This is a genomic window from Chachezhania sediminis (assembly GCF_009765275.1).
Classification (GTDB): domain Bacteria; phylum Pseudomonadota; class Alphaproteobacteria; order Rhodobacterales; family Rhodobacteraceae; genus Chachezhania; species Chachezhania sediminis.
This window is the reverse complement of the sequence record NZ_VOPH01000009.1, coordinates 1-55,589: the sequence shown is the minus strand read 5'-3', so window position 1 is coordinate 55,589 and position 55,589 is coordinate 1. Positions and strand designations below refer to the sequence as shown.

The window sequence follows — 55,589 nt, the reverse complement described above, 5'->3', positions numbered from 1 at the left end:
CAGTTCGCAGCCGCCCGACAGCGCCGCGACCTGCGCCTGGCAGGCGCGTTCCAGCATGTAGATATGGTCCCAGGCCTCGGCCACGGTGCGCCCCCCGACCAGCAGACCGTGATTGCGCAGGATCATCGCCCGCTTGTCGCCCAGGTCGGCCACCAGGCGATCGCGCTCGTCCACGTCGACGGCGATGCCTTCATAGTCGTGATAAGTCATGTGACCATAGAACTTCAGCGCATGCTGCGAAATCGGCAGCAGCCCCTGCTTCTGGGACGCCACTGCGATACCCGCCGCCGTGTGGGTGTGAACCACGCAGATCAGATCCTCGCGCGCGGCATGGATGGCCGAATGGATGACGAAGCCGGCCTCGTTCACCTCGCGGCTGTCGCCATCGACCGGCTTGCCATCAAGGTCGATCTTGACCAGGTCGCTGGCCCGCATTTCCGAAAACATGCGGCCGTAATTGTTGATCAGGAAGTGATGCTCGGGCCCCGGAACCCGCACCGAGATGTGGGTATAGATCAGGTCGGTCATGCGGTAATGCGCCACAAGCCGGTAAAGCGCGGCAAGCTGGCAGCGCAGGTCCCACTCTGCCTCGCTGACGGCATCCTTCATGCTGAAATGCTGGTTCATCTGTCGTACCTCCTGGGAAGCTGGATCTCGCCGCGGCGCGACCGCGGTCCTGGGCGGCGCAAGCGCCGTATTGACGGCAGTCTACATCCGAACCGCGATTCCACAATGGATAGTTTAAGCCTAAAATGAACAGGGCATTTTGGCTTTTCCTGTCCGCTAGCCGCGGAATCAACCAGCGTCGACCGGCCTTGGCCGCCCGTCCTCGTCCAACGCCACGAAGGTAAACAGCGCTTCGGTCACCTTGTGGCTTTCGGATCCATACCGGCTGCGGCGCCAGGCCTCGACATGGATCTCCATCGAGGTGCGGCCGACCCGGGTGATCTCGGTATAGACCGAAACCTCGTCCCCCACCTTGACGGGGCGCAGGAAGGTCATCCGGTCGACCCCCACGGTAGAACAGCGCCCGGTCGCGCGCAGCGCCGCGGCAGTGCCCGCGGCCTTGTCCATTTCGGACATCAGCCAGCCGCCGAAGATATCGCCGGCAGCATTCGTGTCGGCCGGCATCGCCACGACCCGGATTGTGGGCGCATGGGTGGGCGGCTGGGTGTCGTCCTGCATGATGGCTCCTTTTGTCTGCGCCGATCCTGCGCCGTCCCGAAGGCCCGGGCAACCCCGGCCATGGTCCCTGTCCCTGCGGGGACAGTACGGCCGTGGGGGACCGCCCGGAAAATATTCGATCCTTTTCCACGGAACGGGAACCTTCCTGCGGGCACCGCGTTAACACTGCAGAACGCAAAACAAGACAGGGAAACACGTCATGCTGGAAGTTTCCGGACTGGGTGGGCTTATTCTTCTGGCCCTGGATATCTGGGCCATCGTCTCGATCATCGGGTCGGGTGCCTCGACCGGGCGAAAGGTCCTGTGGTGCCTGCTGGTGCTGATCCTTCCGCTGATCGGTTTCATCATCTGGCTGATCGCGGGTCCGCGCAGCGGCCGCGCCACGGTCTGAACCAAATCTCGCAGAACTCCTGCCTGCCGGTCGCGTCCCCCAGCGCGACCGGATCCCTGCGCTCCCGCGACGTCCGCGCGGGAGCGCACCAGCCCCGCCGGTCCCACCCCCGGCGGGGCTTTTTCGTGCCCGGATCAATCAGCCGTCAGAACGGGGACGCCTCAATCCGGAAGCCACCCTTCGACTCCCGCATAAACAAAAAAGGCCCTCCCGTTTCCGGGAGGGCCTTCAAAGCCTAAGCGCGTCGATGTCAGGCGTCTTCAAGCCACTTGTCGAGCTCCTTGCGGACCTCTTCCTTGGACTTGCCGTATTTCTGCTGGATCAGGCCTTCCAGCTGTTCACGGTCGCCCTTGACCTGCTGAAGTTCGTCATCGGTCAGCTTGCCATAGGCCGAACGCACCTTGCCCTGCCATTCGGTCCAGTTGCCTTCGATAATATCCCAGTTCATGAGGATCCTCCTTTGGATGCTTCCTTGCAAAGACAACGCCGAAGAGGCCCAAGCGTTCCACGATGAATCCAGAAACCTGTCCCCGCGGGGACAGGTCCACGCAGACCGCCTAGCGGTCCAGCGCCTCGAAAAAGGCCGCGATCGCCGCTTCCAGCCGATGCCGCTCCACGACCGAGAAGTCGCGTTCCATCGCCAGTTCGACACGGCCGTTCCGCGCAGCACAGCGAACCGTCCCCGCGGGGACAGTGCAACGCAGCGTGGTCTTGGCCTTGGCGTCTTCGGTCCGCGCAGGCCGTTCGGCCCGGGCAGCGCGGTCGGACGCCGACAGCCAGTTCCGCAGGGCAGAGAGTTCTGCCCCGGGTTCCGACACGACGACAGCCTCCAGGCTTTCGCGCAGGTCCGCGGCCAGTTCCGGCCTTTCCGCCAGGCGCTTCTGCAGGTCGAGCCCCAGCGCCCGGGGGATCGCCTCGGGGAAATCCAGCGCGTCGCCGACCGTGTCCAGCAGGTCCGCGAAATGGCGGATATAGGCACGCTTCTGACGCCCCGCCGACGCATAGAGAACCGCCACGGACTCTTCGACCGTCCCGGCCTCCGTCATCGGGTCGCTTGCATAGGCGCGGGCCAGTTCCGCCATCTCGGCAAAGGAGATGTCGCGGCGCACAAGGTTCTCGTCCACCATCCGGCGATAGAGTGCTTCCAGCGCCTCGCCACTGGCGATCAGGCCCGCCGGGATCGCGGCATAGCGCTCGTCGCCGGTTTCCGCGAACAGTTCCTGATAGGCCGACAGCCGCCGGAACCCCTGGACCAGTTCATAGGCGCCCTCGCCCACATGCTCCACCCGGATCGGGTTCGACAGACCGATGGCCCGGATCGACTCCTTCAACTCGTCCAGTTCCGGATCGCGCGCCTGACTGCGGTCCCGGGCCAGCTTTTCCGTACGGATGGCCCCCAGCGGCACCAGGTCGACGATAAGCCCGGCCTTCTTCAGCCGGACATGTTCATGCGCCAGCCTGTCGTTTTCCGCCCGGATCGCCGCTTCTGCCGCCTGGCGGGACCGCAGCGCCTCGGCGTTCTCGGAGATCGCGGTGGCCATGGGGCCGCGGCGCCCGGCCGGTTCCGGGGCCACCGGAGCTTCCTCGACGGGCGGCGTTTCGGCGGCCGGTTCCTCGCCGGGGAAGTTGATGTCGAAGATACGTCGCTTGCTCATCATACGTCCTCCATCCGCTTCCATGCTTCCAGCGCGTAGCCCTTGAACTCGGCATAGGCCGTATCGAAGGACGCCCGTGCCCTGCGCCATGTCTCGCGTGTCATCTCGCGATAGTCGATCTCGTAGACCGAGCTGAGAAAGCGGCCGGACTGTTCGACCGCCCGCGTCATCTCGATCGGGTTCCGGGTCAGCTTGTCCCCGAACACCTTTTCGAAGGCCGCGCGCATCGCCCGGTGCAGATCGTTACCGGCCTCGTAGCGGGTCAGCAGGAACCGCACGTCCTGGAACGCCTTGGGCAGTGCGAATGTCCCCGCGGGGACGGAGCCTTCGAAGGCCGACAGATCCTCCAACGCCTCGGCAAGCTGACCGATGAAGGAGGTAGTGGAGTCGTATTCCCAGTAGGCCGGGCCGGAGGGAATATAAAGAAGGTCGGCTGCGAAGACCGCGTTCATCGACTGGTAGCCGATGGCCGGTGGGCAGTCGAAGATCATCAGGTCGTAATCCTCGGCCGGCAGCTGGTCGAGGTAACGGGACACGGCGGCGAAGAAGGACCATTCCGGGTTCAGGTGCCGGTATTGGGCGGACGCGAATTCGACGAAGGCCGCGTTGGCGCAGGACGGGATCAGGTCGATCGTGGGCCAGGACGTCGGCTTGATAAAGTCGCCGGGACGCAGATCCTGCAGGCCCATGCCGGTGATCTGGTCGGGCAGGCGGCGGCGGGGCAGGGCGGTACCGCTTTCCGCACCTGACACGGCCGAATTCATCCGCTCTGTCTCGCGTACCAGATCGCGGGCCATGATGCCCCAGACGGTATAGTCTTCGGACACGTCCGACAGCCCCATCGAATGGCTGAGCGTCGCCTGCGGATCGAAGTCGACGCACAGCACGCGGTAGCCATCCAGCGCGGCGGCATGGGCAAAGTGCAGCGCAACGGTCGATTTGCCGGCGCCGCCCTTGAAGTTCGCGATGGCTGCCCGCAGCGCGCGCTTGCCCGCCGGACGTTCCGGCATCAGCGACCTGCGGTTCACCTTCAGCCGCCGCCGCAGTTCGTTGATTTCCTCCAGCGAGTACCAGCGCTGGCGGCCGTCCTCTTCCACCATGCCCTGGGGCAGGGTCGGGTCGGCGGCCAGCCGGCCGCGCATGGTCGACTGGTTGACGCGAAAGATCAGCTCGGCCACCTCCCAGCTGGAAAAGCGGCGCAGGGTCTTTTCCAGTTCCGGCGAATAGGTCTGCTGTCGGATCCAGCCCTGCAGCTTCAGCGACTGCGCCTGAAGCTTTGCCAGGTCTTCGTGAGTGTACATCCTGCCTCCTGTCCCCTTCGGGACGCTCATTCTGCTCGCGTCCGTATTTACGCTGAATTTGCAAAACGCACAAAACGAATTATTCTGATTTCACCGGAAAAGCGTCCGGAACGGCTTTAGCCACTAGGGGCGCGGAAAATCATGGCTTTCCGGCCCCGGATGATTCGCTGGACGGACCGGATCGGGCCCTGGAACCGCCCCCCGCGCTCCACATCATGGCGGAATATTGGGGGACACTTTGCCCGCGTCCGCCAGATATTGGGGGACAAAAGGCCAAATCCAGGTGACATCCTTGATGTCCCCCAATACCAATGAACCTGATTTTTCGTCTTTGGATTGGATCGAGATCAGGCCCTCGACCACAGGTCTCTTGACAGAATCGAAAAATCGGACGCAAATCACCCCAAGTTCGGAAAGAGCGTTGAGATCAGGCCGGAACAACGGGCCGACCCGTTCCAGAGGCGGAAACCGCCGGGGAACACCCAGAGGCACGAGCGGGCATCGTCCCGACACAAGACAGCGACGGTTCCGTATATCACGGGATCTTGGCAGCGAGGGCGCGATGCGCGCAGTGAAACCCACGGGCAGCCGGGCCGCTGCCCTGAAATACGATCTGCTGACGGCCGTCGGCGCCTATGGGCTGGCGGGGGGCAAGATGGGCCACGTGCGGGCGCTGCGATTCCTGACTTTGCTGACCGCCCGCTACAACTGGGCCCGCGACGAACTGGCCATTGGCCAGCGAGAGATCGCGCGGCTGTGGAATGTCGACGAACGCACCGTGAAACGGGAAATGGCGGCCTTCCGCACCCTGGGCTGGCTGGTTCTGCGTCGGCAGGGTGCGCGAGGACGGGTCAGCGAATACGGGTTGGACCTTGACCGGATCCTGAAGGATACGCAGGCACACTGGCCTTCGGTCGGGCCGGATTTCGATCTGCGGATGGCCGAAACCCATGATGCCCCCACGGACAAGGTGGTGCCGCTGCAACCCCGCGGGCCGACGCAGGCGATCCCGATCCGGGACGACGGGACGGAATGGTCCCTGGCGCAGGCGGTATTGCAGGGGGCGGATGCGGCGTTGTTTTCGGCCTGGTTCCAGGCACTGGCCCGCACCGGGCGGGAAGGGGGGCGTCTGGTCCTGTCCGCGCCCAGCCGGTTTCATGCCAGCTATGTCATGACCCATTATCAGGCCCTGCTGGAAAGCGCCTGTCGGGACATCGACCCCACGGTGGCCGAGGTTGCCGTCCGCGCCTGATGGCCGAAACGGTTCTTCCCCTACGTTAATGATCGTCCCCGGAGCGGCAAGGGAACCGGCCCGGTTCCGAGGCGTTTTGACTTCGGGTGGGGAAACCTGCCTGGCGGAGCGCAGGGCCGTCTAGCACCTGTCCCAGGTCCTGCGCTTCGTCCTCCCCGGTCTATTGCCACCAACTGTCTGGTTCAGGCCGAGGTTGAAAAAGCTGGGAACAAAACCGCCGCAGCACCGTTCACTTTCCGAAGCCCCGGGGGACAGCAGCCGGGACAGATTAAGAACTGAAACTGAAGCAAAATCAAAGAAAAGGAGACTGCCATGTTGGGTTGGGCCCTTACCTTCCTGATCGTTGCCCTTGTTGCCGCCGTGTTCGGCTTTGGGGGCGTTGCAAGCGCCTCGGCCGGGATTGCACAGATCCTGTTCGTGCTCTTCCTGATCCTGTTCGTTGTCACTCTTGTAATGCGTGCCGTGCGCGGCCGCGGCATCTGACACCGAACCTGACGACATTGCCCGGGGGTGCCGGTCGCGCGGCATCCCCGACCCTTGCGTGGGCCCCTCCGGGCCCCGCCGATGAACCGAAAGGAGTCCGTTATGACCGATGCTCTCAAAGTTGTGCCGTCCACCGTCGAGGTTGCCTCCGGTGTGAAGAAGGCAGCCCCGATTGCCGCAGCGCTGAGCGACGTCCTCTCCGACACCTATGCGCTGACGCTGAAGACGCATATCTGCCACTGGAACGTTGAAGGTCCGCTGTTCTACGCGGTCCATAACCTGACGGAAGAGCAGTACGAGGACATGTTCGCCGCCGCCGACGTGCTGGCCGAACGGATCCGCGCACTGGGTCACCTGACGCCGATGAAGATCGCGGGCGTGCTGGGCGAAAACGTCGTCCAGGAACTGGGCGACAGCCCCAGCGCCGGCGACATGTGCGAGGCGCTGGCCCACGATCACGTGCGCGTGGCCCACCGCCTGCACGCGCTGATCGAGATTGCCGAAGGGCAGCGGGACGCGGTGACGGCCGATCTGGCCACCGCGCGCGCGGCCTTCCACGAAAAAGCGGCCTGGATGCTGCGTTCGCTCGCCGCCTCGTAGGGCGCACGAAGATCCACGCTTGACCCTCGTCCGGGCGTGGCCCGGGCGGGGGTTTTTGTTTGCGCACCGGGCGGGGCAGGGGGCGCAGTGCCCGGGCCCATGCGTGGACCGGCCCATACTTGGGGTAGCCGCCGGCCTGACCATCATCACGTAGCGATCGACACCGGGAAAGTATGCGCTGCCGGTCGCGGAAACCGGTCGACGCATTCCGGGCTTTGGCCGTGGTCGGCGGTAACTGTCTGACCTCTCGGTGTGGGGACCTTGACCTTGCGCGGGCAGGGGCCTTGCCGGGGAAGGTGCGTGGTTCCCACGCACCCTACAGAGGGCAGCTACGGGACCGGGCGAGAACCCGATCAGGGGCCGCGCGGGCCAGGCCCAAAGAACATGTCGCAGGGTGCGTGGGACCCACGCACCGCTGGCTTGAACCCCGATCATTCGGGACCGCCGGATCAACGCAAAAGGCCCGCGTCCCTTGGGGGAACGCGGGCCTGTGCACATAGATCGGCCAGGGCCGGGGAGATCAGCCTTTCAGCGTCTCGGTCGAGGCGAAGAACATGGCCTGGCTGACAGCAGAGATCACCTGGTCCGGTTCATAGGGCTTGGCGATCAGGAAGGCCGGTTCCGGACGTTCGCCCGTCAGCAGCCGTTCCGGGAAGGCGGTGATGAAGATCACCGGCACATCCGGCATTTCGGTCATCAGGTCGTTCACCGCGTCGATGCCGCTGGAATTGTCCGCCAGCTGGATGTCGGCCAGGATCAGGTCCGGCTGCTCGCGCTTGCCCAGGGCCACGGCCGCGGCGCGGGTACGGGCGATGCCTGTCACCGAATGGCCCATCATCTGGCAGATGCCTTCCAGGTCCATGGCGATGATCGCCTCGTCCTCGATGATCATGATCCGGCCCTGCACGCCGGCCTGCATCTCGTCCCGGGCGGCGCGGACCAGCGTCTCTGCCTCGGCCGGGGTCACGTCCATGACCTGCGCCACCTCGCGCACCGTGAACCCTTCGACGGTGTTCAGCATCAGCGCCTCGCGGCTGCCCGGGGTCAGGGCCGACAGCCGTTCGATGGCCTTCGACCGGGCACCTGGCATGGTGTCGGGTTCGACTTCGGGCATCGGCGAACCGCTGCCCGACCAGATCGAGTGGAACACCGCGAACAGCGCCGCCTTTCCGCCCAGCCGTGCCGTGTCGAAGCATGACGGTTCGGCCAGGATCGCCTCCAGCGTCGCGGCGGCATAGGCATCGCCGCCCGGCTGCGACCCCGTCAGGGCCCGCGCATGGCGGCGCAGATATGGCAGGTGCGGGGCAATGAGGTCCGAGAGGGTGAGCGTCGCGCCCGTGGTAGAGTTGGTAGGGGTCGTCAAAATTTTTTCTCCCGAAACGTCGTCTCTCGGGGAACAAACGCTGGTATGGGGCGTTTGTTCCGTGAAAGAGCCAAGTTTTTTGTTGGACCGCTGGAACTCTGAAAGGGAAGTTGGGCCGAAGGGACACCATGCCACACCACAAGGAAAGAAGAACCGCAGCCGTGCAGATCGACGAAAGTCTGCGCAGGGTGTTCGAAGAAGATATCGAGGAGGCGCTGCCCCCACGGTTGATGGATCTGCTCGACCAGCTGAACAAGATCGAGGCGCCGCAACCGTCACCGGGTGCATCGCGGCTGGCGGGCGGCAACGGGGAGAGCGCGCAATGACGGCTGCCGCTTCGGCCGAACAGCCCCCGTCAGGCAAGCCCTCGCCGTCCGACACTGCCGGCGCCCGCGCCCGCGGCAAGGACGAGCTGGTCTCGCACATGAAAGTGCTGCGCGCCTTCGCGCTCAGTCTCACGCGGAACTCGGCGCAGGCCGACGACCTGGTGCAGGACACCGTTCTGAAGGCCTGGTCCGCGCTGGACCGGTTCGAGGAAGGCACGAACATGCGGGCATGGCTCTTCACGATCCTGCGCAACACCTATTATTCCGACCGTCGCAAGGCCGGCCGCATGGTCGAGGATGCCGATGGTGTCATGGTTGGCAAGCTGTCGGAAAAGCCGGCGCATGACGGTCGGCTTCAGATGGCGGACCTGCGTGTGGCGCTGGCCGAACTTCCCGCCGAACAGCGCGAGGTCCTGACGCTGGTCGGGGTGCTTCAGTATTCCTATGAGGAAGCGGCAGAAGTCTGCGGCGTGAAGGTCGGCACGATCAAGAGCCGTCTGGCCCGGGGCCGCACGGCACTGGCTGAACGGATGGGCCTGGAACCCGACGAGACGCTGGAGATGACCGACGCGGCGACCCGCGCGGTGGTGGCCGGCAACGGGAGCGCACTGGGTTGACGCCGGACGATAACGGCCCGGACTGGGTCGAGGCCGGCGGCGCGCCTTCCGAGCCGCCGGGCCAGCCATGGCGCAGAAGCCTGTCCTACCGGCTGGCAGTCCTTCTGACGCTTGCCCTGCTGCCCATGGGCCTGATCGCCGTGGCGCAGACGCTTCGTTTGCAGAACGAACTGGACGAGATAGCGCGGCGCGACCGGCTGGTCCGCCTGACCGACTTTGCCGAGGCCGAGCGGGATGAACTCGATTCCGCGCGCGCCGCCTCGGGCACGTTGGCGGCCGTGCTCCCCGAGGTACTGCACGAACCCAACGCCTGTGCCGCGCTGATGCGTCGCTTCATCAACGGGTCCGGCAGTCATTTCGTCTATGCCGGTTTCACGCCGCTGACCAACCGGCGCCTCAGTGCCCAGCCTGCGACCGGCGACGGCATCGCCACCGGCCAGGACGGCCCCCTGGCGCAAGCGGAAGAAGAGCCGTTCTTCTGCGCCTCGGACGAGCGCAACCCGCCGACGGTGGGCACCGGCCGCGGCATGCTGACGATCCGCCGCCTGTCCTCGGACGACGATGCCAAGCGTGCGGCCGACACGGTGGTGTCCGCCCCGGTCTGGTCCCTGACCGACGAAGGTGCGCCCACCGGTCTGGCCGGCACCGTCACGGTGATCGTGTCCCAGGTGACCGAGCTGACGGCCCCCGAGGTCACGCCCGGCGACGGGGCAGGGGGGGCGCTGATGCTGTTTTCCGTGAACACGCAAGGACGGATCCTGACGCCGCCCAAACCGGGATCGGTAACGCCGGACATGGGCATACCGCCGGAAGACGTGCGGATGGCCCTGATCGAACAGTTCCACCCGAACCAGCCCGATGTCGGACTTGATTCGCGGTCCGTTCAGGTGATGGAATACGGCAATGTCGCCATGGCGGCCCTTCCGATCCTCTCGGGGGCAGCCTATGCCGTGGCCGTCTGGCAGCTGGACGCGCCGGCGATCTGGCAGGCGGCGTCGTTGTCGGCGACCCTGTTCCCGCTTCTGATGTGGCTTCTGTCCCTGGGGCTGATGTACTGGGCCGTCCACCGCCAGATCGTGCGTCCCGTGTCGATCCTGGGCGCGCAGATGCGCCGGTTCGGACGGATCCGGGAACTGCCTGCGGCCGCGCCCGAAGGGTCGCTGCCGCACGAGCTGGAAGAGATCGAGAACGAGTTCCAGGCGCTGGCCGACACCCTGATACGGGACGAGGCCGGTCTGATGGACGCGCTGCACGACAAGGACGTGCTGCTGAAGGAAGTGCACCACAGGGTGAAGAACAATCTTCAGCTGATTTCGTCCATCATCAACATGCAGACGCGGCGGACCCACGATCCCAAGGTTGCCGTCGCACTGGCCAGCATCAACCGCCGGGTCGCGGGGATGTCGACGGTGCACCAGCGGCTGTACCAGGCGGCGGAACTGGGCCGGGTGCGTGCCGACGACATGTTGCGCGACGTGATTGGGCCGCTGGTCAGTCTGGCCCCCGGCGGCCGTGCGGCGCAACCGGATGTCGAGATGGATCTGGCGCCCGTCATCCTCTATCCCGACCAGGCTCTGCCGGTGGCGCTCCTGGCGGTCGAGGCGGTGACCAACGCGCTGAAATATTTCGGCGCGGACAGCTCCGGTCGGCGCTGGCTGAAGGTGGAACTGATCGAGACGACGACAGAGGCCGGCGAAATGCTGAAGCTGTCGATCACCAACTCGATGCGCCCCGACGGGATCAGCGAAGTGGACGAGGAGACCCAGGCCATGTCCACCGGGCTCGGCTCGCAGCTGATCACCGCCTTCGCGCGGCAGCTGGAAAGCGACGCCCAGGTGACCGAGGGCGCGGGTTTCTATTCCGTATCGGCGGAATTCCCCCTGCAACCCTTCGATCCGGGGGCCTGAGGACAAAAGTCCGGCCTCTGGCCGGAACCCGGGGCCTTCGGGCGCGTTGTATCTGCATGAGCTTCATTGATATTGCCCCTGCAGACAAAGCCACCGAAGGCCGCGTCCCTGGCCCCGCCACCGCCGGCGCGGCGCGCGCAATTCCGCGCTCGACCGTTCCGACCGAAACCTCTGCCGCGGCCCCCCGCACCTGCCTGACGGAAAGCCTGGCCTATCCGCCGCTGCCGCAGGCCCCCAGCGCGATCAACACCCGCCGCGTGGGGATCGAGATCGAGTTCGGCGGCCTGTCGCCGGAAGAAGCCGCCCGCTGTGCCGCCGCCGCCGTTCATGGCTCGGCCGCGCCTTTGGGCCCCGCCGAATGGCATGTGCCGAACTCGGATTGCGGCGCATTGGACATCTACCTGGATACCAAGTTCCGGCCCCAGTCGGCCGGGTTCCTGGCGGATGCGGTGATCTCGCTCGGCCGGTCGGTGATCCCGGTCGAGGTCGTAACCGAACCTCGTCCGCAGGCGGATCTTCCCGTGATGGAATCCATGCTGTCCGCGCTGACCGCACGGGGCGCCAAGGGATCGGGCGACGGCCTGGCGTGGAGCTTCGGTCTGCACCTGAACGTGGAACTGGCGGACCCGAAATCCGGGGCCGACCTGCCCCCGGTCGCGCTGGCCTTTGCCCTGCTGGAACCCTGGCTGCGCGCCCGCGACCCGATGGATTTCAGCCGCCGGATACTGCCCTTCGCGTCGACCTTCCCGGACGGTTTCGTGGACGAGATGGCCCATGCAGGGCCCGAGATGGACATGGACACATTCGTGGGTATCGTCGGTCGGCACATCGCCAGCCGGAACCACGGTCTGGACCTGCTGCCGGCCATCGCTGCCGTTCGTCCGGACGAATTCCAGCACTACTACCCCGGCAATACCACCGTGAAGCCGCGGCCCGCCTTCCACTACCGGATGCCCGACAGCCGTCTGGGCACGCCGGGCTGGTCGCTGGCCTATGAATGGCGCCGCTGGGTGCTGATCGAACGGGTCGCCCGCGCCCCGCATCTGCTGGCGACGCTGTGCGAGGTCTGGGAAGACTACATGGGCTTCGACGCCAGCCGCGAGGATGCGTTGATCTATCATTCCGAGGTGACCCGGCTTCTGGGCGCACAGGCCATGCTGGCGCCCGCCGGCGGAGGCACCCGCGTGGTATGACCGACACGGGCTTTGGACAGATCGGCGGATCGGGACGCGGACGGGTCGCGGCGGGGCAAGGCCTTTTGACCTGGGTCCTGAGCGGGATCGTGCGCTGGACCACAAGGGTCTTCGGCCGGTTCCGGGGCAACCGGGACCGGCCCGTGATCGCGGTGACGACGTCGCGCCGGTCCGGGTGGCGAATCTTTCCGCTGGTGGCCTTCAACTTGTGGCTTTGCGGCGGCCGGGCCGTGCGCTGGAAGGTGGGCCGCCCGTCGGACCTTGACGCCGTGGACGGCCTGATCATCGGCGGCGGCGACGACATCTCTCCGGCGATGTACGGGGGCGAACTGATCGTCGAGGCAAAGCTGGACCCGGACCGCGACGCGCTGGAACGCCGCCTGGCCGAGGCAGCGATAGAGCGCGGCGTGCCGGTCCTGGGGATCTGCCGCGGCGCGCAGATGCTGAACGTCGCCGCGGGTGGCACGCTGCACGGCGACGCCTTCGCCGAATATCCCGGATCGCGCCGCTATTACACCGTGTTGCCCCGCCGCCGGGTCCGGCTGGAGCCGGGATCGAGGCTGGCCCGTGTCGCGGGGGGCCGCAGGCGCGCGGCACAGCGTCTGAAGGTGAATGCGCTGCATTCCCAGGCCGTGGACGATCTGGGCGCGGGATTCAGGATCGCCGCCCGGGACGAAGGCGGCATGATCCAGGCCATCGAACGGGTGGGCCCCGGTTTCGCGCTTGGCGTCCAGTGGCATCCCGAACATCTGTTCCTGGTCAAGTCCCAGCGCCGGATTTTCGCGGCGCTTGTCGCGGCCGCACGGGCACAGCAGACGGTGGCACGCACCGTCTGATCCTGTCCCGGCGGCCGGTATCGTGGTCCCGGCGGATGTGGGGCGCCATTCCTTCCAGCGCAGTAAAGGGCAATACTGGCCGGAAAGCACGGATGACGGCCCCGACCATCGTGCCATCGCAGGCAGGTCGCTTTCCGAAGATCCCACCCGACAACCGGACGACGCAGACCCGGGCAGGGGCCAAAGCGGTCCCTTCCACCGTTTCGGAGCGCCGTCAGGGCCGGCCTTGTCAGGCGGGACAGGCCGTGAACAGGACCTGGCCCCGGGGCAGCATCCGATCCTGTCGCAGGACATGCCAGCCGGTGGTGGCGGCGATATGGGCCACGTCGGCCTGAAGCAGGTGATAGGGCGGGCGGATGTCGTGCGTGACCACGCCGTCGGGTTGGCGGACGGGACTGGCCGCTGCCGGGGCATCGGGGGCAAGGAAGACGGTGAACAGGACCAGTTCCAGCTTCGAAAAGCGCTTCAGGTTGGACAGGGCGCGGCGCAGATAGGCCATCGGCAGGTGCGGGAAGACCGCGAAGGCGATCGCGTGGGTGATATCGTCGGGGATAGCGGGAAAGTCGAAGCTTGCGTCGCGGACCAGATGCCGGGGGTTCAGCCGGTCCGGATCCGCCAGTTCGTTCCGATGACCGGCCAAGAGGATTTCGCGCGAGGCATCCGTGGCCCAGTAATGGCCGGGATCCAGATAGGGCACCGCTTTGCAGCCCAGCCGCAGGGACCCTGCGCCGATATCCAGAAGGTGGTGATGCGGCAGCACCCCAGCGTCGCGCAGGATCTCCATCTGGATGCGGCCGGTTTCGTCCCAGCGGCCGCCCACGACCTCGCGGTGACGGCCCGCCGCGATGGCGGTGTCATAAAAGCCTGACACCTCGTAAGGGTTCGCGGGCGGGGAGCGGCGGGCGGTCAAGGCGGAACTTTCGCAAGGGATCAGCCCTGCCATTCGGCCGCCCGGAGCCCGGCTGTCAACCCGCCTCGGCCACCTTGGCCGCGGGCTTTTCGCGATCCAGATAGGGCTTCATCAGCGTTAGCATTGCCGATATCCCGTGATCATCGCTGACCTCTTCCCGCCGCAGGTTCTGGCGGAGCGCGATGCCGTCGAAGCTGAGCATCAGCGCCTGGGTCAGCACATCGTGTTCGGCCGGGCTGGCGCCGGGCAGGATATCGCCGATCATTTCGCGGATACGCTCCAGCGTCCACATCAGCAGTTCGGGGTCGTATTCGTCAGAGGGCTTCACCGTTGCCAGCACCTGGACCAGCGTCATTGTCTGGCCCGACGGATCGCTGGCGATCCCGTGCAGCAGCCCTTCGACCAGCGTGTGCAGACGGTCCTGTGGATCGCTGACAGAGCCGACCTTTTCCTCCAGCTCTGTCACCTTCTGGCGCATCCAGGGATCGAAGACCGCGAAGCCGATGTCGAACTTCGACTGGAAGTAGACATAGACGTTCGACTGGGCCGTTCCTGCCTGGCGCGCAATCGCCCCGATCGTGGTCGCGGTATAGCCCTTCTCCATGAAAAGCTGGTGCGCCGCGTCCAGGATCGCCTGCCGGACCTGTTCGCTTTTTGGGCGGGCCATCTGCTGAATTCCCCTCGGTTTTTGAACGAATGACATTCGCTATTGACAGAATCAACCCTCTTCGTGCGTCTTAAAAGAACGACGTTCGCTTAAGCGCCGAAGAGCGCGACAGACCGACGGGAGCCAAAATTGACGCCACCTGACGACAGGCGGATTCTGTCCGCCGTATCCATCGCATCCGTGGTCCGGCCATGAAGATCGAAGGCCGTTTCGACGTGAATGCCCCCCGGGCCGAAGTCTGGGACAAGGTCCGCGATCCCGCGGTCATGGCCCAGTGCATCCCCGGCTGCGAAGACATCGAGGAACAGGGCGACGATGCTTATCGCGCCGTGGTGGCGGTGAAGGTCGGGCCGATCAAGGCGCGCTTCAACCTGCTGGTCGAGGTGCTGGAAGAGCTGCCGCCGCATACCGTCATCTCCCGGACGTCGGGGGACGAGGGGACGCGGGCCAGTGTCGTGACCTCGGAAAACCGGCTGACCCTGACCGAGACCGCAACGGGCACGCAGGTCGATTACATGGCCGACGTTTCGGTCACCGGGCGGTTGGGCAAGTTCGGCCTGGGGATCTTTCGCAAGAAGGCGGATCAGATGGCCGCCACCTTCGTCGATAATTTCAGCAAGCATCTGGAGGTTTCGGCATGACGCAGATTCTGCAACCCGAAACGCTGGACGAGGCGCTGGCCGTCCTGGCCGCGGAAGACGAGGCCATGCCGATGTCCGGTGGCGCCACGCTTGTCGCGATGAAGAACGCGCGTCTGGTAGAGCCCACGCATCTTGTCAGCCTGGACCGGATTGCGGGGCTTCGGGGCATCGCCACGCTGCCCGACGGAAGGATCCGGATCGGCGCGATGACGCGGCATTTCGAAACTGCATCCAGCGCGTTGCTGACGGGATCGCTGTCGGTTCTGCGGCAGGCGGCGGGTAAGATCGCCAACCGCGTCGTGCGCAACATGGGCACCATGGGAGGATCGGTCGCCAACGCCGATCCGGCGGCGGACTATCTGCCGGCGCTGGCCTGCTGCGATGCGGTGCTGACCATCGCCCGCGCGGGCGGCGAACGCGAATTGTCGATCCTCGATTATGTCGAAGACTGGTACGAAACCGCATTGGAAGAGGGCGAGGTCATAACCGCCTTCACCCTTCCCGCGCCAGAGGAGTCCCCGTCGGCCTATCGCAAGATCGCGCGGGTGACTGGCGATTTTGCCACCGCGTCCTGCGCCATGGCGCTGACGGCGGACGGGCAGGGGATTCGCGTGGCCATCGGCGCCTGTGGGCCCGGGCCGCTGCGCGATCCCGAGGCTGAACAGGCCCTGATCGGAAAACTGGATGATCCCGACGCGGTGACGGCCCTGGCGGAAAGGTTGGTCGCCATGGCCGATCCGATCGACGACGTGCGGGGCACGGCCGACTACCGGCTGGCGCTGATCCCGCGACTGGTCCGGCAGGGCCTGGACGACCTGAAGAAGGACCTGCGCTGATGGCCAAGAAACAGCTGTTCTCCCTTTCCGTGAACGGGGAGGAGGTCGACGTGGCCTCGCCTTCGGACGCGACGCTTCTGGAAACCCTGCGCGAGGATCTGCGGGTGCTGTCGCCCAAACGCGGTTGCAACCAGGGTGTCTGCGGTGCCTGCACCGTGCTGGTCGACGGCGTGCCGGTCCGGTCCTGCCTGACGCTGACCGCGCTCTGCGAAGGGCATGACATCGGGACTGTCGACGGCATGGGCGAAGACCCGATCCTGGCCACGCTTCAGAAGCACATGGTGGAAAAGGGCGGGGTCCAGTGCGGCTTTTGCACCGGGGGCATGCTGATGTCGGCGCGGAACCTTCTGGCGGAAACGCCGCGGCCCAGCCGCGACACCGTGAAATCCGCCCTGTCCGGGAACATCTGCCGCTGCACCGGCTATCGCACCATTGTCGATGCGGTCTGCGGCGCGGCCGAGGAGCTGGCACAATGACGCTCGATACCTCTCTGCTGGCCGGGACCGCCGTCGGTAAATCCGTCCCCAAGACCGACAGTGCCGAAAAGGTGCTGGGCCGGGCCGAATACATCGCCGACATGTATCTGCCCGGCATGCTGCACGGCGCCATCCTGGCCAGCCCCCATGCCCATGCGAAGATCAAGGGCTATGACCTGACCGAGGCGCTGGCCGCCCCCGGGGTCGTGGCGATCGTCACCGGCGACGACGTGGGCGAAGGGCGCATGGGCGCCTTCATCAAGGACGAACATGCCATCGCCAAGGGCAAGGTCCTTTATGTCGGGGAGCCCGTCGCGGCCGTTGCGGCGCGGACCGAGGCCGAAGCGCGCCGCGCCTGCCAGCTGATCCGCGTCGATTACGAGGAACTGCCCGCCGTCCTGTCGCCCGAGGCCGGGCTGGAAGACGATGCGCCGATCCTGCACGAGAAGCTGGCCGACTACATCAAGGTCTTCGATGCAGGTTCGACCGGCAACCTGTGCAGCCGGACGGAACTGGTCGAAGGGGATGTCGAGGCCGCCTGGGCCGAGTGCGACGTGATCGTCGAGGGCGAGTTCACGACCCAGCCGCAGGCCCACGTATCCATCGAACCCTGCGGCGCGCTGGCGACGGTCGATCCGGCGGGTCGCGTCACGCTCTGGTCTGCGAACCAGTCGGTGTTCCGGGTGCAGGCCAATGTCTGCGAAAGCCTCGGGCTCCCGATGTCGCAGCTGCGCAGCCTGACGCCCCGCGTCGGCGCCGGCTTTGGCAACAAGATGGAGCCGCATATCCAGCCGATCACCGTGGCCCTGGCGATGAAGGCGAAACGGCCCGTGAAGCTGATCCTGTCGCGTGAGGAAGATTTCGAGATGGTCCGCGCGCGCCATCCCTTCAGGGTGAAGATGAAGACAGGCGCCAAGGCCGACGGCACCATCGTCGCGCGGGATTGCGAGGTGCTGGTCGATTGCGGCGCCTTCGCCGACGACAGTCCCGGCGTCATGGGCTATGCGCTCTTGATGTGCGGCGGGCCCTACCGGATCCCGAACATGCGGGCGGCGGGGCAGCTGGTCTATACCAACAAGCTGCGTTTCGGTGCGTTCCGGGGCTTCGGCAACCCGCAGGTCCTGTTCGCGGGCGAACAGCAGATCGACGAACTGGCTGAAAAGCTGGGGATGGATCCGTTCGAGATCCGCCGCAAGAACCTGGTTGCCAGCGGCGACACGTGGTTCGTGGGTCCGCAGGTCGCCTCCTGCGGCATGGACCGCTGCCTGGATGCGGTGGAAGAGGCTGCAACGAAGCCGCGGGCCGATGGCACCCCCCGCAATCTGGGCCTGTCGATCACCGCCCATATCTCGGGCCTTCTGGGCACCGGCGCGATTGTCCGGATGCTGGAAGACGGGACGATTTCGCTGAACACCGGCGCCACGGATATCGGGCAGGGCAGCGACACGGTGCTGGCCCAGATCTGCGCGGAAGAGCTGAAGCTGCCCTTCGAACAGGTGGCCGTGGCCAGCCCGGACACCGACGGCTCGCCCTATAACTGGGGCACTACGGCGTCGCGCGTGACCTATACGACGGGGCGGGCGGTGAAGGGCGCGGCGCGGAAGGTCGTGGACCAGGCGATGGCGCACGCGGCCGAGATGCTGGAATGCCCGGTCGAAGAGCTGGAGCTGCGCGAAGGCGGGCGGATCGGGCGCGTGGGGTCGAACAGCGACGTGACCTTTGCCCAGATTTCCGGCCGGGCGCACTGGGCCATCGGCGGGCCCATCGTCGGCAGCGACACACTGGTCTTCGACCAGCCGACCCACGATCCGAAACGCGCCGTGGCGCTGGGGCTGCCCTTCCCGCGGATCGGCGTCTTCAGCTTTGCCGCCACCGCTGTCGACGTGGACATCGACCAGGTGTCGGGCCAGGTGTCCGTCCACGAGGCGTGGACGGCGGCCGATGTCGGCCGGGCGATCAACCCGCAACTGTGCGAGGTGCAGCTTTACGGCGGCTTCGTCCAGGGTCTGGGTTTTGCCGTGGTCGAGGAGATGGTCTGGGACGGCGCCCGCCTCGCGAACCCGTCCCTGATGGATTACAAGGTGCCCACGTCGCGGGATGTGCCCGACGCCCTTCATGCCATCATCGTGGAAGATCCGGATCCGACCGGGCCCTTCGGGGCCAAGGGCGTGGGAGAGATCGGGCTGAACCCGGTCCCCGGCGCCGTGGCCAACGCGGTCGCCGCCGCCACCGGGTTCCGCCATCGCCACCTTCCCCTGACGGGGGAGAGGGTGCTGAACGGCATGATCCGGGCCGGCACGGCCTGATCGAACCAAATAACAAGATAATAAAGACCAACAGGAGAGACGACATGAACGTGACGAGACGGTGGGCAACGACCCTTCTGGGGGCGTCGCTGACAATGGCCGCGGCGATGCCGGCGCTGGCCGAGGGCGACCCGATCCGCATCGGCTATTCCATGGCGCGGACCGGGATCTTTGCCGCTGCGGCGCCTTCGCAGGAAAACGCCTACAACCTGTGGCGGGACCAGGTGAATGCCGATGGCGGCCTGGCCCTGCCCGATGGAACCAGGCGGCCGGTGGAATTCGTCAGCTACGACGATCAGTCGAACCCGGCCAATACGGTGCGGATCTATGAACGGCTGATCACGCAGGACGATGTCGATCTTCTGGCCGCGCCCTGGGGCACGCCGATGCACCTGGCGCTGGCGCCGGTGCTGCAGCGCTACAAGATGCCGATGGTCGGCAACACCGCCGCATCCGTCCAGCTGCGCAAGGTCGCGCCCGGTTACATCTGGTTCCCGACTTCGGCCATCCCCGACCAGATGGGCGCGGAACTGGCCAAGATGATGAAGGCCGAAGGCGTGACCTCTGCCGCGCTGCTGGCCAACGAGTTGCCCTATGCGCAGGAATTCCGCAGCTTCCTGATCCCCGCGCTGAAGGAGGCCGGGATCGAGGTCGTGGTCGACGAAAGCTATCCGCCCGACATCAAGGACATGACGTCCATGCTGGTGGACGTGAAGGCCAAGGCGCCCGACGCGGTGATCGCCATGACCTATCCATCGGATGCCTTCCTGTTCGCCGGTCAGGCCAAGGAACTGGGGATCGAGGCACCCTTCGTCCTGTCGCTGGTCGGCCCCACAATAGACGCCTATCGCAAGGCCAATGGCGCAAGTGTCGATGGCATCGTGTCGTCCGCGCACTGGTCGCCTGAATCCGATGCCTGGCCGCGCGGCAAGGCCTTCTTCGACGCCTATGTCGAAAAATACGGCGAGGAACCGGATGCGCTGGATTCTGCGCTGTCCTTCATGTCGCTGGAGATCCTGCAGCAGGCGGTGGAACAGGCCGGGCTGGAGCCCGAAGCGATCCGCAAGGCGATCTTCGAAGGCAGTTTCGACACGATCAACGGCAAGGTCGAGTTCGAGGGCGTGCAGAACACCGTGACGCCCACCGGCTTCGTCCAGATCCAGGACGGCAAGATAGAACTGGTCTGGCCGGCAGAGATCGCGACTTCGGACTTCCAGCCGAAACAGGGCTGGTGAACGCACCCGGCGGACGGGCCCTGTAGGGGTCCGTTCCCAGGCACGACGATGATCGGACCCTGATGTGGATACGCTCCTTTCCGGACAACTGCTTTTCGCGGCGCTGGTGTCGGGCTCGCTCTATGCGCTGGTGGCGCTGGGGCTGAACCTGGTCTACGGCACGCTGCGGCTGCTGAACATCGCCCATGGCGACCTGGTGATGATCGGCGCCTATACCGCCTTCGGCGCTTTTAGCCTGTTTCACCTGCCGCCCGTGATCTCGGTCTTTCTGGCCGCCGCGGTCTGTGCGGGCCTGGGCTGGGCGGTCTACGAAGGGCTGTTCCGCCGACTGCTGGCCAACCCGACGCTGGCCAAACGGGTCGAGGCGAATTCCCTGATCCTGTTTTACGGCATCTCGGTCATCCTGCAGAACGTCGTGGCGATGACCTTCACCGCTTCCTCGCGGGGCTACCAGTACCTGGATACGGTCATCACCTGGGGCGGGGTCAGCATGACCGGTAACCGCCTGCTGACGCTGATCGTGGCCTCGGCGGTCTGTTTCGGGACGCTGCTGTTCCTGCGCCACACCCTGTTCGGGTGGAGCCTTCGGGCCGTGATCGAACGGCGCGAGGCGGCGCAGGTCGTGGGGGTGAACCTGAACCGGGTGCAGCTGATCACCATCTGCGCGGGCTTTGCCGCCGCCGGTGTCGCCGGCACGCTGGTGTCGATGACCGAACAGATCACGCCCTTCATGGGCTTTCCCTTCACCATCGTGGCTTTCGTCGTGATCATCGTCGGCGGCCTTGGAAATATCGGTGCGGGCGTGCTGGCGGGCTTCTGCCTTGGACTGGTGGAAACCTACGGCATCGCGCTGACCTCTCCGGGCTATCGGTCGATCCTGATCTACGGCCTTTTCGTCGCGGTCCTGCTGATCCGGCCCGAAGGCGTGTTTTCCAAGGCGGTGCGGTCATGAAGGGCCTGATCCTTGGCCTGGTCTGCGTCGCGGGGGCAGCCGCCGTGCCGATGCTTGGCAATCCCTATTACACCGGCGTGATCTTCCAGCTGGCGATGTGGATCGCGCTGGCGCAAAGCTGGTCGATGCTGTCGGCCACAACCGGCTATCTGTCGCTGGGCCACGCCGTCTTCTACGGCATCGGCGCCTATGTCTGCGTGCTGCTGACCGGATCGGTGCCCTTTGCCGTGACGCTGATCGCGGGCGCGCTGGCGGCGGGCATCTTTGCCGCCGCGATCGGGTTGCCGGTGCTGCGGGTCCGCGGACCCTATTTCGTGATCCTGACCTACGGGCTGTCGGAACTGGTCCGCCATGTGGTCATGCGGATCGAAAGCGCGCTTGGCAGTTTCGGGCGCATGATCTTCATAGTGCCGCCCATCGAAGTGCTGATGTGGTGCATGCTGGGCCTGGCCACGCTGGCCTGCCTTGGCGCCTGGGCGATCCGGCATTCGACCTTCGGCGCCGGTCTGTCCGCCATCCGCGAGGACGAGGTCGCCGCCGAAACCGTCGGTGTCCCGGTCACGCGGCTGAAGCTTCTGGCCTTTGTCGCTTCGGCCATCATCCCCGGCGCCGTGGGTGGGCTTGCGCTGTTGCGCACGAGTTACTTCGAACCGGGCCAGGCCTTCGACCCGGTGATCAGTTTCACCATCGTCACCATGGCGCTGGTCGGCGGCACGGAGACTGTCCGCGGCCCGATCCTGGGTGCGGTGGCGCTGACGCTGCTGTCGGAACTCCTGTGGTCGAACCTGCCGCAGCTTTACATGGTGGTGCTGGGCTCCACGCTGATAGGCTTCATCCTGTTCGTGCCGCGCGGCGTGTCCGGCCTTGTCGACCAGATTGCGGGGCGGCGCTGATGGCCTTGCTGGATGTGAAGAACGTGACCAAGCAGTTCGGCGGCCTGAAGGCGCTGAGCGATGTGTCGATGACCGTCGAGGCCGGAGAGATCTTCGGCCTGATGGGGGCCAACGGGGCCGGCAAGACGACCCTTTTCAGCGTGATCGCGGGCCATGTGCCGCCTACGGCGGGCGAGGTCCATTTCGACGGCCGCCGCATCACCGGTGCCTCGCCCAGCCGGATCTGCCGGGCGGGCCTGTGCCGGACGTTCCAGATCGTGCGGCCCTTCGGCGGGCTGACGGTGGCGGAAAACGTCCGGGTCGCTGCGCTTTATGGGGCGGGGGGGCGGCAGGACCGCGCGGCCGTGGCCCGCGCCGTCGACGACGCGCTGGAGGCCGTGGGGCTGGCGGACCGGCGTGAAATCCTGGCCTCCGGCCTGACCCTCTCCGGCCAGAAACGGCTGGAGATCGCGCGCGCGCTGGCGACCGGCGCGCGGCTTGTGATGCTGGACGAGGTGATGGCCGGCCTGAACCCGACCGAGATCGCGGCGATGCTGGAAACGCTGGCCGACTTGCGCAACAGGCGCGGGCTGACCTTCGTCATCGTCGAACACGTGATCGGCGCCCTGATGACACTGTCGGACCGGATCCTTGTCCTGGACCATGGCGAACGGATCGCCTTCGGCACCCCGGACGAGATCGGCCGGGATGCCAAGGTGGCGGAGGTCTATTTCGGATGACCGACACGATGCTGCATGTTGCGGGTCTGAACGCGGGCTATGGCGCGGTGCAGGTGCTGCACGACATCGCCTTCGATGTGGCGCGCGGGGGCGTGACGACCCTGATCGGGGCCAATGGTGCTGGCAAGACCACGATCATGAAGGTGCTGGCGGGGCTGCTGGCGCCCATGTCGGGGACCGTGACCTTCGACGGGGCGGACCTGCTGCGGCTGGCCAGCCACGACCGGGTGAACGGCGGTGTCAGCCTGATCCCCGAAGGCCGCATGGTCTTTCCCGGGATGAGCGTCGAACAGAACCTGCGCCTGGGCGCCATCGCCCCGGCGGCGCGGGCGGGCCATGACGAGGCGCTTCAGGACGTGTTCCGCCGGTTCCCCAAGCTGAAGGAACGCCGCGCACAGCTTGCGGGCCTTCTGTCCGGCGGCGAACAGCAGATGCTGGCGCTGGGGCGGGGTCTGATGGCGCGGCCGCGGCTGATCCTGATGGACGAACCGACGCTGGGGCTGGCGCCGGTGATGGTGAAACAGGTCTTTGCCACCATCGCCGAACTTCGGGCGGCGGGCTTTACCATCCTTCTGGCGGAACAGAACGCCACTGTCGCGCTGGAACTGGCCGACCGGGCCTATCTTCTGGAAAATGGCCGTATCGTGCAGGCCGGCACGGGGCCCGAGCTTCTGGGCTCGGACGACGTGCGCCGCGCCTATCTGGGGATGTAGCCGATGCCCCGTACAGACAGGACCTGACCCATGCGTTTCATTGCCCTCTTCTTCGACGACGTACAGCCCGACCAGATCGATGCCGCCATAACCAAGGCGCATTTCGACTACCTCGCCGATCATGCCGACCGGATCACTGACGCCGGTGGCCTGCGGCCAGCGCCGGGACAGCCTTTCTGCGGATCCGTCTGGGTGATCGAGGCCGACACCCTGGCCCAGGCGCAGGCCCTGGCCGATGGCGATCCCTATTGCGCGGCGGGGCTTCGGCCCGACTACCGCGTGCTTGTCTGGGGCAAGGCGCCCCTTCCGCACCGAACCTGAAAGGACACCAAAATGACCACTCCCGACGGCACCCAGGTGAAGATCTTCACCCCCGACACCACCAGTCAGGCCAAGCAGGGCATGCCCCAGTTCTTCGGCGTGTCGGAGATGAGCACCGGGTCCAAGCACCTGTCGCTGAACCTGACCGCCTTCGGCCCCGGCGGCCAGGCGAAATCGCACCGCCACAAGGATTATGAAACCGCGATCTATACCGTTTCGGGCAAGATCGTGCTGTTCCACGGGCAGAACCTGGAAGTCGAAAGCCTGATGGAACCGGGCAGCTTCTGCTTCATCCCGGCGGACGTGCCGCACGTGGCCTTCAACGTGTCGATGGACGAACCGGCCACGGCGATCACCGCCCGGAACGACCCGCGCGAACAGGAAAACGTGATCCTGATGCCGGAGCTTGACACAGCCGAACTGGAAGAGCGCATTGCCAAGCGCCGGGCCGAGGGCTGAGCGATGAAGGTCCTGATCGCCGGGGGCGGCATCGGTGGGCTGACGGCCGCGCTGTTCTTCCAGAAGGCCGGGATCGAGGTCCGGGTGTTCGAGAAGGTGCCGGAAATCCGCCATCTGGGCGTGGGCATCACGCTTCTGCCCCATGCCGTGAAGACGCTGGACATGATTGGCCTGATGGAGCCGCTGGACGCGCTTGGCATCCGCACCGACCGGATGCTGTTCCGCACAAGGCAGGGGCAGGATGTCTGGGACGCGCCGCGGGGGCTGGCGGCGGGTTACGACGTGCCGCAGATCACCGCGCACCGGGCCGATATCCACCAGGTGCTGCTGGACGCGGTGGCCGACCGGCTGCCGGAGGACGCGCTGACGCTGGACGCGGCTTTCGAGGCGGTCGAGCAGACCGACAGCGGTGTGGTCGCGACCTTCCGCCGGTCGGACGGGTCCACCATCGAAGCGACGGGCGACGTGCTGATCGGGGCCGACGGGATCCATTCCGGCGTCCGCCGGGCGCTGAACCCGGACGAGGGCGCGCCGCGCTGGTCGGGCCTGATGCTGTGGCGCGGATCGACCGACTGGCCCAGGGTGCTGGACGGGCACACGATCATCAACTCCGGCCCGATCAGCCGGAAGTTCATCTTCTATCCCATAGGCCCGGGCAAGACGCCGGACACCCAGCTGATGAACTGGGCCTGCGTCGTCCGCCAGGCGGAACCCGGCGCACCGACCCCGGGGCAGGAGAGCTGGGACCGCGAGGCCAAGGCCGAGGTGCTGCACCCGATCCTGAAGGACTTCACGGTGCCGGAAACCGACATCCGCGCGCTGGTCGATGCGACGCCGGTCTTCTGGGATTTCCCGATGTGCGACCGCGATCCCTTGACCACGTGGACGAAAGGCCGCGTCACCCTTCTGGGGGATGCCGCGCATCCGATGTACCCGTTCGGGGCCAACGGATCGGCCCAGGCGATCCTGGATGCCGAGGCCATCGCGCGCCATTGCGCGGGCCTGTCCGACGATCCCGCGGGCGCGCTGGCTGCCTATCAGGACGAACGTCTGGACAAGGTGAACCAGGTCGTGGCCGGCAACCGGACCGGGGGCCCGGAACGGGTGATCGACGAGGTCGAGCGTCTGGCCGCCGACCTTCCGGGCCAGCGCTTCGAGGATATCGAGGACGTGCTGCCCATGGCCGACCGCGACGCCATCGTGAACGGCTATTCCCGGTTGGCGGGTTTCGCGGCCGACCAGCTGCGCTGAAGGACCTGCGCGGCGGGTTCCGCCGCGCACGGCCCCGGGCTAGGGTTACCGGAATCTGGAAGGAGACCGGCATGACCCGATGGCCCGACCCGCGCCTTGATGCGCCCGATCCCGCGACGTTTTCGCCCCGCCAGCGAGAGGTCCACGATGCCATCACCGCCGGCCCCCGCGGGTCCGTCCCCGGGCCGCTGGCGATCTGGCTGCACCGCCCGGAACTGGCGGCCCGCGCGCAGGCGCTGGGGCAGTACTGCCGCTATGACAGCGCGCTGGAACCGCGCCTGTCGGAACTGGCGATCCTGGTCATGGCCCGGACCTATGGCGCCGAATATGAATGGTTCGCCCACAAGAAAGAGGCGCTGAAGGCCGGTCTTTCGCCGGATCTGGTCGAGGCGATCCGCACCGGCACGTCCCCCGGCTTCGCGGACGTGGAGGAAGAGGTCGTACATGCCGTCGCCACCTCTGCCCTGGAAACGCGGCAGGTGCCGGATGACCTTTATGCCCGTGCGGCCGAGGTCCTGGGCACCGACCGGCTGGTCGATCTGGTGGGGGTGCTGGGCTATTACTCGCTGATTTCCCTGACGCTGAACATCTTTCGGGTCTCACCGCCGGAGGCGGAACCGAAGGAGTTCGAATGATCGCATGACGTCTCCAATAAGGTCCCACCCGGCCGCAGGCCGGGTAGCGGTCGACCCGCCCCCCCGGGGCGGCCGCTTCGCGACCTTCCCGCGGGTCGACCGCTACCCTTCTTGCTGAAACGGTTTACGTACCGCGTGACTACACAAACCGACAGGAGCTCCCGATGCACTATGGCAAGGACCGCCCCGACGTCCTGAAACATGACCCGTTCAAGGCGATCATCGCGCCGCGGCCGATTGGCTGGATCGGCACGCTGAATGCGGACGGCATCCCGAACCTGGGCCCCTACAGCTTCTTCATGGCGGTGGCGAACAACCCGCACATGATCGCCTTTACCTCCGAAGGGCTGAAACATTCGGCGGCCAATGCGAAGGATCGGGGCGAATTCACCTTCTCGCTGGCGACCGAAGCGCTGGCGCAGCAGATGAACATCTCTTCCGAAGCGGTGCCCGACGGGGCCAACGAATTCGCGCTGGCCGGCCTGACCCCTGGCCAGCCGGTGGAAATCGCGACGCCCTTCGTCGCCGAAAGCCCGGCCGCGCTGGAATGCGTCACCCTCTCCGTCCAGCAGCTGCAGGACCGGCATGGCACGCTGATGGACCGCTACTTGGTTCTGGGTGAAGTCGTGCAGACCCATATCCGGGACGAATACGTGAAGGACGGCCTTTTCGACACAGTGGGCGCGCGACCCATCGCGCGGATGGGATATCGCGAATACGCCACCGTCACCGAGGCGTGGGAACTGATGCGCCCCGACGACTGACAGGTGCCCTGCGGCTGTCGCCCCTGGTCAGCCAGTCGATCAGGTCCGCCAGATGCGCCCGGCGTTCCCGGCTTTTCGGGTGGACCAGGCTGTAGGGGTGGCCCATCGGGATCGCGATGCCCGACAGCGCCACAAGGCGGCCGGTCAGCAGGTCGTCTTCCGCCATCATGCGCTGCCCCAGCGCGACGCCCAGCCCGTCGCGCGCCATGTCCAGCGACAGCCGCGACATGCCGACGGAAAAGCCCTTGCCGCGGGCTGACCGGTCGATGCCGTTGCGGTCGAACCAGGCCTCCCACGACGGATGCGACCCGAAGCCCGGGCCCCAGTCTGTGTGGATCAGGTCGTCGTCCGGTACGCCCGACAGGCCCGGTCCCGCGGCGGCCGGGTTCCGCGCCAGGTAGGACGGGCTGCACATCGGCAGCACCTCGTCCGCGATCAGACGGCGGGTGACCAGATCTGGATAAAGGTTCGTGCCATAGCAGATCCGAAGGTCGATCCCCGCGGCCGAGAAATCGACCGGATCGTCCTCGATCCGCAGGGCAAAGCGCGTGTCGGGATGGCGGCGGACAAAGGCCGTCAGCCGCGGTGACAGCCAGCGCCCGGCGACCGAGGGCAGGGTGCTGATCACCAGCCGGTTCCGCGCGCTGCCCGACAGGGTCTGTTCCGTCAGGTCGGAGATGGACTGCAACGCCTCGGTCGCACCGGCAAAGATCGCGTGGCCGGCATCGGTCAGCACCACCCTGTTGTTCAGCCGGCTGAACAGGCGCTTGTCCAGAAAGCCTTCCAGATTGCGGACCTGCTGGCTGACGGCGGCGGCCGACACGCCCAATTCGGCGGCGGCGGCGACATAGCTGCCGGTGCGCGCCGCGGCCTCGAAAGCACGCAGCGCATTCAGCGGGGGAAGGGTTAGGGACATCGGCTCTGCCTAAGAAAATCTAGGTCAGCCTAACAATTTCTGCCGTTGCGGAAACATGATTCTTGGCCAAACCTTTACCCGTCATCTTCGGAGGCCAAAGTGGACCATATTCTAGATCTCGACCGCTACCCGCTCGACAAGCCGGGCACCAATGCGTGGAACGACCTCGTCCAGCGCTGCCGCGAGGACATGGCCCGTGGCGGCATGTTCAACCTGGAAGGTTTCATGCGGCCCGAGGCGCTGGAAAGGGCCATGGCCGAGATCGAGCCGGTCATGGATACCCTGTCCTTTGTCCATAAGCGGCACCACAACTGTTACTTCAGGGATCACGTCGACGGGCTGTCGCCGGACCACCCGGCGCTGCAGAAGGTCGACACGATCAACCACACCGTCTGCTGGGACCAGATCCCGATGTCGGTGCCGGCTTGGGTCTATGAATGGCCGCAATTCGCGGTCTTCCTGGCGGCGACCCTGGACAAGAAGAACCTGTTCACGATGCGCGATCCGCTGGCCCGGATGAACATCATGAAGTACGGCGACGGCGAGGCGCTGAACTGGCATTTCGACCGGTCGGAATTCACCACCACCCTGCTGTTGCAGGAACCGTCGGGCGGCGGACGATCCGAATACAGGTCGAACCTGCGCACAGATGACGACCCGAATTACGACGGGGTGGCCGCCGCGCTGGAAGGCCGCGATCCGGACCTGAAGAGCTTTGACATGACGGCCGGCACGCTGAACGTCTTTCGGGGCAAGAACACGCTGCATCGGGTGACCAAGTGCACCGGCCCGCAGGCGCGTTACATCGCCGTCTTCTCCTATTACGAACGGCCCGCCGTCACCTTCTCGAAAGAAGAACAGATGGGCTTTTACGGGCGGGCGGCCTGACGCGAATGAAGGATACCGACATGGCAACCGGAGCATACCGGCACGTGGCCGAGGCGCTGCGCCAGGCAGAGCATGCGGGCTATGACGAGGCATGGTCGATGCCGCGCGCCTACTACGTCGATCCCGGAATCCTGGCGGAAGAGCGGGAACGGCTGTTCGGAACCGAATGGATCTGCTTCGGACGGGCCGAGGAAGTGGGCCAGCCGGGCGATTACCTGGCCTTCCAGCTGTGCGACGAACCGCTGGTGGCGGTGCGCGGGCAGGACGGGGTGCTGCGGCTTTTTTCCAATGTCTGCCGGCACCGCGGCGCCGTGCTGGCCGAAGGCAAGGGGCGGCACAACCGGCTGGTCTGCCCCTATCACCACTGGTCCTACGACCTGGACGGCAAGCTGGCGGGCGCGCCGCGGATGGAAGAACACCGCTCCTTCGATCCGGCTGCCTGTGCCCTGCCGCAATTCGCGGTCGAAGAATGGCACGGGTTCCTGTTCGCCAACCTGTCGGACAATCCGCCGCCCCTGTCGCCCAGGCTTCAGGGACTGAGCGAGCTGATCCGGAACTACCACATGGAGGAGATGAAGCTTCGCTATGTGGCGGACGAGATCTGGCACACCAACTGGAAATGCCTGATCGAGAACTTCATGGAAGGCTATCACCTTTCGCCGCTGCACAAGACGACGCTGCACCCGGTGAACCCGACCAGGCTGTGTAGCCATTTTCCGGCGGGCGATGCCTATTTCGGCTATAACGCGGGCTATTCCCCCGACCTGCCTCGATCGAATGCCGGGCACCCCGACCTGACCGAGGCCGAGGTCGACAATTGCGTCATGTTCGCCGTGCCCCCCGGTCTCGTTTCCGGTTGCGGCGGCGACTACTCTTCGTTCATCTGCATCCAGCCGGAATCGATTGACCGCGTCCGTGCGCGGATGGGTCTGATCTTCTACGGCGAAGGCTGGACGGACGAGGCGGTGGAAAACGCAGTGGTCCTTTTCAACGACACCATGGCCGAGGACAAGGAAGTCCTGATCGGGCTGATGCGTGGCATGGGGTCCCAACATCATCAGGCCGGGCCCCTGGCGCCGGCGGCCTATGAAGGCCCGGTGCTGGATTTCTACCGCTATTACAGCCGCCGGATGGCGGACCCGCTGGGGGCGCTGTGACATGAGCGGCCCCGAAGACAAACGCATGTCCTATCGTCCGCCGGTGCCGGTTCCGACGACGCAATACGGCCGCAAGGGCTTGACCCGGTCGACATGAAGAATAGGTGCAGCGCCCGAAGCGAGCTTCGGGCGCTGCAGTTCATTTCAGGCGCCAAGCCGGTCCCAAGGGCCGGAGACCCCAACAGGAGAAGAGTTTAGATGCCCATCAACCAAAAGCTTCTGGATCTGCTGCGCAAGGGGCGCAGCGCCCACGAAAACCACCTGATCGACGGGCTGATCGACGGTCGCGTCAGCCGGCGCGAATTCCTGCGTCACGGGTCGGTGCTGGGCCTGTCGGCAACCACGCTGGCCGCCGTCACCGGCGCGGCGGGTTTCGAGCTTCTGAGCGCGCGCCGTGCCTTTGCCGCACCGGGCGGCACCATCCGCGTGGGCCAGATTGTCCCCGCTGCCGTCATCGAACCCGTCTCGGTCGCGGACAGCGGCGGGATCACGGTTCTTAGCCAGGTTGCCGAAACGCTGGTCCTGTCGGGCAGCGACCTGACGGCGCAGCCGCTTCTGGCCGAAAGCTGGTTCCCGAACGAAGACGGCAGCGTCTGGACCTTCAAGCTGCGTCCGAACGTCAAGTTCCATTCCGGCAAGGTGATGAACGCCGATGACGTCGTCGCCACCTTCGAACGCCTGGCGGATCCGGAAAATGCGTCGAACGCGCTGTCGGCGCTGAAAGGCGTCCTGTCCAAGGGCGGCACCCGCAAGGTCGACGACCTGACGGTGGAATTCCACCTGGACGCGCCCAATGGCGGCTTCCCCTACACGGTGTCGACCGACAACTACAATGCCGTGATCCTGCCGGCCGACTATGACGGCGATTTCGAGAAGGACATGAACGGCACCGGCCCGTTCAAGCTGGTGTCCTATACGCCCAAGGTGGGCGCGGTCTTCGAACGGAACCCGGATTACTGGGGCGACGCGCCGCTGCCGGACCGGATCGAACTGCACTTCTACGACGACTACCAGCCGCAGATCCTGGCGCTGCAGGCGGGCGACCTGGACGTGATGCAGCAGGTGCCGGTCCTGCAGGGCATCGCCCTTCTGCACGATCCGAACGTCACCATCATCTCGACCCCGTCGTCGGCGCACCAGCAGGTGCACATGCGCACCGACAGCGCGCCCTTCGCCGACAAGCGCGTGCGGCAGGCCGTGGCGCTGTGCCTCGACCGGCCGGGCCTGGTGCAGGGCCTGATGCAGGGCAAGGCGGTGATCGGCAACGACAGCCCCTTCATGCCGGCCTTCCCCGCCACCGATCATTCGATCCCGCAGCGCGAAAAGGACCTGGCCAAGGCCAAGGAACTGCTGGATGCGGCCGGCGGCGGCTTCGAGGTGACGCTGACCACCGAGAAGTACCTGGAGATCCCGCAATACGCGCAGCTGATCCAGGCCGCGGTGCGCGAGATCGGCATCGACATGAAGCTGAACATCATGGACCAGGGCGCCTATTATGGCGAAGCGGTGCCGGGCAATTCGCCGTGGCTCGATTCCGTGATGGGGATCACCGATTACGGACACCGCGGCGTGCCGAACGTGTTCCTGCAGGCGCCGCTCCTGTCGACGGGGACCTGGAATTCGGCCCATTTCAACAACAGCGAATATGATACGCTGGTGGCGTCCTATATCGCGGCGCTGGACCTTGAGGCGCAGAAGGAAACCGCCAGCAAGATCCAGACCCTGCTTCTGGACGAGACGCCGATCATCGACGCCTACTTCTACGACTACCTGACGCCGACCAAGGCCGGCGTGACAGGCGTGGAACCGACGGCGATGGGGCACCTTTTCCTGCAGCGGGCCAGCCTGTAAGGTTCAAAAAGAACGGCCCGGCCGGACGCGTCCCGCGCGCCCGGCCGGCACCTTCCGAAGGAGACCCGGGCAATCGCACGCTACCTTACCCGTCGCCTCGCGCTGTCGCTCGTGACCCTCTGGATCCTCAGCATGCTGGTCTTTGCCGGCGCCCGGCTGCTGCCGGGCGATGTCGGTCGTGCCATGCTGGGGCCCTTCGCCGACCCGGCGGCCGTTGCCACGCTGAACCACCAGTTGGGCACGGACAGGCCGCTTCTGGTGCAATATGTCGACTGGATCGGCGATTTCGTGACCGGCGATCTGGGCCAGTCCTATTCCTATCGCGCGCCGGTGGCACAGTTCCTGTGGCCCGCGCTTCTGAATTCCGCCAAGCTGGCGCTCGTGGCCTTCTGCATGGTCGTGCCGCTGGGCATTCTGGGCGGCGTCATGGGCGCGCTGTACCGGGACCGCGCGATTGACCGGATCCTGTCGGTCACCGGCATGGTGGCGACCGTGGTTCCGGAATTCGTGTCGGGACTTGTCCTTCTGCTGATCTTCGCCGTCTGGCTGCACTGGTTCCCGTTGTCGGCGACCGCCCCGGCCGATGCCGGCGTTCTGACCCAGTTCTACCACCTGATCCTGCCGTCGATCCCCCTTGTCCTGATCCTGTTCGGCTATATCGCCCGCATGACCCGGACGGGGATGATCGAGGCACTGGACGCCGACTATACCCGCACGGCGATCCTGAAGGGCCTGCCGCGCGCGACCGTGATCCGCCGCCATGTGCTGCGCAACGCGCTGCTGCCGACGATCAGCGTGATCTCGACCCAGACCGTCTATCTGATCGGCGGGCTTGTGGTGATCGAGATCCTGTTCCGCTACCAGGGGATCGGCAGCCTGATCTATACCGCTGCCAACAAGAAGGACTTTCCCATCCTTCAGGCCGGGATCATGTCCATCGGTGTGCTGTTCACGATCATGACGATCCTGGCGGACCTGCTTTATGCCGCGCTGAACCCGCGGATCCGGTTCGGAGGCGACGGATGACCGATATCGCTGCCCAAAGCCGGGCCTCCGCACCCCGCGGTCTGGCCCGGCGCCTGCTGACGCGCCCGTCCTTCCTGATCGGCAGTATCGTGGTGTTGTTCTGGGTCGTCTGCGCGCTTTTCTGGCCCGTGCTGGTGCCCTACGATCCGTTCTATACAGACCTGATGGTGCCCTTGAAGCCGCCCTCGGCCACGCACTGGTTCGGGACGGACCAGCTGGGCCGTGACGTGTTTTCCCGCGTGCTGGCCGGTGCGCGCGACATCCTGACCGTGGCGCCGCTGGCCACGCTTCTGTCGACCGTGGTCGGCACCACGCTGGGCCTGATCATGGGCTATGCCGGCGGGCTGGTGGACGAGGTCCTGAGCCGCATCGTCGACGCGGTGCTGGCGCTGCCGGTGGTCATCGTGGCGCTGCTGGCGCTGACCTCGATCGGCGCGTCGATGTGGACGCTGCTGCTGGTGATCGGCTTTTCCTTCTCGCCCATCATTGCGCGGACGGTGCGGGCCAGCGTGCTGGCCGAACGGCAGCTTGACTATGTCGCCGCCGCCCGTCTGCGCCGTGAAAACCACCTTTACACCATGTTCGTCGAGATCCTGCCCAACGTCCTTGGCCCCGTAATGGTCGAGATGACGATCCGCCTGGGCTATGCGATCTTTACCGTCGCCACGCTCAGCTTCATCGGCTTCGGGATCCAGCCGCCGTCGCCCGACTGGGGTCTGTCGATTTCGACGAATTACGGCCTGATCGGCGGCGGATACTGGTGGACGGTGCTGTTCGACGGACTGGCCATCGCCACGCTGGTCGTGGGCGTGAACCTTGTGGCCGACAGTATTCAGGGGGCGCTGAATGACTGAGGTCCCGGCACTTTCGGTTCAGGGCCTGTCGGTCGGCTATACCGTCAAGGGTGTCCTTCAGCACGTGCTGAAGGATGTCAGCTTCACCATCGGCCGGGGCGAGGCCTTTGGTCTGGTGGGCGAATCCGGCTGCGGCAAGTCGACGGCGGCCTATGCCGTGCTGCGCTATCTGGCCCGAAACGGATCGGTCGAGGGCGGAGAGATCCGGATCGATGGTCGCGACGTCTATCAGCTGGACGCGGCCGCCCTGCGGGCACTGCGCCGGGAAAAGGTGGCGGTCGTCTACCAGGATCCGGGCCGGGCGCTGAACCCGTCGATCCGGATCGGCGACCAGCTGGCCGAGGTCTTCGAGCTTTTGGGCGTGCCCGCCGCCGACCGCGCGCAGCGCAGCATCGGGATGCTGGAAAAGGTCCGCATCAAGAACGCGGCCGTGGTCGCGCGCAGCTATCCGCACCAGCTGTCAGGGGGCATGCAGCAGCGTGTGGCCATCGCCATGGCGCTGGCCAGTTCGCCCACGCTGCTGATCCTGGATGAACCCACCACCGGCCTTGATGCCACGGTCGAGGCCGAGGTTCTGGACCTGATCCAGGCGCTGCGGCGGGAATTCGACGCCTCGATCCTGTTCATCAGCCACAACCTGGCCATCGTGACACGGATGTGCGACCGGGTCGGCGTGCTCTATTCCGGGCGGCTGGTGGAAGAGGGGCCGACCCGCGATCTCTTTGCCGCGCCCTGCCATCCCTACACGACCGAACTGCTGCGCTGCCTGCCGCGGCCGGGGATGGACAAGGCCACGGCGCCGCTGGCGACGATCCCGGGCACGCTGCCCGAGCCCGGCAGCGTCATGCAGGGCTGTGTCTTTGCCGCCCGCTGCCGGCTCGCCGACGACCGCTGTCGCGCGGAAGATCCGCCGCCCGAAGGTACGGCGCCGCGGATGGTCCGTTGCCATCACACCGACCGGCTGGCCGAGCTGGAGACAGAGGCAGAGGCGCCGGTTCATGTCCGGAAGGCCGCCGGCGCCGCGGCACTGGAACTGCGCAAGGTCGCCAAGACCTTCGGCCATGGCGACCAGAAGGTCCGCGCCCTGCGCGAGGTCAGCCTGACCCTGAACAAGGGCGAGACGCTGGGTCTTGTGGGCGAATCCGGCAGCGGCAAGACCACGCTGGCCCGCGCCATGCTGGGCCTGATCGCGCCGGACGCGGGCGGAGAGGTCGTGCTGGACGGACAGGTCCTGCACCCCGACCTGAAGCGGCGCAGCCTGGATCAGGTGAAGGCGCTGCAGATCGTCTTCCAGAACCCGGATTCCGCGCTGAACCGGTCGCATTCCATCGCCCGCATCATCGGCCGGTCCATGACCCGCCTTCTGGGCCTCAGGGGGGCCGCCCGGGGCGAGAAGGTGAAAAGCCTGCTGGCGTCGGTCCGGCTGGCGGACCGGTTCCTGGACGCGGTGCCGAAACAGCTTTCGGGTGGGCTGAAACAGCGTGTGGCCATCGCCCGCGCGTTCGCCGGCGATCCCAAGGTGGTGATCTGTGACGAACCGACCTCGGCGCTCGACGTGTCGGTGCAGGCCGCGATCCTGAACCTGCTGGTCGAGATGCAGGCGCAGCAGGACGTGAGCTACGTCTTTATCTCGCACGATCTGGAAGTGGTGCGCTATGTCTCGGACCGGATCGCGGTCCTTTACATGGGAGAACTGCTGGAAGTGGGCCCCGCGGCCGAGGTCTTTGCAGGTCCGCAGCATCCCTATACCAGGACGTTGCTGGCGGCATCCTCGGGCGAGGCCCCGGGCATCACCGGGGCAGGGGGGCCGCAGGCCCAGGGCTGTATCTTCCATGCCCTGTGCCCCGCCCGGATCGACGGACGCTGCGAAACGGAACGCCCGGCCGAAAAGATGGTGACCCCGGACCACATGATCCGCTGCCATCTGGAGGCAGAGGCGCTACGGGCCTGACAAGGGCAGGCCTGAAACGATCCGGTCCCGGACGGCGGCGCGGAAGCGACAAGCAGCCGGGCCATGCCGATCCTTGACGGGCGGATCGCCGCCTTCGGCCCCGGCGCTGCTGCGCCTGCGTTCCGCACAAACCCGGCGGCCCGCCGGGCGGAGTGTGCGCGGTCGCGGCCGGTTCCGCAGGCGACAGGGATCAGGCCATCGCGGAAACGCCCGGAAGGTCCGCTAGGTGGGCCTTGTCCAGCATCATGTGACACCCTTTTTCGCCGTTCACGATCTGGGTGATGCGCAGGTCGCCGATCAGCGACAGGAACATGTAGGCCTGTCCGCGGGTCAGATCCGACAGCTCGCACAGCCAGTCGATCATGCGGCGCAGCGCCTCGCGCGCGGCGGTGTCCAGATCCTCGTCCATCCCCATGGAAATCAGGTGCGTTGGCGTTTCCGCCCGGGGGAAATCCCAGCCGCGGGCCTTGTGCAGGTGGAATTCGAACCGGCCGCGCAGCGAGGTTTCGATGGCGGTGATGCAGACCTCTCCGTCGCCCTGAACGCCATGACCGTCGCCGCAGGAAAACAGCGCGCCGGGCGCGTGGACCGGCAGGAACAGGGTGGCGCCCGCGCCCAGTTCCTTGTTGTCGAGGTTGCCGCCGTTCCTGCGCGGCTGGATGGTGGAAATCGGGCCCCAGCCTTCCGGCGGGGCCACGCCCATCACGCCGAAGAAGGGCTTCAGGTCCAGCTTGCTGCCCCAGGGCAGGCGGGCGGTATTGGTGAACAGGTCGATCTGCGGGTGAATCTGTTCGGCGGTGTCGAAATCGTCGGGCAGGCCGCCGGCCAGCGGGCGGAACAGGGTATAGCCCCAGTCGACCATCGGGGCCACGTCGATCACCCGGACTTCCAGCACGTCGCCCGGCAGCGCGTCGCGGATTGCGATCGGACCGGTCAGCAGGTGGCCGGGCATCCGGCGTTCGGCCCGTTCGTGGATGTCGAGCAGCGCCCGCGGTACGTCGAAGCCGGGCCCGGGCAGGTTCGAGGGCGCGCCGCTCAGCGCCTCCACCGTGACGGTATCGCCGCTGTCAACGGTCAGGACCGGCTGCAGATGGGCGTCGAACCAGCCCCAGTGCACGGTTTCGGGGGTCGAGGTCAGGAAATGGTCGGCCATCTGGTGTCGTCCCTGCTGTCAGGCGGTCTTCGATACGGGCCGCCGGAAGGTGTGAAACATGTCGTGCGACATGGCATGGCGGTCGGCCTGTCCGCGTTCGCCTTCACCGTAGGGGCGTTCGAGACGCGGACGCAACTGCGCGAGATCGTCCAATCCCAGGGACATGCCGCGACCCCGGGCCTGCGGGTCCTGTCCGGGGTCCTGTATCGTCGGACCAGCGGATCACCCCGTCCGGCAGGGGGTGGGCGACGTCTGGCCAGGTCACGCAAAGCGGGCTTTCGCCTGCATCGCGTGACATGTGCCCTCGGTCTCGGTCTCGGTCTCGGTCTCGGTCTCGGTCTCGGTCTCGGTCTCGGTGTGCGGTCCGTGGGGCGAACTGCGGACCGTGGAGCAGGGGACCGGCCACTGTCGGGGTTACGCCATCCTGCGACAGGCGCGCAGCGCATTGCCGAAAAGGTAGCCCCGCGATCCCTTGACGGGTCTCAGCGGGGCCCGAACAGGGCCTTGGCCTCTTCCGCGGTGTAGCGGCCAAGCCGGACGTCCTCGGCCACCAGCGCAGGGTCGCGCTTTTCGGGGGGGCCATAACCGCCGCCACCCGGGGTTCGGACATGGACGCGGTCGCCGGCGCTCAGCGCGATGTCCTGCGCCTTGGACAGGTGTTCCGGCACGAAGCTTTGGCCGGATCGGGTGACCGTCACCCGGTTCACGCCGCCGTCGGCCCCGCCCAGCACGCCCTGCGGCCCGAAACGGCCGTGGTCCATGACGAAGCTGGCGCGTGCGGTGCCCTTCAGGATTTCGACTTCGTAATCCAGTCCGAAGCCGCCGCGATGGGTGCCGGCGCCGCCCGATCCTTCGTGCAGCGCATAGCGGTGGTAGAGGACGGGGAATTGCTGTTCCATGATCTCGACCGGCGGGGACTTGGAGATGCCGATGGTCGAACAGCCGTTGGAGATCCCGTCGCCCCCGGCATAGCCGCCATAGCCGCCGCCAGAGATCTGGTACATGACATAGCTGCGCCCTTCCTCGGGCACCTCGCCGCCCAGGGCGAAGTTGCCCGAGGATCCGGCAGGTGCCGCGGTGACGATATCGGGCAAGGGGCCGACCAGCGCGGCAAAGACGGCCTCGGCAATGCGCTGGCTGACTTCGGCCGCGCAGCCGGAAACGGGGCGGGGATACTGCGCATCGAGGAAAGTACCTTCGGGGCGGACGATGTCCAAAGGCTCGAAAGCGCCGGCGCTGATCGGGACGTCCGGGAAGATGTGGCGCATCGCCAGGTAGACCGACGATTGCGTCGTGGCGAGGACCGAGTTCATAGGCCCGGCGCAGGGGGCGGAGGAGCCCGAGAAGTCGAAGGTCAGTTTTTCGCCGTCGGCGGTGATGGCCAGCCGGATTTCCAGCGGCTCGTTCACGACGCCGTCGCTGTCGACATAAGCCACGGAGGTGTAGGTCCCCGGCGGGATCTGTGCGATATACGCACGCATCTGCCGGGAGGCGCGACGGCGCAGTTCGCCGATGGCCTCGGCCACCGTGTCGTCGCCATAGCGGTCGAGCAGCCGTTCGAGCCGCGCCTGGCCCACGTAAAGGGCGGCGGCCTGTGCCTTGACGTCGCCGATCCGCTGGTCGGCCACACGGATGTTGGAACAGATGATGGCGTAGATTTCGGGGTCCAGTTCGCCCTTCTTGAAAAGGCGCACGGGCGGCAGCCGCAGACCTTCCTGTTCGACGGCAGTGGCAGAGGCAGAGAAGCCGCCCGGCACGGCGCCCCCCGTGTCGGGCCAGTGGCCGGTGTTCGACAGCCAGCAGAAGATTTCCCCGTTCCGCCAGACCGGCATGGCAAAGCGGACGTCCATCAGGTGGGTGCCGCCAAGATAGGGGTCGTTGACGATGTAGATGTCGCCCGGCTGGGGCGCGATGGTCCTGCCGTCGGCGATCATCCGGATCAGCGTGCGGGTCGAGAACTGCATGGTGCCGACAAAGACCGGCAGGCCCATCGACCCCTGGGCGATCAGGCTGCCGTCCTCGGCCGAGTAGATGCCGTCGGAGCGGTCGTTGGCTTCGGCGATGACGGGCGAGAAGGCGGCGCGGGAGAAGCTGAGATCCATCTCGTCGCAGACCTGCTGAAGGCCCGACTGGATGACGGTCAGGGTGATCGGATCGATGGTCATGCGCGTACTCCGGGCGTCGGGTCGTGGGGCAGGCGGCGGATGCCTCCGGCGGGAGTATTTTCGAAGAGAAGAAGCAGGCGCGGGCGCCCGGGTTTCCGGGTCATGGGCGCGGTCCCAGCGTGACGATCAGGTTGCCGTCTTGATCCTGGGTGGCCACGTCACCGGGTTCCATGACAAGGGTGCAGTCCATTTGTTCGACGATGGCCGGGCCCGAAAGCGTTGCGGAGGCGGGCAGGAAATCGCGCCAGTAGACGGGGGTGTCGGTCCAGCCGTCGAACCAGACGTCGCGGGTGCTGGTTTGGGCGTCTGCCAGCGTCGGTTTGCGCAACGACGCGTCGATGAGGAGGGAGAGGTCGACCTCGGGCCTGCGGCCGATGACGGAGGTGTTCACGTTGACCAGCGCCGGGCGGATTTCCGGAAGCGCCACCTGGAAGCGGCGGAAATAGGCCTCCTCGAAGAGTTTCTGCAGGTCTTCTCGTGTGGGGCTTGCGTCGGGGATCGGCACGCGGAGGAGGTGGGTCTGGCCGATGAATTGCATGTCCACCGAATGGGAGACCTTCAGTTCGGCGATGTCGACGCGTTCGGTCTCGACGGCGGCGGTGCCTTGCGCGACCTGCGCGGCGAGGGCGACGTGGACCTCCTCCATATCGCAGAGGTCGAGCGGGCGGTTGATGGTCTGTACGAAGTCGTGGCGGAGGTCGGCCACGATGCACCCCAGTGCATTGGTGATGCCGGGCCGGGCCGGGACCAGCACCCGGGGCACGCCCAGTTCGCGGGCGATGGCGCAGGCGTGGAGGGGGCCGGCGCCGCCGAAGGCGAAGAGCGCGAAGTCGCGCGGATCCTCGCCCAGCGAGATCGAGACCATGCGGACGGCATCGGCCATCTTGGCTGTGGCGATCTGGAGGACGGCGGCGGCGGCGGCCACGGCGTCGAGGCCCAGGGGGGCGCCGAGCCTGGCCGCGAAGGCGTCGCGGATCGTGTCGAGGGTCACGCCGCCAGCGCCGGTGTTCAGGCGGTCGGGGTTCATCCGGCCCAGCAGCATGTTGGCGTCGGAGATGGTGGGTTCGGTCCCGCCCTTGCCATAGCAGATCGGGCCCGGGGTCGATCCGGCGCTGTCGGGGCCAACCTGCAGCAGGCCCGCCGCGTTCACCCGTGCGATCGAGCCGCCGCCGGCGCCGACCGTGCGCACGTCCACCATGGGGACGTGGATCGGCATGGCATATTCGATCTCGATCTCGTGAGAGACGGCGGGGTCCGCACCGCGGATCATGGCCACGTCTGTCGAGGTGCCGCCCATGTCGTAGGTCAGAAGGTCCGGGATGCCGGCGCGGCGGCCGGTATAGGCCGCGGCCATCACGCCAGAGGCGGGACCGGACATGACGGTCTTGGCGGCCTCTTCGGCCACGATCCGGGCGGAGACCATGCCGCCATTGCCGTTCATGACCAGCAGGTCGCTGGCATAGCCGCGATCCGCCAGCCGGTCGGCCAGCCGTTCGACATAACGGCGGAGCAGCGGTTGCACCGAGGCATTCACCGCCGCCGTCACGCCGCGTTCGTATTCGCGGCTTTCCGACAGCAGCGCGTGACCCATGGTGATGTTGCCGTTGGGCCATTCCTGGGCCGCGATCTCTCCCGCGCGGCGTTCATGGGCGGGATTCGCGTAGGCGTGCAGGAAATGGATCACCAGCGCCTCGCAGCCCGCGTCCACCAACTGGCGGAGGGCGGCGCGAAGCGCGTCTTCGTCAAGCGCCAGGTATTCCGTGCCGTCCGCCAGCATGCGTTCGGGCACTTCCAGCCGCAGGTCGCGGGGGATCAGCGGGCGGAACTGGCCCGACATGCCATAGGGGTGCGGCCGGGTACGGCGGCCCAGTTCCAGCACGTCGCGGAACCCATGGGTCGTGATCAGGCCGGTCTTGCAAAGCTGGCGTTCAAGCACCGCGTTCGTCGTCGTCGTGGTGCCGTGAACGATCAGGTCCAGCGCTGCGATATCGACCGATGCCGCATCCAGTGCCGCCAGAACGCCATGCGCCTGGTTGTCGAGCGTGGTCGGCACCTTGGCAAGTTTCACCCGGCCCGCGCGGCTGTCGTAGTGGACGAGATCGGTGAAGGTGCCGCCCACGTCGATGCCGGCGAAGCTGCCGGTGATGTCAGTTCTGGTCATGTCTTGGCCTTCGCGAGGATGGCGGCCCGCACCCGGTCGGGGGTCGCGGGCAGGTGGTGGATCCGCGCGCCGGAGGCATGCGCAATGGCATTCAGGACGGCCGGGGCGGTCGGGATCAGGCAGTGTTCGCCCAGCCCCTTGGCGCCGTAGGGTCCGTGCGCATCGCCGGATTCCACGATGATCGACGTCACGTCGGGCACGTCGCCGATGGTCGGGATCAGGTAGTCGTGCAGGTTTTCTGTCCGGCCGGGCAGGAATTCCTCCATCAACGCCAGGCCGATGCCCTGGGCGATGCCGCCTTCGATCTGGCCTTCGACCAGCGTCGGGTTGATGGCGCGGCCGACATCGTGGGCGGCGACGAAGCGCAGGAGCTTCACGGTGCCCAGGTCCAGATCGACCTCCAGTTCCACCATCTGGGCGGCGGTGCCGAAGACGGCATAGGGCGAGCCCTGGCCGTTTTCGTCCAGCGGCAGGGTGGGCGGGTCATAGCTTTCGACCACTTCCAGCGCGTAAGGCGTACCTTCGGGCAGGGCGATCCGGCGAGTCTCTCCGTCCTCGGACACGGTCAGGCCGTCTTCGGTGGCAGCGATCGTAGCCCCGGTGCCCGCATTGCCCAGCCGCAGGATCTGGGCCCGCAGCGCCTCTCCCGCCAGACGGGCCGCATTGCCTGTGATGAAGGTCTGGCGCGAGGCCGAGGTCTTGCCGGCGTCCGGCGTCACGTCGGTGTCGGGGCCGACAAGGGTGACCTGAGACACCGAGACGCAAAGGGCTTCGGCAAAGATCTGGGTGATGACGGTGTTCGACCCCTGGCCGATGTCGACGGCACCCTGGTGCAGGACGATTTCCCCGCCCGGCGTGACCCCGGCGCGGATGGTCGAGGGGTTCGACATAGAGGTATTGCCGCAGCCGTACCAGCCGCCCGCCACGCCGACGCCGCGCTTGACCGTCGTATGGGAGGCATTGAACGCCTTGGCCTCTGCCAGCGCGCGGGTCCAGTCGGGTTTCAGCGCGTCGAAACAGGCGTCGATGCCCATGCCGGTGTCGAAGACCTGGCCCGTCACGGTTGGATCGCCGTTCTGCAGGCAGTTCATGCGGCGGAATTCCAGCCGGTCGATGCCCAGCTTTTCCGCCAGCATGTCGTAAAGCTGTTCCTGCGCCACCGACGATTGGGGCACGCCGAAGCCTCGGAAGGCCCCGGAGGACGCGGTGTTGGTGTGGATCCCGACACTGTCGGCCACGTAGTTGGGCGTCAGGTAGGGACCCGAGGCATGGATCGGCACCCGGTTTGCCACCGTCGGACCCCAGCTGGAATAGGCGCCGGTGTTGAACGTGCCCTGGAACCTTGCCGCCACGATGCGGCCTTGGGCGTCCGCGCCGATCTCCATCCAGGTTTCAGACGGATGGCGTTTCGTCGAGGTCGCGATGCTTTCGCCGCGGGTATAGGTCATGCGGACGGGCCGGTTCAGGATCCAGGCGGCCAGCGCCACGTAGGGCTGGGCCGTCAGGTCCAGTTTCGATCCGAAGCCGCCGCCGACCGCTGTCGGCAGGATGCGCACGTTTTCAGGTGCCAGACCCAGGATCCCCGCCAGCCCGTCGCGGTTCATGTAGGGGGCCTGGGTGCAGCACTGGACCTCGATCCGGTCGCCGACGCGGCGGGCGGTCGCGGCCTCGGGCTCGATATAGGCGTGTTCGATGAACCCGGTGGAAAAGGCGCCGCTGACGGTGTGGGCGGCCGTCTTCATCGCGTCCACAGCATTGCCCCGGGCGACATGGCCGCGGCACATCACGTTGGCTTCGCGGTCTGGGTGCAGCAGGGGGGCCCGGGCCGCGCCGGCGGGCGTCAGGTTGGCCGGGCGTTCGTCCCACGTGACGGGGAAGGGCGGCAGGGTATCCAGCAAGGCGGCAGGCCCCACGACGGCGGCCACGGCCTCGCCCTTGTAACGCGCTTCTTCCACGGCAAAGACCGGCTGATCGATGAAGCCCGGGATCACGCCGAAAAGGTTGTCGCCCGGGATGTCCTTCGCGGTCAGGATCAGGTCCAGCCCGGTCCGGGCGCGATAGGCGTCCAGATCGCCGAAGGTGAAACCGGCCCGGTGAAAGGGCGACCGGATTGCGCGGACGGTCAGCGCATCGGCGGGCGCCACGTCGTCGCCGAAGCGTTCGGCGCCCGACACCTTGGGCCAGCCGTCCAGCCGCGCGGTGCGTTCACCGACACTGCCTTCGGCCTGCGGGTCGGCATCCGACGACACGTCCAGAATCGCCGCGATGATCTTGCGGTATCCGGTGCACCGGCAGAGGACACCGCCAAGAGCGTCGGCCACCACGGCCTCGTTCAGGGGCAGTCCGGTGCGCAGCAGGGCCACGGCCGACACCATCATGCCCGGCGTGCATATCCCGCATTGCGCGGCCTGGTGGCGCTGGAAGGACTTCGCCAGCCGCTGCGCGATGTCGTCATGTTCGACCAGCCCGGCCTGGGTATCGACCCTGCGGCCCTGCACCTGGCCCGCGGCGGTCAGGCAGGCGCAGACCGGATCGCCGTCGACCAGAACGGTACAGGCGCCGCAGTCACCGGCATTGCAGCCGACCTTCACGTCCCGGGCACCGGCAACGTCGCGCAGCATGTCGGACAGGCGGGCGGTGGCATCGGCGGGGACCGTGATCTTGGCCCCGTTCAGGACCAGGCTCAGATGGCCCTGGGGTTCGTCAAGCGACATGAGGGGCCTCCATGGCGGTCAGGACGGTGCGGGCGACCAGCGTGGGCACCGCCTCGCCGCGATAGTCGGCGCTGGCGCGGACATCGGTGATGGGGGAGAGGTCCGATAGGTCGGCCTTCGCGCAAAGCGCGGGGATGTCGGCGGCAGTCGCGCCGGTCAGTTGTGCCTCCAGCGCCGTCAGGCGCCGGGCGACGGGGGAACAGGCGCCCACGGCCACGGCGGCATTGGTGATCTTTCCTGCGCCAATCTCGACAACGGCAGAGATCATGGCGATGGAGATCACCAGGTACTTGCGCGCGCCCAGCTTCAGGAAGGCGCCCCGGCCGGGCCCGTCCGGGATCAGCAGGGCGGTCACGATCTCGCCTGGTTGCAGGTCGGTCTGGCGCGGGCCTTTCAGGAAGGTATGCAGGGGTAGGGTGCGCAGGCCTTCGGGCCCGGCGATTTCGACCGCCGCGTCCAGCGCCATCAGGGCCGGCACGCCATCGGCAGCGGGCGAGGCGTTGCAGATATTGCCCGCGACGGTTCCGGCATTCTGGATCTGGATCGATCCGACCTCGCGCCCCGCCAGTTGCAGCCCGGCTAGACGCGGCGGAAGCTCCGCCTTCACGATATCGGTCCAGGTGGTGGCCCCGCCGATCCGCCAGGTGCCGTCTGCCAGCGCGATGCCCCGCAGGTCGGCCACCCGTGTCAGGTCGATCATCCTGTCCGGCGGCATCCCGTCGCGCAGCGCGGGATAGACATCGGTGCCCCCCGCAAGGAGCACGGCGCCCGGTTCTGCCATGAGCGCCAGAGCGGCGTCGAGTGATTCGGGTCGGTACAGCATCTGCCGCCTTTCCTCTGCGGGTCGTCCGTATCGTTTGCGTGCAAACGATACGGACTCACGTTACGAATCTGCCTGAATTTTTGTCAATCTCGCAGATCGGTTTCGCGGGTGTCCTCCCCCAATATTCGCGTGTCGTTCGTACACGAATGAAAAATTGGGCGGGCTGTGCCCTGAAATGATGCAGCCGACGATCGGGGGACGTTTTCTTGAAGGCCTCCTGCCTCCCGGCATCGGGTTGGCACGCCCCCGCGAAACCCTGTCTGCACAGGGGTTCCGCGCCGGGCAGACGGGGAAACAGCCCGGAAGGGGGCCGCGGATCGCACTCAAGTGACGACGGCGCAAAACAGTTGACAGGCAAATCCCCGTCATGCGTTCGTATACAAACGAATAAGCCAGTCGTGCGCCCAGCTCCGGAGACCCAGTCTTGACCGACGCAGCCACCAGCCGCACCGAAGCCGTCAAGCCGGAGAAGATCCGCTGCGACGCCTGCCCTGTCATGTGCTACATCGCCGACGGCCGCGCCGGGGCCTGCGACCGCTATGCCAACGAAGGCGGCGAACTGGTCCGTCTGGACCCCCTGACCATCATTGAAAACCGCGAGGATACGGCGCTGGTGCCTTTCCTTGCACGGGAATGGGACGGCGACATCGTCTCGGGCGAGGACGCGTTCATCACCGCGGTGGGGTCGGGTACGACCTATCCCGATTATAAACCCGCGCCCTTCATCGTCGCCTCGCAGGCCGCGGGCGTGGACATGATCACCGTGGTGACCGAAGGGATCTTTTCCTATTGCGGCGCCAAGGTGAAGATCGACACCGACCGGCACCTGGGCGTCGAAACCGCTGCCGTGCGGGCGAATGGCGAGGTGATCGGCCATGTCACGACATCCGAATACGGCTCGCAGATGCTGTCGCTGGGCGGCGTGCATCACCTGACCGGCGGATCCAAGAAGGAAGGCCGCGCGACCTGTTCCGCTTTGCTGGCGCTGTGCAACGGCGAGAGGGTGGAGCTGACCATCGACGACGGGGCAGAGCTGGAGATCAAGGCCGGCCAGGCGCCAGTGGTGAATGGCCAGCGCGAGGAACGGATGCGCGTGGGCTGCGGATCCGCCACGGTGGGCATGTTCGCGGCGCAATGGAAAGGGCTGGTCGACGAGGTCGTCGTGGTCGACGATCACATCACCGGCGTCATGTCCGAACACCAGGCCGGCAAGGTCATCGGGTGGGAGCCGTCGGGCATCCGCATCAAGGGACACCGGTCGACCCCCGGCCGGTACTTCCAGGTCGCCGAACCGGGGACGGGCTGGGGCGGCACCAACCTGACCGATCCGCTGCTGATCCTGGACAAGTGGCAGGACAAGAAGGGTGCGCGCCCGGGCCTGTCGCTGCTGATGGTGTCGACCACCGGCGAACACGCGGCCTATTACGAACTGAACGACGACCTGATCCCCGTACAGACAGACATCCCCGAGCGGCTGATGCCTTCGGTCCGGCGGATCGAGGAGAACTGCGAACCGGCGATGGCCTCGGTCCTGTTCATGGCGGGTGCGGGCGGGTCCTTGCGGTCGGGCGTCACCGAAAACCCGGTGGGCCTGACCCGGTCGGTCCAGTCGCGGCTGACGCGGGTGACGGTGGGCGGCGCGCCGGTCTTCATCTGGCCGGGCGGCGGCATCACCTTCATGGCCGACGTGACCCAGATGCCGAAGAATGCCTTTGGCTATGTTCCCACGCCGGCGCTGGTCGCGCCCATCGAATTCACGACGACCGCTGCCGATTACGCGGCGCTTGGCGGGCACATGGATTATGTGATGCCGCTGGACGAGGCGCTGAAGGGCACCAAGGGTCGGCAGAACGATCACCGCCTGTCGGGCCGCCAGTCTGTCGCGATGAAACCGGGCCTGCCCTGGCCCGGCGGGGGCGCAAAGTGATGAGGGCCGAGGGACCGACGGCCGGCATCTCGGCCGATGGACGGTTGCGGCTGGTCCATGGTCCCATCGACCTTGTCGTCGCCGCCGAAGGCGGGGCGGAACGGGTCCAGGCGGCCTATCGCCGGGCCCATGTCGCCTTTGTCCCGGTGCTGACGGCGCTGGTGGGTGAACTGCCCCGGCTTCGCAGTCCGCACGGCCCGGACCTGTCGGGCGCGGTGGCGCGGCGGATGCAGGCGGCGACGGACCGCTTCGCGCCGGTCTTCGTGACGCCGATGGCCGCCGTGGCGGGATCGGTGGCCGATCACGTGCTGGCCGCGATGCTGAAAGGCGCCCACGGCCTGACGCGCGCCCATGTGAACAACGGCGGCGACATCGCCCTGTGGACGTCCGACCGGCCGCTGGTGCTGGCAATCTGCGAGGATCCGGTGACCGGTGCTGCCGGGGCGCAGGCCGCCATCGGTGCGGGTGACGGGATCGGTGGGGTGGCAACCTCCGGGTGGCGGGGGCGGTCGCATTCGCTGGGGATCGCCGATGCGGTGACGGTGCTGGCCCGCGATGCGGCCACGGCCGATGCCGCGGCGACGCTGATCGCCAATGCGGTCGACCTGCCCGGCCATCCCGGGATCGCCCGCGCACCGGCCCGCGACCTGTCGCCCGACAGCGACCTGGGCGACCTTCCGGTCACGACCGACGTGGCCCCGTTGACTCCGCAAGATCTGAACCGCGCACTGGACCGCGGGATGCTGGTCGCGCAGGATTACATAGACCGCGGCCTGATTGCCGCCGCCTGCCTGGCTGCCCAGGGCGTGCGGCGGATGACCGGCGCCGCCATCGCCCCGGCGCTTTCGAAGGACGAGAAGACCCATGCCTGAACCCAAGATCCGCAAGACCGCCATCGTGATCGAGACGATCCACCACGAAGGGGGCCCCGTCGCCGAAACGCCCCTGCGCAAGGGCGCGATCATGGCGGTGATCCAGAACCCGTTCGCGGGGCGCTATGTCGAGGACATCCAGCCCTTCATGGACGACCTGAAGCCCCTGGGCGAACGGATGGCGCAGGACCTGATCGACGCGCTTGGCGGCGATCCGGCGATCATCGAGGGCTATGGCAAGGGCGCCATCATCGGCACGGCGGGCGAGGTCGAACACGGCGCGCTGTGGCACGCCCCCGGCGGCTATGCCATGCGCGCAAAGATCGAGAACAGCGCGGCCATCGTGCCGTCCACCAAGAAGGTCGGTGTCCCGGGCACGAAGCTGGATGTGCCGATCACTCACGCCAACGCCTCCTATGTCCGGTCGCATTTCGACGCGATGGAGGTGGGCATCGCCGACGCGCCGCGCCCGGACGAAATGCTGCTGGTCCTGGTGATGACCACCGGCCCCCGGATCCACAACCGCGCCGGCGGCCTGGCCGCAGCCGACGTGAAGGGCGAGGACGGCCTTCGATGACATGACGACCGGGGGCGCCGCCCCCGGGACGGACCGACCACGACACGGAAAAAGACACGCGAGAGCATTTGCCGGAACGAAACCATGCGGATCGCCTGCCCCCGTCACGTGGTGATCTGCAAGCCAGCCGAGGAGTTGAGATCATGACGACCTTCGTCCGCAACGCATGGTACGTCGCCGCCTGGTCGACCGAAGTCGACGACACGCTGCGCCGTTTCACCATCCTGGGCGACCACGTGTTGCTGTTTCGCAAGACCGACGGATCCATCGCGGCGCTGGAAGACCGCTGTCCCCACCGGCTGCTGCCCCTGTCCAAGGGCAAGCGGATCGGCGACACGGTGCAGTGCGGCTATCACGGGCTGACCTTCGACGGGACGACGGGGCATTGCACCCGGGTCCCCGGCCAGACCAACCTGCCGAAGTCCGCCTATGTCGAGGCCTACCCGATAGAGGAACGCCACGGCATCGTCTGGATCTGGATGGGCGATCCCGACCGGGCCGACCCGTCCAAGGTCTTCGACATGCCGGAATTCGACATGCCGGGCTGGAAGGTCCACCATGGCGACGCGCTGCACCTGAAGTCGAACTACCTGAACGTCGCCGAAAACCTGGTGGACCCGGCCCATATCAGCTTCGTCCATCCGACAACGCTGGGATCGTCCGCATCGGAAAACGTTCCCGTCCACGTCCAGACCGAAGGCGAGGCCATCGTCGCCTGGCGCTGGATCCGGGATGCGGAACCCGTGGGCTTTTTCAAGGGCTTCGGCGGGTTCACGGGCAACGTGGACCGCTGGCACTATTACTACCTCTACACGCCGTCGACCGCCGTGATCGACTTTGGCTCGGCCCCGGTCGAGGACCAGATCGCCGAGGATGAACGCGACCGCGGCGTGCGGATCTTCGCGCTGCACTTCGTTACCCCGGTAACCGAGAATTACACGATCGACCGCTGGATGCACATCCGGAACTCCGCCCTCGACGATCCCACGGCGGAAGAGACGATGGACAGGATGTTCCGCGTGGCCTTCGCCGAGGACAAGGAGATCCTGGAAGCGGTGCAGGAAGAGGAACAGCGCCCCCAGAAGCGCCGTCCGATCCGCATCGCCATCGACAAGGGCCCGCTGGTCTATCGCAAGCGGATCAACGACCTGCTGGAACTGGAACGGACCGAGGACCTGGCCTCGGACCTTTCGCCAGCTTTTGTTTACCACGATTAAGCGGCACAAGACCGTTACACCCCGGGGCGCCACCGGCCCCAGACCAACAGAGGAAGCTAGGATGACCCTGACGAGACGCACGATGATGGCCGCGGCCACCGCGCTGGCGCTGGTCCCTGCCGCCGCCATGGCGCAGGAGACGATCAAGATCGGCGAGATCAACCACTACAAGCGCATGGCCGCCTTTGCCGAACCCTACAAGAAGGGGATCGAACTGGCGCTGAAGGAAATCAACGCCGATGGCGGCGTGCTGGGCAAGCCGATGGAATTCATCTTCCGCGACGACCAGGGCGACCCGGCCGAGGCGGTGAAGATCGCCGAGGAACTGATGACCCGCGACGGCGCGGTGATGCTGACCGGCTCGATCCTGTCGAATGTGGGTCTGGCCCTGTCGTCCTTCGCGGCCGAAAAGGGCTATCTGTACCTTGCCGCGGAACCGCTGGCCGACAGCCTGGTCTGGCAGTCGGGCAATCCGAACACCTTCCGCCTGCGTGCCTCGACCTGGATCCAGGCCGCGATGCTGGCGGAAGAGGCGGCCAAGACCGATGCAGTGAAATACGCGACCATCGCGCCGAACTATGCCTACGGGCAAGACGCCGTGGCGGCCTTCAAGGCCAACCTGACCAGGCTGAAACCCGATGTCGAATTCGTGGCCGAACAATGGCCGGCGCTGTTCAAGATCGATGCCGGCGCCGAGGTGCAGGCCATCGAACGTGCCAAGCCCGATGCAATCTTCAACGTGACCTTCGGCACCGACCTGGCCAAGTTCGTGCGTGAAGGCGGCGACCGGGGCCTGTTCGACGGGCGCGAGGTCTATGGCCTGCTGACCGGCGAACCGGAATACCTGGAGCCCTTGGGCGACGAGGCGCCGGAAGGCTGGTACGTGACCGGCTATCCCTGGTACGCGTTCGAGGACGGTACGCCGGAGAAGGCCTTTGTCGACGCCTACACGGCCGAAACCGGCGAAACGCCCAAGATCGGCTCGCTGGTGGGCTATCTTGCTGCGGTCTCCATCGCTGCGGCCATCGACAAGGCCGGATCGACCGACACCCCGGCGCTGATCGCCGCCTTCGAGGATCTGGAGATCCCGGACACCCCCATCGGCCCGCTGTCCTACCGGTCCATCGACAACCAGTCCACCATGGGCGCCTATGTCGGCACCCTGGCGCTGGAAGATGGCAAGGGCGTGATGGTCGACTGGTCCTACAAGGGGCCCGATGGCTATATGCCGTCGGATGACGACATCAAGGCGATGCGTCCGGCGGAATGATCCGCCCTGTCCGGGGGATCCGTCCTCCGGCCGCCCCCGACCTGACAGGTCCTGACCGATATTGCCGGGCGCCCTGACGGCGCCGGCATTCTTCCCGTTGACCAATCGCCCCGGATTCACAAGGACGACTGCCCGACATGGCCTTTCTCTTCGCCCAGTTCCTGACCGGCCTTGCCAATGCCTCGTCCCTGTTCCTGGTGGCATCCGGGTTGTCGCTGATCTTCGGCGTGACCCGGATTGTGAACTTTGCGCACGGGTCCTTTTACATGCTGGGGGCCTTCGTCGGCGTGACGCTGATGGAAATCCTGCCCGGCGCCGTGGGCTTCTGGGGGGCGATCCTTCTGACCGGCCTGATCGTCGGCCTCTTCGGTGCCATCGTCGAGATGGTGGTGCTGCGCCCGATCTACCGGGCACCGGAACTGTTCCAGCTGGTCGCCACCTTCGGCGTGATCCTGGTGATCCAGGATCTGGCCCTGATGATCTGGGGCGCCGAGGACCGGATGGGCCCCCGCGCGCCCGGCCTGCGCGGCGTCTGGCGGATCTTCGATGAACCCGTACCGAAATACGACATCGTCATCATCGCGATCACGCCCTTTATCCTGTTCGCGCTATGGTATCTGATCACCCGCACCCGTGTCGGCATCCTTGTCCGCGCCGCCACACAGGACCGCGAGATGGTGGGCGCCCTTGGCGTCAATCAGGCGTGGCTGTTCACAGGCGTCTTCGCGCTGGGGTCCGCCCTGGCGGGCTGGGGCGGCGCGCTGCAGTTGCCGAAGGGCGGCGCGGACCTGCTGATGGATTTCAACATCATCGGTTCGGTCTTCGTCGTGGTCGTGATCGGCGGCATGGGATCCCTGCCCGGAGCCTTCATTGCGGCGGTGCTGATTTCCGTCCTGAACGTGCTGGGCGTGACCTACCTGCCGCAATCCACGCTGGTCCTGATGTTCGTCGTCATGGCCGTGGTGCTGATCATCCGCCCCTATGGCCTTCTGGGGCGCGAGGAGGTGGCCGGCGAACACGGACAGGTCGGCGCGCCGGAAGCGCCGATCCGGCCCTATGGTCCGGTGGGGCGGTCGCTGGTCGCCGCGCTGCTGCTGGTGCTGGCGGTCGTGCCCTTCTTTGCCGACCGGTTCCTGATGACCCTGCTGATCGACATGATCGTCTTCGCGCTGTTCGCCGCGTCCCTGCATTTCATCCTGGGCACCGGCGGGCTGGTCAGTTTCGGCCACGCGGCCTTTTTCGGCGGCGGCGCCTATGCCGCGGCGCTGCTGGTCTTTCACACCGGCACGCCGATGGAGCTTGCGTTTCTCTTCGCCCCCCTTGCCGCCGGGCTGCTGGCCCTTGGCATCGGCTGGTTCTGCATCCGGCTGACCGGCGTCTACTTCGCCATGCTGACGCTGGCCTTTTCACAGCTTGTCTGGTCGCTGGCCTTCCAGTGGCGGTCGGTCACCCGGGGCGATGACGGGCTGGTCAACATCTGGCCTGCGCCGTGGCTGAACGGCCCGGTGCCCTATTACTACTTCACCCTGATCCTGGGCGTGGGCGGCATCCTGTTCCTGCGCCACGTGATCCATTCGCCCTTCGGCTATGCGCTGCGCGCCGGCCGCGACAGCCCGCGCCAGGCCGAGGCGATGGGGATCGACGTGAAACGCGTGCAATACGTGGCGTTCGCCCTGGCGGGTGTGATGGCCGGGCTTGCGGGCGGCATCTTCGTCTTTTCCAAGGGATCGGTCTTTCCGACCGAGCTGGAGATCGGCGCCAGCTTTGACGCGCTGATCGTGGTCTTCCTGGGCGGGGTCAAGACGCTGGCCGGCGGTGTCGTCGGCGCGGGCTTCATGACCGTGGTCGAAGACTGGCTGACCCGCCTTGAATACTGGCGCCTGCTGCTGGGCCTTGTGATCATCGCCGTTGTGATCATTGCGCCCGAAGGCATCGTCGGATCGCTCCAGACCCTTTGGCGCCGGATCCGCAACACCGGGGACGAGGAGATCGCACGATGACCGATATCCTGCGTGTCGAGGACCTGAAGAAAAGCTATGACGGCTTCGTCGCCGTCAACGGTGTGTCCTTTTCCGTGGCGAAGGGCGAACTGAAGGCCCTGATCGGCCCGAACGGTGCGGGCAAGTCCACCTGCTTCAACATGCTGACCGGCCAGTTGCGCCCCACCAAGGGCGACGTCTGGTTCGATGGCGAAAAGATCACCGGCCGGAAACCGCGCGAGATCTGGCGCAAGGGCGTCGGCCGCACATTCCAGATCACCGGGACGTACCAGTCGATGACGGTGATCGAAAACGTGCAGATGGCGCTGATGAGCCATCACCACAAGCTGTTCTCTTTCGGGCCGCGGGCCTGGAAGCTCTACCGCGAGGAGGCGTTCGAATTCCTGGACACCGTGGATCTGGCCGACCAGGCCGACCGGCCCTGTTCGGTTCTGGCCTATGGCGACCTGAAGCGGCTGGAACTGGCGATCGCCCTGACGCACCGTCCCCGCCTGCTGCTGATGGACGAACCGACCGCGGGCATGGCGCCCACGGCGCGGGTGGCCTTGATGCAACTGGTGGCGGATATCGTCCGCGACCAGGGGGTCAGCGTGCTGTTTACCGAACACGACATGGACGTGGTCTTTGCCCATGCCCATCACATCATGGTCCTGAACCGGGGCGAGCTGATCGCCGACGGCGACGCCAATGCCGTCCGCAACAATCCGCGGGTGCAGGAAGTCTATCTGGGCGGCGGCACGCTTTTCAAGGAGGCGGCCGATGCTTAGCGTCGAAGGCATTCACAGCTATTACGGCAAGGCCCATATCCTGGACGGGCTGTCGTTTCAGGTTTCGCGGGGCGAAGTCGTGGCGCTGCTGGGCCGGAACGGCGCGGGCAAGTCGACGACAATGAAGTCGGTGATGCAGCTTGTCCGCCCCCGCAAGGGCAAGGTCGTCTTTCAGGGCACCGACGTGGTGGGCCAGTCCGCTTTTCGCGTGGCCAAGGCCGGGATCGGCTACGTGCCGGAAGAACGCCGTATCTTCACCGATCTGACGGTCATGGAAAACCTGGAGGTCGGGCGCCAGCCGAAACGCGAAGGCGCGCCGGAATGGACCGTCGAGCAATTGTTCGAGATCTTCCCGAACCTGAAGGAACGCCGCTCCAACCGGGGTAAGCACATGTCGGGGGGCGAACAGCAGATGCTGACCATTGCGCGGACCCTGATGGGCAACCCGATGCTGCTGCTGCTGGACGAACCGTCCGAAGGCATCGCCCCGGTGATCGTCGAGCAGATGGCCGAAACGATCCTGAAGCTGAAGGCCGAAGGGCTGACGGTCATGATCTCGGAACAGAACCTGCATTTCGCGCGGGCAGTGGCGGATCGGGCGATCATTGTCGAAAGCGGCGAAAAGAAGTTCGACGGCAGCTTTGCGGACCTCGAAGCCCACCCGGAAATCCGCGACGCCTACCTGTCGGTCTGACCGCGGCGGCCCCCGGAAACGGCCGAAGGAAGGGTGTCGGGGCCAGGATACCCGCCGCAACCGGCCGACAGGCCGCAGGGATGGCCAGGTCCACATCGCAGGGACCGCATGAAATCTCTGCCATGTGGGCATGGACCGGACCCGGATCCTGCTGGTGGCCGACCCGGCCGCCACGGACAACCGCCACGAAATCGTGGCCTCGGGCGATTTCGGCACGATTTCGGTCGTGCTGGCGAACCGGCCCCTGGCGGCCAATCCCAAATCCTCGGAAATGACCGCGCTGAATCTTGTGCGCCTGATCGAGAACCGGGTCTCGCCGCTCGTCATCTGACCACGGCCGCGCCACGGAACGTCCTTGGACCGTCAGTGCTTGGCGATGTACTTGCGCAGGCTGCCCAGTATCGCTTCCAGCTTGCGCTTGCCCACGACCGCTTCCATCTGCGCTTCGGCCTTTGCCACGGCATCGCGCAACTGATGCATCAGGTTCATTCCGTGGGGTGTCAGCTTCACGATCTTGGCGCGGCCATCGGTTTCGTCCGCCTCGCGGTAGATGATGCCGGCGGCCTCGCATTGCTGGATCTGTTCGGCCATGGCCTGCTTGGTCATCTGCGCCCGCGCGGCCAGGTCGATGGCGCGGGTGCCCTTGGCGTCCAGATTGCGGATCAGCTTGATATGAGTGCGCCGCATTCCGGGGAATTCCTGCTTGTCGATCAGGGCGATCACCTCTTCCTCGAAGATGTCGACGGTCCGGTTCATCAGCCGGCCCACATTCTCGAACCGCCAGTGCATGTCATCGGTGTCGGAAGCGGGCGCGGCGGCAGAGGTAGGGGCGTCGGTCACAGTCAAAAGGTCCGGTTTGTCAGCGGAAATCGACCGGGGCGCAGCTTGTCCGCATGCCGTCCGGCCTGGGGCACCGGGATCTTATCGCCGCCGTCCCGGGGCCCGTCAAGGGAGCCGGATCTGCATGGTTCCAGGTCCCCGGACCGCCGGGATCAGCGCAGGCAGCGACTTGGGAAAAAGGGGCGATCGGGCGGCAGACGTCGCGCGCCTGCCCGTCACGGCTGGCCGGCGTTGCCGTGTGCTGGTCCGTGGTCTTCATCGCCGATTGCTGCGCCCGGCCGACGAAGCGGCGCCGCGTAGGCGTCAGGCCGCCGGTTGCAATCTTTCTTTCGGAGTGTCGGGCCAGGCCGCCATCAACGCCCTACGCGCGAATGTTCAGGGCTGGCGCCGGGCCAAAAAGGTGGTCTGGCCGGGAATGCGCATCGTCTTTCCTTTCTTCCGGGGTGGCAGGGTCGGTGGGTCCCCGCATGATACGAAGCGCACGGCGATCTGAAGTTCGGGATGCAATCTGCAACTGAAATTTGCGGCGGAGAGAGATTTCTCCCGATGACCGGCCTTTCACGGACGCTTGCCGAATGCGACTGAAACAGTCAGGTTTCAGAGCCCGACAAAATCGATCAAGTATTTGTTTTTCAAGAATTAATCTTGACCTTGCCCTGCAGATTCCCTATCTCTCCTTCAAGTCAGACAGCCAGCCTGAAGCCAGCCACCTGACAGGCAGAAGTGCATAGCCACCCGTCGGCAGCCAAGCACCGCGCCAGCTCTCTGCCAGCTCTCTGCCAGCTCTCTGCCAGCTCTCTGCCAGCTCTCTGCCAGCTCTCTGCCAGCTCTCTGCCAGCTCTCTGCCAGCTCTCTGCCAGCTCTCTGCCAGCTCTCTGC

The 55,589-nt window shown here is 66.3% G+C and carries 55 protein-coding genes (1 of these 55 running past the window's edge); 38 read left to right on the top strand and 17 right to left on the bottom strand.

Annotated elements, in window-relative coordinates:
• Both FQK05_RS20625 and FQK05_RS20620 read right to left on the bottom strand, forming a co-directional pair.
• Positions 1-627, bottom strand: partial view of a class II aldolase/adducin family protein gene (locus FQK05_RS20625; RefSeq protein WP_158970440.1) — the 5' portion only. The gene continues 141 nt to the left of window position 1, outside the view; the window shows 627 of its 768 coding nt (coding positions 1-627); the start codon lies at positions 625-627; the stop codon falls past the left edge of the window.
• A gap of 168 nt (positions 628-795) precedes the next feature.
• Entirely contained in the window at positions 796-1,185 is a 390-nt protein-coding gene (locus FQK05_RS20620; protein WP_158970438.1) for an acyl-CoA thioesterase, read from the bottom strand.
• Between the two features lie 199 nt (positions 1,186-1,384).
• Here FQK05_RS20620 and FQK05_RS20615 point away from each other — a divergent pair, with 199 nt between their 5' ends.
• Positions 1,385-1,576 carry a PLD nuclease N-terminal domain-containing protein gene (locus FQK05_RS20615; protein WP_158970436.1) on the top strand — a complete coding sequence of 64 codons (192 nt, stop codon included), beginning with the start codon at positions 1,385-1,387 and terminating at the stop codon, positions 1,574-1,576.
• Between the two features lie 250 nt (positions 1,577-1,826).
• Here the strand turns inward: FQK05_RS20615 and FQK05_RS20610 are convergent, their stop codons facing one another.
• From FQK05_RS20610 to FQK05_RS20600, 3 genes are all read right to left on the bottom strand, one after another.
• Complete coding sequence (locus tag FQK05_RS20610) at positions 1,827-2,024, bottom strand: CsbD family protein (protein ID WP_158970434.1); 198 nt, start codon at positions 2,022-2,024, stop codon at positions 1,827-1,829.
• 109 nt (positions 2,025-2,133) lie between these two features.
• Complete coding sequence (locus FQK05_RS20605; RefSeq protein ID WP_158970432.1) at positions 2,134-3,231, bottom strand: ParB/RepB/Spo0J family partition protein; 1,098 nt, start codon at positions 3,229-3,231, stop codon at positions 2,134-2,136.
• Complete coding sequence (locus tag FQK05_RS20600; protein WP_158970430.1) at positions 3,231-4,532, bottom strand: AAA family ATPase; 1,302 nt, start codon at positions 4,530-4,532, stop codon at positions 3,231-3,233. Before FQK05_RS20600 ends, FQK05_RS20605 begins: the two co-directional genes overlap by 1 nt.
• 562 nt (positions 4,533-5,094) lie before the next feature.
• Between FQK05_RS20600 and FQK05_RS20595 the strand changes: the two genes are divergently transcribed.
• The 3 genes from FQK05_RS20595 (at position 5,095) to FQK05_RS20585 (ending at position 6,867) form a co-directional block, all read left to right on the top strand.
• On the top strand, positions 5,095-5,784 hold the full coding sequence (locus FQK05_RS20595; protein ID WP_158970428.1) for a DnaA N-terminal domain-containing protein: 690 nt from the start codon (positions 5,095-5,097) through the stop codon (positions 5,782-5,784).
• 312 nt (positions 5,785-6,096) lie between these two features.
• Positions 6,097-6,267: a DUF1328 domain-containing protein gene (locus FQK05_RS20590; RefSeq protein ID WP_158970426.1), complete on the top strand. Its 171-nt coding sequence runs from the start codon at positions 6,097-6,099 to the stop codon at positions 6,265-6,267.
• Positions 6,268-6,369: 102 nt separating this feature from the next.
• Entirely contained in the window at positions 6,370-6,867 is a 498-nt protein-coding gene (locus FQK05_RS20585) for a Dps family protein (RefSeq protein WP_158970424.1), read from the top strand.
• Between the two features lie 520 nt (positions 6,868-7,387).
• On the opposite strand, the gene FQK05_RS20580 is transcribed toward FQK05_RS20585, so the two are convergent.
• Entirely contained in the window at positions 7,388-8,230 is an 843-nt protein-coding gene (locus tag FQK05_RS20580; protein ID WP_158970422.1) for a response regulator, read from the bottom strand.
• A gap of 161 nt (positions 8,231-8,391) precedes the next feature.
• On the opposite strand from FQK05_RS20580, the gene FQK05_RS20575 reads away from it, so the two are divergent.
• Genes FQK05_RS20575 through FQK05_RS20555 form a run of 5 tightly spaced genes read left to right on the top strand, consistent with a single transcriptional unit; the run spans position 8,392 to position 13,109 of the window.
• Complete coding sequence (locus FQK05_RS20575) at positions 8,392-8,556, top strand: NepR family anti-sigma factor (RefSeq protein WP_233270607.1); 165 nt, start codon at positions 8,392-8,394, stop codon at positions 8,554-8,556.
• On the top strand, positions 8,553-9,173 hold the full coding sequence (locus FQK05_RS20570) for an RNA polymerase sigma factor (protein ID WP_158970418.1): 621 nt from the start codon (positions 8,553-8,555) through the stop codon (positions 9,171-9,173). Before FQK05_RS20575 ends, FQK05_RS20570 begins: the two co-directional genes overlap by 4 nt.
• Complete coding sequence (locus FQK05_RS20565) at positions 9,170-11,080, top strand: sensor histidine kinase (protein ID WP_158970416.1); 1,911 nt, start codon at positions 9,170-9,172, stop codon at positions 11,078-11,080. Before FQK05_RS20570 ends, FQK05_RS20565 begins: the two co-directional genes overlap by 4 nt.
• A 56-nt stretch (positions 11,081-11,136) precedes the next feature.
• A complete protein-coding gene (locus tag FQK05_RS20560; protein WP_158970414.1) occupies positions 11,137-12,273 on the top strand; it encodes an amidoligase family protein in 1,137 nt (378 codons plus the stop codon).
• Positions 12,270-13,109, top strand: coding sequence for a gamma-glutamyl-gamma-aminobutyrate hydrolase family protein (locus FQK05_RS20555; RefSeq protein WP_158970412.1), 840 nt, complete (start codon positions 12,270-12,272; stop codon positions 13,107-13,109). Before FQK05_RS20560 ends, FQK05_RS20555 begins: the two co-directional genes overlap by 4 nt.
• A gap of 229 nt (positions 13,110-13,338) precedes the next feature.
• On the opposite strand, the gene FQK05_RS20550 is transcribed toward FQK05_RS20555, so the two are convergent.
• The gene (locus FQK05_RS20550; RefSeq protein WP_233270606.1) at positions 13,339-14,019 is read right to left on the bottom strand and encodes a class I SAM-dependent methyltransferase; all 681 of its coding nucleotides are present in this window, start codon (positions 14,017-14,019) and stop codon (positions 13,339-13,341) included.
• Positions 14,020-14,074: 55 nt separating this feature from the next.
• Entirely contained in the window at positions 14,075-14,686 is a 612-nt protein-coding gene (locus FQK05_RS20545) for a TetR/AcrR family transcriptional regulator (RefSeq protein WP_158970408.1), read from the bottom strand.
• A 191-nt stretch (positions 14,687-14,877) separates the two neighbouring features.
• On the opposite strand from FQK05_RS20545, the gene FQK05_RS20540 reads away from it, so the two are divergent.
• From FQK05_RS20540 to FQK05_RS20475, 14 genes are all read left to right on the top strand, one after another.
• Positions 14,878-15,327, top strand: coding sequence for a CoxG family protein (locus tag FQK05_RS20540; protein WP_158970406.1), 450 nt, complete (start codon positions 14,878-14,880; stop codon positions 15,325-15,327).
• Entirely contained in the window at positions 15,324-16,163 is an 840-nt protein-coding gene (locus FQK05_RS20535) for an FAD binding domain-containing protein (protein ID WP_158970404.1), read from the top strand. The genes FQK05_RS20540 and FQK05_RS20535 overlap by 4 nt, the downstream gene beginning before the upstream one ends.
• Entirely contained in the window at positions 16,163-16,639 is a 477-nt protein-coding gene (locus FQK05_RS20530; protein ID WP_158970402.1) for a (2Fe-2S)-binding protein, read from the top strand. Before FQK05_RS20535 ends, FQK05_RS20530 begins: the two co-directional genes overlap by 1 nt.
• On the top strand, positions 16,636-18,945 hold the full coding sequence (locus FQK05_RS20525) for a xanthine dehydrogenase family protein molybdopterin-binding subunit (protein ID WP_158970400.1): 2,310 nt from the start codon (positions 16,636-16,638) through the stop codon (positions 18,943-18,945). The genes FQK05_RS20530 and FQK05_RS20525 overlap by 4 nt, the downstream gene beginning before the upstream one ends.
• 44 nt (positions 18,946-18,989) lie before the next feature.
• Positions 18,990-20,180 (top strand): amino acid ABC transporter substrate-binding protein, encoded by a 1,191-nt coding sequence (locus tag FQK05_RS20520; RefSeq protein ID WP_158970398.1) that lies wholly within the window; start codon positions 18,990-18,992, stop codon positions 20,178-20,180.
• Positions 20,181-20,244: 64 nt separating this feature from the next.
• Positions 20,245-21,132, top strand: coding sequence for a branched-chain amino acid ABC transporter permease (locus FQK05_RS20515; RefSeq protein ID WP_158970396.1), 888 nt, complete (start codon positions 20,245-20,247; stop codon positions 21,130-21,132).
• Positions 21,129-22,025, top strand: coding sequence for a branched-chain amino acid ABC transporter permease (locus tag FQK05_RS20510; protein WP_158970394.1), 897 nt, complete (start codon positions 21,129-21,131; stop codon positions 22,023-22,025). Before FQK05_RS20515 ends, FQK05_RS20510 begins: the two co-directional genes overlap by 4 nt.
• On the top strand, positions 22,025-22,744 hold the full coding sequence (locus tag FQK05_RS20505; protein ID WP_158970392.1) for an ABC transporter ATP-binding protein: 720 nt from the start codon (positions 22,025-22,027) through the stop codon (positions 22,742-22,744). The genes FQK05_RS20510 and FQK05_RS20505 overlap by 1 nt, the downstream gene beginning before the upstream one ends.
• Positions 22,741-23,457, top strand: coding sequence for an ABC transporter ATP-binding protein (locus FQK05_RS20500; protein ID WP_233270605.1), 717 nt, complete (start codon positions 22,741-22,743; stop codon positions 23,455-23,457). The genes FQK05_RS20505 and FQK05_RS20500 overlap by 4 nt, the downstream gene beginning before the upstream one ends.
• Positions 23,458-23,487: 30 nt before the next feature.
• Positions 23,488-23,778, top strand: a complete 291-nt coding sequence (locus FQK05_RS20495) for a YciI family protein (protein ID WP_158970390.1) — start codon at positions 23,488-23,490, stop codon at positions 23,776-23,778.
• Between the two features lie 12 nt (positions 23,779-23,790).
• Positions 23,791-24,237, top strand: coding sequence for a cupin domain-containing protein (locus FQK05_RS20490; protein WP_158970388.1), 447 nt, complete (start codon positions 23,791-23,793; stop codon positions 24,235-24,237).
• A 3-nt stretch (positions 24,238-24,240) separates the two neighbouring features.
• Complete coding sequence (locus FQK05_RS20485) at positions 24,241-25,488, top strand: FAD-dependent monooxygenase (RefSeq protein WP_158970386.1); 1,248 nt, start codon at positions 24,241-24,243, stop codon at positions 25,486-25,488.
• 71 nt (positions 25,489-25,559) lie between these two features.
• Positions 25,560-26,123, top strand: a complete 564-nt coding sequence (locus FQK05_RS20480) for a carboxymuconolactone decarboxylase family protein (RefSeq protein WP_158970384.1) — start codon at positions 25,560-25,562, stop codon at positions 26,121-26,123.
• Between the two features lie 164 nt (positions 26,124-26,287).
• The gene (locus FQK05_RS20475; RefSeq protein WP_158970382.1) at positions 26,288-26,887 is read left to right on the top strand and encodes a flavin reductase family protein; all 600 of its coding nucleotides are present in this window, start codon (positions 26,288-26,290) and stop codon (positions 26,885-26,887) included.
• Here the strand turns inward: FQK05_RS20475 and FQK05_RS20470 are convergent.
• Entirely contained in the window at positions 26,850-27,803 is a 954-nt protein-coding gene (locus FQK05_RS20470) for a LysR substrate-binding domain-containing protein (RefSeq protein WP_158970380.1), read from the bottom strand. The two genes, FQK05_RS20475 and FQK05_RS20470, sit on opposite strands and share 38 nt — an antisense overlap.
• Positions 27,804-27,902: 99 nt before the next feature.
• On the opposite strand from FQK05_RS20470, the gene FQK05_RS20465 reads away from it, so the two are divergent.
• From FQK05_RS20465 to FQK05_RS20440, 6 genes are all read left to right on the top strand, one after another.
• Positions 27,903-28,691, top strand: coding sequence for a HalD/BesD family halogenase (locus FQK05_RS20465; RefSeq protein ID WP_158970378.1), 789 nt, complete (start codon positions 27,903-27,905; stop codon positions 28,689-28,691).
• Between the two features lie 20 nt (positions 28,692-28,711).
• Positions 28,712-29,848 carry an aromatic ring-hydroxylating oxygenase subunit alpha gene (locus tag FQK05_RS20460; protein WP_158970376.1) on the top strand — a complete coding sequence of 379 codons (1,137 nt, stop codon included), beginning with the start codon at positions 28,712-28,714 and terminating at the stop codon, positions 29,846-29,848.
• A 198-nt stretch (positions 29,849-30,046) separates the two neighbouring features.
• Positions 30,047-31,699, top strand: a complete 1,653-nt coding sequence (locus FQK05_RS20455) for an ABC transporter substrate-binding protein (RefSeq protein WP_158970374.1) — start codon at positions 30,047-30,049, stop codon at positions 31,697-31,699.
• Positions 31,700-31,771: 72 nt separating this feature from the next.
• The gene (locus FQK05_RS20450; protein ID WP_267902379.1) at positions 31,772-32,725 is read left to right on the top strand and encodes an ABC transporter permease; all 954 of its coding nucleotides are present in this window, start codon (positions 31,772-31,774) and stop codon (positions 32,723-32,725) included.
• Positions 32,722-33,579: an ABC transporter permease gene (locus FQK05_RS20445; RefSeq protein ID WP_158970372.1), complete on the top strand. Its 858-nt coding sequence runs from the start codon at positions 32,722-32,724 to the stop codon at positions 33,577-33,579. The genes FQK05_RS20450 and FQK05_RS20445 overlap by 4 nt, the downstream gene beginning before the upstream one ends.
• Positions 33,572-35,530 carry an ABC transporter ATP-binding protein gene (locus FQK05_RS20440; RefSeq protein ID WP_158970370.1) on the top strand — a complete coding sequence of 653 codons (1,959 nt, stop codon included), beginning with the start codon at positions 33,572-33,574 and terminating at the stop codon, positions 35,528-35,530. Before FQK05_RS20445 ends, FQK05_RS20440 begins: the two co-directional genes overlap by 8 nt.
• A gap of 190 nt (positions 35,531-35,720) precedes the next feature.
• Here the strand turns inward: FQK05_RS20440 and FQK05_RS20435 are convergent, their stop codons facing one another.
• The 6 genes from FQK05_RS20435 to FQK05_RS20410 all read right to left on the bottom strand — a co-directional run bounded on the left by FQK05_RS20435 (position 35,721) and on the right by FQK05_RS20410 (position 44,546).
• Entirely contained in the window at positions 35,721-36,683 is a 963-nt protein-coding gene (locus FQK05_RS20435; protein WP_158970368.1) for an acetamidase/formamidase family protein, read from the bottom strand.
• Between the two features lie 18 nt (positions 36,684-36,701).
• Positions 36,702-36,848: a hypothetical protein gene (locus FQK05_RS20430; protein WP_158970366.1), complete on the bottom strand. Its 147-nt coding sequence runs from the start codon at positions 36,846-36,848 to the stop codon at positions 36,702-36,704.
• 317 nt (positions 36,849-37,165) lie between these two features.
• Positions 37,166-38,848, bottom strand: a complete 1,683-nt coding sequence (locus FQK05_RS20425) for a hydantoinase B/oxoprolinase family protein (protein ID WP_158970364.1) — start codon at positions 38,846-38,848, stop codon at positions 37,166-37,168.
• A 100-nt stretch (positions 38,849-38,948) separates the two neighbouring features.
• The gene (locus FQK05_RS20420; protein WP_158970362.1) at positions 38,949-41,009 is read right to left on the bottom strand and encodes a hydantoinase/oxoprolinase family protein; all 2,061 of its coding nucleotides are present in this window, start codon (positions 41,007-41,009) and stop codon (positions 38,949-38,951) included.
• Entirely contained in the window at positions 41,006-43,723 is a 2,718-nt protein-coding gene (locus FQK05_RS20415) for a molybdopterin-dependent oxidoreductase (protein ID WP_158970360.1), read from the bottom strand. Before FQK05_RS20415 ends, FQK05_RS20420 begins: the two co-directional genes overlap by 4 nt.
• Entirely contained in the window at positions 43,713-44,546 is an 834-nt protein-coding gene (locus FQK05_RS20410) for an FAD binding domain-containing protein (RefSeq protein ID WP_158970358.1), read from the bottom strand. The genes FQK05_RS20415 and FQK05_RS20410 overlap by 11 nt, the downstream gene beginning before the upstream one ends.
• Before the next feature lie 496 nt (positions 44,547-45,042).
• Between FQK05_RS20410 and FQK05_RS20405 the strand changes: the two genes are divergently transcribed.
• The 9 genes from FQK05_RS20405 to FQK05_RS20365 all read left to right on the top strand — a co-directional run bounded on the left by FQK05_RS20405 (position 45,043) and on the right by FQK05_RS20365 (position 54,201).
• The gene (locus tag FQK05_RS20405; protein ID WP_233270616.1) at positions 45,043-46,473 is read left to right on the top strand and encodes a 6-hydroxynicotinate reductase; all 1,431 of its coding nucleotides are present in this window, start codon (positions 45,043-45,045) and stop codon (positions 46,471-46,473) included.
• Positions 46,473-47,345 (top strand): UPF0280 family protein, encoded by an 873-nt coding sequence (locus FQK05_RS20400; protein ID WP_158970354.1) that lies wholly within the window; start codon positions 46,473-46,475, stop codon positions 47,343-47,345. Before FQK05_RS20405 ends, FQK05_RS20400 begins: the two co-directional genes overlap by 1 nt.
• Complete coding sequence (locus tag FQK05_RS20395) at positions 47,338-47,922, top strand: amino acid synthesis family protein (protein ID WP_158970352.1); 585 nt, start codon at positions 47,338-47,340, stop codon at positions 47,920-47,922. Before FQK05_RS20400 ends, FQK05_RS20395 begins: the two co-directional genes overlap by 8 nt.
• 143 nt (positions 47,923-48,065) lie before the next feature.
• The gene (locus FQK05_RS20390) at positions 48,066-49,139 is read left to right on the top strand and encodes an aromatic ring-hydroxylating dioxygenase subunit alpha (RefSeq protein ID WP_158970350.1); all 1,074 of its coding nucleotides are present in this window, start codon (positions 48,066-48,068) and stop codon (positions 49,137-49,139) included.
• 61 nt (positions 49,140-49,200) lie between these two features.
• Positions 49,201-50,409, top strand: coding sequence for an ABC transporter substrate-binding protein (locus FQK05_RS20385; RefSeq protein WP_158970348.1), 1,209 nt, complete (start codon positions 49,201-49,203; stop codon positions 50,407-50,409).
• A gap of 137 nt (positions 50,410-50,546) precedes the next feature.
• On the top strand, positions 50,547-52,409 hold the full coding sequence (locus FQK05_RS20380; protein WP_158970346.1) for an ABC transporter permease: 1,863 nt from the start codon (positions 50,547-50,549) through the stop codon (positions 52,407-52,409).
• Positions 52,406-53,176 (top strand): ABC transporter ATP-binding protein, encoded by a 771-nt coding sequence (locus FQK05_RS20375; RefSeq protein ID WP_158970344.1) that lies wholly within the window; start codon positions 52,406-52,408, stop codon positions 53,174-53,176. Before FQK05_RS20380 ends, FQK05_RS20375 begins: the two co-directional genes overlap by 4 nt.
• The gene (locus FQK05_RS20370) at positions 53,169-53,870 is read left to right on the top strand and encodes an ABC transporter ATP-binding protein (protein WP_158970342.1); all 702 of its coding nucleotides are present in this window, start codon (positions 53,169-53,171) and stop codon (positions 53,868-53,870) included. Before FQK05_RS20375 ends, FQK05_RS20370 begins: the two co-directional genes overlap by 8 nt.
• 124 nt (positions 53,871-53,994) lie before the next feature.
• The gene (locus FQK05_RS20365; RefSeq protein WP_325063922.1) at positions 53,995-54,201 is read left to right on the top strand and encodes an aspartate dehydrogenase domain-containing protein; all 207 of its coding nucleotides are present in this window, start codon (positions 53,995-53,997) and stop codon (positions 54,199-54,201) included.
• Between the two features lie 32 nt (positions 54,202-54,233).
• Here the strand turns inward: FQK05_RS20365 and FQK05_RS20360 are convergent, their stop codons facing one another.
• Entirely contained in the window at positions 54,234-54,710 is a 477-nt protein-coding gene (locus tag FQK05_RS20360; RefSeq protein WP_158970338.1) for a MarR family winged helix-turn-helix transcriptional regulator, read from the bottom strand.
• Positions 54,711-55,377: 667 nt separating this feature from the next.
• Positions 55,378-55,589: hypothetical protein (locus FQK05_RS26240; protein WP_233270604.1), on the bottom strand; the 212-nt coding region annotated here is incomplete at its 5' end.

What these genes read in the sequence shown, in the direction of transcription:
- FQK05_RS20435 (WP_158970368.1), bottom strand. Translation starts at nt 36,683, where the DNA reads ATGGCCGACCATTTCCTGACCTCGACCCCCGAAACCGTGCACTGGGGC.
- FQK05_RS20460 (WP_158970376.1), top strand. Translation starts at nt 28,712, where the DNA reads ATGGCAACCGGAGCATACCGGCACGTGGCCGAGGCGCTGCGCCAGGCA.
- FQK05_RS20430 (WP_158970366.1), bottom strand. Translation starts at nt 36,848, where the DNA reads ATGTCCCTGGGATTGGACGATCTCGCGCAGTTGCGTCCGCGTCTCGAA.
- FQK05_RS20470 (WP_158970380.1), bottom strand. Translation starts at nt 27,803, where the DNA reads ATGTCCCTAACCCTTCCCCCGCTGAATGCGCTGCGTGCTTTCGAGGCC.
- FQK05_RS20440 (WP_158970370.1), top strand. Translation starts at nt 33,572, where the DNA reads ATGACTGAGGTCCCGGCACTTTCGGTTCAGGGCCTGTCGGTCGGCTAT.
- FQK05_RS20400 (WP_158970354.1), top strand. Translation starts at nt 46,473, where the DNA reads ATGAGGGCCGAGGGACCGACGGCCGGCATCTCGGCCGATGGACGGTTG.
- FQK05_RS20390 (WP_158970350.1), top strand. Translation starts at nt 48,066, where the DNA reads ATGACGACCTTCGTCCGCAACGCATGGTACGTCGCCGCCTGGTCGACC.
- FQK05_RS20500 (WP_233270605.1), top strand. Translation starts at nt 22,741, where the DNA reads ATGACCGACACGATGCTGCATGTTGCGGGTCTGAACGCGGGCTATGGC.
- FQK05_RS20525 (WP_158970400.1), top strand. Translation starts at nt 16,636, where the DNA reads ATGACGCTCGATACCTCTCTGCTGGCCGGGACCGCCGTCGGTAAATCC.
- FQK05_RS20540 (WP_158970406.1), top strand. Translation starts at nt 14,878, where the DNA reads ATGAAGATCGAAGGCCGTTTCGACGTGAATGCCCCCCGGGCCGAAGTC.
- FQK05_RS20595 (WP_158970428.1), top strand. Translation starts at nt 5,095, where the DNA reads ATGCGCGCAGTGAAACCCACGGGCAGCCGGGCCGCTGCCCTGAAATAC.
- FQK05_RS20425 (WP_158970364.1), bottom strand. Translation starts at nt 38,848, where the DNA reads ATGACCATCGATCCGATCACCCTGACCGTCATCCAGTCGGGCCTTCAG.
- FQK05_RS20420 (WP_158970362.1), bottom strand. Translation starts at nt 41,009, where the DNA reads ATGACCAGAACTGACATCACCGGCAGCTTCGCCGGCATCGACGTGGGC.
- FQK05_RS20475 (WP_158970382.1), top strand. Translation starts at nt 26,288, where the DNA reads ATGCACTATGGCAAGGACCGCCCCGACGTCCTGAAACATGACCCGTTC.
- FQK05_RS20445 (WP_158970372.1), top strand. Translation starts at nt 32,722, where the DNA reads ATGACCGATATCGCTGCCCAAAGCCGGGCCTCCGCACCCCGCGGTCTG.
- FQK05_RS20535 (WP_158970404.1), top strand. Translation starts at nt 15,324, where the DNA reads ATGACGCAGATTCTGCAACCCGAAACGCTGGACGAGGCGCTGGCCGTC.
- FQK05_RS20490 (WP_158970388.1), top strand. Translation starts at nt 23,791, where the DNA reads ATGACCACTCCCGACGGCACCCAGGTGAAGATCTTCACCCCCGACACC.
- FQK05_RS20485 (WP_158970386.1), top strand. Translation starts at nt 24,241, where the DNA reads ATGAAGGTCCTGATCGCCGGGGGCGGCATCGGTGGGCTGACGGCCGCG.
- FQK05_RS20570 (WP_158970418.1), top strand. Translation starts at nt 8,553, where the DNA reads ATGACGGCTGCCGCTTCGGCCGAACAGCCCCCGTCAGGCAAGCCCTCG.
- FQK05_RS20605 (WP_158970432.1), bottom strand. Translation starts at nt 3,231, where the DNA reads ATGAGCAAGCGACGTATCTTCGACATCAACTTCCCCGGCGAGGAACCG.
- FQK05_RS20495 (WP_158970390.1), top strand. Translation starts at nt 23,488, where the DNA reads ATGCGTTTCATTGCCCTCTTCTTCGACGACGTACAGCCCGACCAGATC.
- FQK05_RS20375 (WP_158970344.1), top strand. Translation starts at nt 52,406, where the DNA reads ATGACCGATATCCTGCGTGTCGAGGACCTGAAGAAAAGCTATGACGGC.
- FQK05_RS20510 (WP_158970394.1), top strand. Translation starts at nt 21,129, where the DNA reads ATGAAGGGCCTGATCCTTGGCCTGGTCTGCGTCGCGGGGGCAGCCGCC.
- FQK05_RS20505 (WP_158970392.1), top strand. Translation starts at nt 22,025, where the DNA reads ATGGCCTTGCTGGATGTGAAGAACGTGACCAAGCAGTTCGGCGGCCTG.
- FQK05_RS20600 (WP_158970430.1), bottom strand. Translation starts at nt 4,532, where the DNA reads ATGTACACTCACGAAGACCTGGCAAAGCTTCAGGCGCAGTCGCTGAAG.
- FQK05_RS20555 (WP_158970412.1), top strand. Translation starts at nt 12,270, where the DNA reads ATGACCGACACGGGCTTTGGACAGATCGGCGGATCGGGACGCGGACGG.
- FQK05_RS20480 (WP_158970384.1), top strand. Translation starts at nt 25,560, where the DNA reads ATGACCCGATGGCCCGACCCGCGCCTTGATGCGCCCGATCCCGCGACG.
- FQK05_RS20590 (WP_158970426.1), top strand. Translation starts at nt 6,097, where the DNA reads ATGTTGGGTTGGGCCCTTACCTTCCTGATCGTTGCCCTTGTTGCCGCC.
- FQK05_RS20380 (WP_158970346.1), top strand. Translation starts at nt 50,547, where the DNA reads ATGGCCTTTCTCTTCGCCCAGTTCCTGACCGGCCTTGCCAATGCCTCG.
- FQK05_RS20545 (WP_158970408.1), bottom strand. Translation starts at nt 14,686, where the DNA reads ATGGCCCGCCCAAAAAGCGAACAGGTCCGGCAGGCGATCCTGGACGCG.
- FQK05_RS20530 (WP_158970402.1), top strand. Translation starts at nt 16,163, where the DNA reads ATGGCCAAGAAACAGCTGTTCTCCCTTTCCGTGAACGGGGAGGAGGTC.
- FQK05_RS20560 (WP_158970414.1), top strand. Translation starts at nt 11,137, where the DNA reads ATGAGCTTCATTGATATTGCCCCTGCAGACAAAGCCACCGAAGGCCGC.
- FQK05_RS20610 (WP_158970434.1), bottom strand. Translation starts at nt 2,024, where the DNA reads ATGAACTGGGATATTATCGAAGGCAACTGGACCGAATGGCAGGGCAAG.
- FQK05_RS20520 (WP_158970398.1), top strand. Translation starts at nt 18,990, where the DNA reads ATGAACGTGACGAGACGGTGGGCAACGACCCTTCTGGGGGCGTCGCTG.
- FQK05_RS20385 (WP_158970348.1), top strand. Translation starts at nt 49,201, where the DNA reads ATGACCCTGACGAGACGCACGATGATGGCCGCGGCCACCGCGCTGGCG.
- FQK05_RS20410 (WP_158970358.1), bottom strand. Translation starts at nt 44,546, where the DNA reads ATGCTGTACCGACCCGAATCACTCGACGCCGCTCTGGCGCTCATGGCA.
- FQK05_RS20455 (WP_158970374.1), top strand. Translation starts at nt 30,047, where the DNA reads ATGCCCATCAACCAAAAGCTTCTGGATCTGCTGCGCAAGGGGCGCAGC.
- FQK05_RS20415 (WP_158970360.1), bottom strand. Translation starts at nt 43,723, where the DNA reads ATGTCGCTTGACGAACCCCAGGGCCATCTGAGCCTGGTCCTGAACGGG.
- FQK05_RS20405 (WP_233270616.1), top strand. Translation starts at nt 45,043, where the DNA reads ATGTGCTACATCGCCGACGGCCGCGCCGGGGCCTGCGACCGCTATGCC.
- FQK05_RS20585 (WP_158970424.1), top strand. Translation starts at nt 6,370, where the DNA reads ATGACCGATGCTCTCAAAGTTGTGCCGTCCACCGTCGAGGTTGCCTCC.
- FQK05_RS20395 (WP_158970352.1), top strand. Translation starts at nt 47,338, where the DNA reads ATGCCTGAACCCAAGATCCGCAAGACCGCCATCGTGATCGAGACGATC.
- FQK05_RS20620 (WP_158970438.1), bottom strand. Translation starts at nt 1,185, where the DNA reads ATGCAGGACGACACCCAGCCGCCCACCCATGCGCCCACAATCCGGGTC.
- FQK05_RS20615 (WP_158970436.1), top strand. Translation starts at nt 1,385, where the DNA reads ATGCTGGAAGTTTCCGGACTGGGTGGGCTTATTCTTCTGGCCCTGGAT.
- FQK05_RS20370 (WP_158970342.1), top strand. Translation starts at nt 53,169, where the DNA reads ATGCTTAGCGTCGAAGGCATTCACAGCTATTACGGCAAGGCCCATATC.